This is a genomic window from Nocardia yamanashiensis NBRC 100130 (assembly GCF_001613325.1).
GTDB classification, from domain to species: Bacteria; Actinomycetota; Actinomycetes; order Mycobacteriales; family Mycobacteriaceae; genus Nocardia; species Nocardia yamanashiensis.
The window spans coordinates 165,900-221,722 of sequence record NZ_BDCD01000014.1 but is presented as its reverse complement, the minus strand read 5'-3'; the positions used below and the strand labels follow the sequence as shown (position 1 = coordinate 221,722).

60 protein-coding genes (2 of these 60 cut by a window edge) are annotated in these 55,823 nt (G+C 68.8%); 32 read left to right on the top strand and 28 right to left on the bottom strand.

Annotation, left to right across the window (positions count from 1 at the left end; all coding sequences use genetic code 11):
• Together NY1_RS15670 and NY1_RS15665 are read right to left on the bottom strand one after the other, a co-directional pair.
• Positions 1-96: the 5' portion of a thiolase C-terminal domain-containing protein gene (locus tag NY1_RS15670; protein WP_067713059.1), read on the bottom strand. Its footprint begins 1,098 nt before the window's first position; only the first 96 of its 1,194 coding nucleotides appear in the window; it begins with the start codon at positions 94-96; its stop codon lies beyond the left edge, outside the window.
• A 45-nt stretch (positions 97-141) separates the two neighbouring features.
• Positions 142-990 (bottom strand): SDR family NAD(P)-dependent oxidoreductase, encoded by an 849-nt coding sequence (locus NY1_RS15665; protein ID WP_067713056.1) that lies wholly within the window; start codon positions 988-990, stop codon positions 142-144.
• A 54-nt stretch (positions 991-1,044) separates the two neighbouring features.
• On the opposite strand from NY1_RS15665, the gene NY1_RS15660 reads away from it, so the two are divergent.
• Positions 1,045-2,028: an alpha/beta fold hydrolase gene (locus tag NY1_RS15660; RefSeq protein WP_067713053.1), complete on the top strand. Its 984-nt coding sequence runs from the start codon at positions 1,045-1,047 to the stop codon at positions 2,026-2,028.
• A 6-nt stretch (positions 2,029-2,034) separates the two neighbouring features.
• Here the strand turns inward: NY1_RS15660 and NY1_RS15655 are convergent, their stop codons facing one another.
• Positions 2,035-2,682: a winged helix-turn-helix transcriptional regulator gene (locus tag NY1_RS15655; RefSeq protein WP_067713050.1), complete on the bottom strand. Its 648-nt coding sequence runs from the start codon at positions 2,680-2,682 to the stop codon at positions 2,035-2,037.
• A gap of 65 nt (positions 2,683-2,747) precedes the next feature.
• Between NY1_RS15655 and NY1_RS15650 the strand changes: the two genes are divergently transcribed.
• From NY1_RS15650 to NY1_RS15635, 4 genes are all read left to right on the top strand, one after another.
• Positions 2,748-3,197: a PaaI family thioesterase gene (locus tag NY1_RS15650; protein WP_067713047.1), complete on the top strand. Its 450-nt coding sequence runs from the start codon at positions 2,748-2,750 to the stop codon at positions 3,195-3,197.
• Between the two features lie 8 nt (positions 3,198-3,205).
• Positions 3,206-3,751, top strand: a complete 546-nt coding sequence (locus tag NY1_RS15645) for a P-loop nucleotide/nucleoside kinase family protein (protein WP_174567195.1) — start codon at positions 3,206-3,208, stop codon at positions 3,749-3,751.
• 135 nt (positions 3,752-3,886) lie between these two features.
• The gene (locus NY1_RS15640) at positions 3,887-4,654 is read left to right on the top strand and encodes a 2-phosphosulfolactate phosphatase (RefSeq protein WP_067713601.1); all 768 of its coding nucleotides are present in this window, start codon (positions 3,887-3,889) and stop codon (positions 4,652-4,654) included.
• A gap of 59 nt (positions 4,655-4,713) precedes the next feature.
• Positions 4,714-6,069 (top strand): NAD(P)/FAD-dependent oxidoreductase, encoded by a 1,356-nt coding sequence (locus tag NY1_RS15635; RefSeq protein ID WP_067713043.1) that lies wholly within the window; start codon positions 4,714-4,716, stop codon positions 6,067-6,069.
• Between the two features lies 1 nt (position 6,070).
• Here NY1_RS15635 and NY1_RS15630 read toward each other — a convergent pair whose 3' ends face one another.
• The 7 genes from NY1_RS15630 to NY1_RS15600 form a co-directional block, all read right to left on the bottom strand.
• Positions 6,071-6,553, bottom strand: a complete 483-nt coding sequence (locus NY1_RS15630) for a nitroreductase family deazaflavin-dependent oxidoreductase (protein ID WP_233434345.1) — start codon at positions 6,551-6,553, stop codon at positions 6,071-6,073.
• A gap of 35 nt (positions 6,554-6,588) precedes the next feature.
• Complete coding sequence (locus NY1_RS15625; protein WP_067713040.1) at positions 6,589-7,233, bottom strand: putative DNA-mimic protein; 645 nt, start codon at positions 7,231-7,233, stop codon at positions 6,589-6,591.
• Positions 7,234-7,278: 45 nt separating this feature from the next.
• Positions 7,279-8,421: an FG-GAP repeat domain-containing protein gene (locus NY1_RS15620; RefSeq protein ID WP_067713038.1), complete on the bottom strand. Its 1,143-nt coding sequence runs from the start codon at positions 8,419-8,421 to the stop codon at positions 7,279-7,281.
• Positions 8,422-8,566: 145 nt separating this feature from the next.
• Positions 8,567-9,361 (bottom strand): hypothetical protein, encoded by a 795-nt coding sequence (locus NY1_RS15615; protein ID WP_067713596.1) that lies wholly within the window; start codon positions 9,359-9,361, stop codon positions 8,567-8,569.
• Positions 9,362-9,480: 119 nt separating this feature from the next.
• Complete coding sequence (locus NY1_RS15610; protein WP_067713034.1) at positions 9,481-9,813, bottom strand: STAS domain-containing protein; 333 nt, start codon at positions 9,811-9,813, stop codon at positions 9,481-9,483.
• Positions 9,814-10,000: 187 nt separating this feature from the next.
• The gene (locus tag NY1_RS15605) at positions 10,001-10,954 is read right to left on the bottom strand and encodes a helix-turn-helix transcriptional regulator (protein ID WP_218028362.1); all 954 of its coding nucleotides are present in this window, start codon (positions 10,952-10,954) and stop codon (positions 10,001-10,003) included.
• 37 nt (positions 10,955-10,991) lie between these two features.
• On the bottom strand, positions 10,992-11,951 hold the full coding sequence (locus tag NY1_RS15600; RefSeq protein ID WP_067713028.1) for an AraC family transcriptional regulator: 960 nt from the start codon (positions 11,949-11,951) through the stop codon (positions 10,992-10,994).
• Between the two features lie 113 nt (positions 11,952-12,064).
• Between NY1_RS15600 and NY1_RS42020 the strand changes: the two genes are divergently transcribed.
• Positions 12,065-12,802, top strand: a complete 738-nt coding sequence (locus NY1_RS42020) for an ATP-binding protein (RefSeq protein ID WP_084534999.1) — start codon at positions 12,065-12,067, stop codon at positions 12,800-12,802.
• Positions 12,803-12,834: 32 nt separating this feature from the next.
• On the opposite strand, the gene pgl is transcribed toward NY1_RS42020, so the two are convergent.
• The 5 genes from pgl to tkt are packed head-to-tail and all read right to left on the bottom strand — an operon-like array spanning position 12,835 to position 19,315.
• The gene (gene pgl / locus NY1_RS15590; RefSeq protein ID WP_067713026.1) at positions 12,835-13,569 is read right to left on the bottom strand and encodes a 6-phosphogluconolactonase; all 735 of its coding nucleotides are present in this window, start codon (positions 13,567-13,569) and stop codon (positions 12,835-12,837) included.
• Complete coding sequence (opcA, locus tag NY1_RS15585; RefSeq protein ID WP_174567194.1) at positions 13,562-14,470, bottom strand: glucose-6-phosphate dehydrogenase assembly protein OpcA; 909 nt, start codon at positions 14,468-14,470, stop codon at positions 13,562-13,564. Before opcA ends, pgl begins: the two co-directional genes overlap by 8 nt.
• A complete protein-coding gene (gene zwf / locus NY1_RS15580) occupies positions 14,467-16,032 on the bottom strand; it encodes a glucose-6-phosphate dehydrogenase (RefSeq protein ID WP_084534998.1) in 1,566 nt (521 codons plus the stop codon). The genes opcA and zwf overlap by 4 nt, the downstream gene beginning before the upstream one ends.
• Before the next feature lie 2 nt (positions 16,033-16,034).
• Positions 16,035-17,168: a transaldolase gene (tal, locus tag NY1_RS15575; RefSeq protein ID WP_067713021.1), complete on the bottom strand. Its 1,134-nt coding sequence runs from the start codon at positions 17,166-17,168 to the stop codon at positions 16,035-16,037.
• A 5-nt stretch (positions 17,169-17,173) separates the two neighbouring features.
• A complete protein-coding gene (gene tkt / locus NY1_RS15570; RefSeq protein WP_067713018.1) occupies positions 17,174-19,315 on the bottom strand; it encodes a transketolase in 2,142 nt (713 codons plus the stop codon).
• Between the two features lie 450 nt (positions 19,316-19,765).
• Between tkt and NY1_RS15565 the strand changes: the two genes are divergently transcribed.
• On the top strand, positions 19,766-20,758 hold the full coding sequence (locus NY1_RS15565; protein ID WP_067713015.1) for a heme o synthase: 993 nt from the start codon (positions 19,766-19,768) through the stop codon (positions 20,756-20,758).
• A gap of 79 nt (positions 20,759-20,837) precedes the next feature.
• Here the strand turns inward: NY1_RS15565 and NY1_RS45095 are convergent, their stop codons facing one another.
• Complete coding sequence (locus NY1_RS45095; RefSeq protein ID WP_067713013.1) at positions 20,838-22,622, bottom strand: NERD domain-containing protein; 1,785 nt, start codon at positions 22,620-22,622, stop codon at positions 20,838-20,840.
• Between the two features lie 269 nt (positions 22,623-22,891).
• Positions 22,892-24,367, bottom strand: a complete 1,476-nt coding sequence (locus tag NY1_RS15555; protein ID WP_067713010.1) for an FAD-dependent monooxygenase — start codon at positions 24,365-24,367, stop codon at positions 22,892-22,894.
• An 85-nt stretch (positions 24,368-24,452) separates the two neighbouring features.
• Here NY1_RS15555 and NY1_RS15550 point away from each other — a divergent pair, with 85 nt between their 5' ends.
• Complete coding sequence (locus NY1_RS15550) at positions 24,453-25,058, top strand: TetR/AcrR family transcriptional regulator (protein ID WP_067713008.1); 606 nt, start codon at positions 24,453-24,455, stop codon at positions 25,056-25,058.
• 58 nt (positions 25,059-25,116) lie between these two features.
• Here NY1_RS15550 and NY1_RS15545 read toward each other — a convergent pair whose 3' ends face one another.
• Positions 25,117-26,082, bottom strand: a complete 966-nt coding sequence (locus tag NY1_RS15545) for a quinone oxidoreductase family protein (protein WP_067713005.1) — start codon at positions 26,080-26,082, stop codon at positions 25,117-25,119.
• Positions 26,083-26,162: 80 nt separating this feature from the next.
• Between NY1_RS15545 and NY1_RS15540 the strand changes: the two genes are divergently transcribed.
• Together NY1_RS15540 and NY1_RS15535 are read left to right on the top strand one after the other, a co-directional pair.
• Positions 26,163-26,513: a hypothetical protein gene (locus NY1_RS15540; protein ID WP_067713589.1), complete on the top strand. Its 351-nt coding sequence runs from the start codon at positions 26,163-26,165 to the stop codon at positions 26,511-26,513.
• A gap of 43 nt (positions 26,514-26,556) precedes the next feature.
• On the top strand, positions 26,557-27,267 hold the full coding sequence (locus NY1_RS15535; protein WP_067713002.1) for a GntR family transcriptional regulator: 711 nt from the start codon (positions 26,557-26,559) through the stop codon (positions 27,265-27,267).
• A gap of 60 nt (positions 27,268-27,327) precedes the next feature.
• Here NY1_RS15535 and NY1_RS15530 read toward each other — a convergent pair whose 3' ends face one another.
• Positions 27,328-27,777, bottom strand: coding sequence for a PTS sugar transporter subunit IIA (locus NY1_RS15530; RefSeq protein WP_067712998.1), 450 nt, complete (start codon positions 27,775-27,777; stop codon positions 27,328-27,330).
• A gap of 5 nt (positions 27,778-27,782) precedes the next feature.
• The gene (locus tag NY1_RS15525) at positions 27,783-28,013 is read right to left on the bottom strand and encodes a PTS sugar transporter subunit IIB (RefSeq protein ID WP_067712995.1); all 231 of its coding nucleotides are present in this window, start codon (positions 28,011-28,013) and stop codon (positions 27,783-27,785) included.
• 111 nt (positions 28,014-28,124) lie between these two features.
• Between NY1_RS15525 and NY1_RS15520 the strand changes: the two genes are divergently transcribed.
• Genes NY1_RS15520 through nagB form a run of 5 tightly spaced genes read left to right on the top strand, consistent with a single transcriptional unit; the run spans position 28,125 to position 33,186 of the window.
• Complete coding sequence (locus NY1_RS15520; RefSeq protein ID WP_067712992.1) at positions 28,125-29,348, top strand: PTS transporter subunit EIIC; 1,224 nt, start codon at positions 28,125-28,127, stop codon at positions 29,346-29,348.
• Complete coding sequence (locus NY1_RS15515) at positions 29,345-29,608, top strand: HPr family phosphocarrier protein (protein WP_067712989.1); 264 nt, start codon at positions 29,345-29,347, stop codon at positions 29,606-29,608. The genes NY1_RS15520 and NY1_RS15515 overlap by 4 nt, the downstream gene beginning before the upstream one ends.
• Positions 29,598-31,253: a phosphoenolpyruvate--protein phosphotransferase gene (ptsP, locus tag NY1_RS15510; protein WP_233434343.1), complete on the top strand. Its 1,656-nt coding sequence runs from the start codon at positions 29,598-29,600 to the stop codon at positions 31,251-31,253. The genes NY1_RS15515 and ptsP overlap by 11 nt, the downstream gene beginning before the upstream one ends.
• 2 nt (positions 31,254-31,255) lie before the next feature.
• Positions 31,256-32,416 carry an N-acetylglucosamine-6-phosphate deacetylase gene (locus tag NY1_RS15505; protein WP_067713583.1) on the top strand — a complete coding sequence of 387 codons (1,161 nt, stop codon included), beginning with the start codon at positions 31,256-31,258 and terminating at the stop codon, positions 32,414-32,416.
• A complete protein-coding gene (gene nagB, locus NY1_RS15500) occupies positions 32,404-33,186 on the top strand; it encodes a glucosamine-6-phosphate deaminase (RefSeq protein WP_067712986.1) in 783 nt (260 codons plus the stop codon). Before NY1_RS15505 ends, nagB begins: the two co-directional genes overlap by 13 nt.
• On the opposite strand, the gene NY1_RS15495 is transcribed toward nagB, so the two are convergent.
• A complete protein-coding gene (locus NY1_RS15495; RefSeq protein WP_067713581.1) occupies positions 33,180-34,055 on the bottom strand; it encodes an AraC family transcriptional regulator in 876 nt (291 codons plus the stop codon). The two genes, nagB and NY1_RS15495, sit on opposite strands and share 7 nt — an antisense overlap.
• A 34-nt stretch (positions 34,056-34,089) precedes the next feature.
• Between NY1_RS15495 and NY1_RS15490 the strand changes: the two genes are divergently transcribed.
• Positions 34,090-34,455 carry a DUF4345 family protein gene (locus NY1_RS15490; RefSeq protein ID WP_067712983.1) on the top strand — a complete coding sequence of 122 codons (366 nt, stop codon included), beginning with the start codon at positions 34,090-34,092 and terminating at the stop codon, positions 34,453-34,455.
• 38 nt (positions 34,456-34,493) lie between these two features.
• Positions 34,494-34,928: a DUF1851 domain-containing protein gene (locus NY1_RS15485; RefSeq protein WP_169815357.1), complete on the top strand. Its 435-nt coding sequence runs from the start codon at positions 34,494-34,496 to the stop codon at positions 34,926-34,928.
• Positions 34,929-34,970: 42 nt separating this feature from the next.
• Here NY1_RS15485 and NY1_RS15480 read toward each other — a convergent pair whose 3' ends face one another.
• Positions 34,971-35,987, bottom strand: a complete 1,017-nt coding sequence (locus NY1_RS15480; RefSeq protein ID WP_067712980.1) for a helix-turn-helix domain-containing protein — start codon at positions 35,985-35,987, stop codon at positions 34,971-34,973.
• A gap of 205 nt (positions 35,988-36,192) precedes the next feature.
• Between NY1_RS15480 and NY1_RS15475 the strand changes: the two genes are divergently transcribed.
• Both NY1_RS15475 and NY1_RS15470 read left to right on the top strand, forming a co-directional pair.
• Positions 36,193-36,510, top strand: a complete 318-nt coding sequence (locus NY1_RS15475; protein ID WP_067712976.1) for a hypothetical protein — start codon at positions 36,193-36,195, stop codon at positions 36,508-36,510.
• A gap of 8 nt (positions 36,511-36,518) precedes the next feature.
• Positions 36,519-37,394: a class I SAM-dependent methyltransferase gene (locus tag NY1_RS15470; RefSeq protein ID WP_067713576.1), complete on the top strand. Its 876-nt coding sequence runs from the start codon at positions 36,519-36,521 to the stop codon at positions 37,392-37,394.
• 56 nt (positions 37,395-37,450) lie between these two features.
• Here the strand turns inward: NY1_RS15470 and NY1_RS15465 are convergent, their stop codons facing one another.
• From NY1_RS15465 to mptB, 4 genes are all read right to left on the bottom strand, one after another.
• Positions 37,451-38,425 (bottom strand): COX15/CtaA family protein, encoded by a 975-nt coding sequence (locus NY1_RS15465; protein ID WP_439956013.1) that lies wholly within the window; start codon positions 38,423-38,425, stop codon positions 37,451-37,453.
• Positions 38,426-38,489: 64 nt separating this feature from the next.
• Complete coding sequence (locus NY1_RS15460) at positions 38,490-39,272, bottom strand: ABC transporter permease (protein WP_067712970.1); 783 nt, start codon at positions 39,270-39,272, stop codon at positions 38,490-38,492.
• Positions 39,269-40,201, bottom strand: a complete 933-nt coding sequence (locus NY1_RS15455; RefSeq protein ID WP_067712967.1) for an ABC transporter ATP-binding protein — start codon at positions 40,199-40,201, stop codon at positions 39,269-39,271. Before NY1_RS15455 ends, NY1_RS15460 begins: the two co-directional genes overlap by 4 nt.
• Complete coding sequence (gene mptB, locus NY1_RS15450) at positions 40,198-41,880, bottom strand: polyprenol phosphomannose-dependent alpha 1,6 mannosyltransferase MptB (RefSeq protein WP_067712964.1); 1,683 nt, start codon at positions 41,878-41,880, stop codon at positions 40,198-40,200. The genes NY1_RS15455 and mptB overlap by 4 nt, the downstream gene beginning before the upstream one ends.
• A gap of 153 nt (positions 41,881-42,033) precedes the next feature.
• On the opposite strand from mptB, the gene NY1_RS15445 reads away from it, so the two are divergent.
• The 6 genes from NY1_RS15445 (at position 42,034) to NY1_RS15420 (ending at position 47,426) form a co-directional block, all read left to right on the top strand.
• Positions 42,034-44,202, top strand: coding sequence for an MMPL family transporter (locus NY1_RS15445; RefSeq protein ID WP_439956012.1), 2,169 nt, complete (start codon positions 42,034-42,036; stop codon positions 44,200-44,202).
• A gap of 99 nt (positions 44,203-44,301) precedes the next feature.
• Positions 44,302-44,571, top strand: a complete 270-nt coding sequence (locus NY1_RS15440) for a metal-sensitive transcriptional regulator (RefSeq protein ID WP_067712960.1) — start codon at positions 44,302-44,304, stop codon at positions 44,569-44,571.
• A 23-nt stretch (positions 44,572-44,594) separates the two neighbouring features.
• Positions 44,595-44,990: a DUF302 domain-containing protein gene (locus tag NY1_RS15435; RefSeq protein ID WP_067712957.1), complete on the top strand. Its 396-nt coding sequence runs from the start codon at positions 44,595-44,597 to the stop codon at positions 44,988-44,990.
• A 125-nt stretch (positions 44,991-45,115) separates the two neighbouring features.
• Positions 45,116-45,709 (top strand): TetR/AcrR family transcriptional regulator, encoded by a 594-nt coding sequence (locus NY1_RS15430; protein WP_067712955.1) that lies wholly within the window; start codon positions 45,116-45,118, stop codon positions 45,707-45,709.
• 41 nt (positions 45,710-45,750) lie between these two features.
• Positions 45,751-46,770, top strand: a complete 1,020-nt coding sequence (locus NY1_RS15425) for a zinc-dependent alcohol dehydrogenase (protein WP_067712952.1) — start codon at positions 45,751-45,753, stop codon at positions 46,768-46,770.
• Between the two features lie 86 nt (positions 46,771-46,856).
• Positions 46,857-47,426 (top strand): peptide deformylase, encoded by a 570-nt coding sequence (locus NY1_RS15420; protein ID WP_067712948.1) that lies wholly within the window; start codon positions 46,857-46,859, stop codon positions 47,424-47,426.
• A gap of 25 nt (positions 47,427-47,451) precedes the next feature.
• Here the strand turns inward: NY1_RS15420 and NY1_RS15415 are convergent, their stop codons facing one another.
• Complete coding sequence (locus tag NY1_RS15415) at positions 47,452-48,294, bottom strand: NAD(P)H-binding protein (RefSeq protein WP_218028360.1); 843 nt, start codon at positions 48,292-48,294, stop codon at positions 47,452-47,454.
• A 120-nt stretch (positions 48,295-48,414) separates the two neighbouring features.
• On the opposite strand from NY1_RS15415, the gene NY1_RS15410 reads away from it, so the two are divergent.
• Genes NY1_RS15410 through NY1_RS15380 form a run of 7 tightly spaced genes read left to right on the top strand, consistent with a single transcriptional unit; the run spans position 48,415 to position 54,865 of the window.
• Positions 48,415-49,269, top strand: coding sequence for a helix-turn-helix transcriptional regulator (locus NY1_RS15410; protein ID WP_084534993.1), 855 nt, complete (start codon positions 48,415-48,417; stop codon positions 49,267-49,269).
• Positions 49,266-50,702, top strand: a complete 1,437-nt coding sequence (gene sufB, locus NY1_RS15405) for a Fe-S cluster assembly protein SufB (protein ID WP_067712943.1) — start codon at positions 49,266-49,268, stop codon at positions 50,700-50,702. Before NY1_RS15410 ends, sufB begins: the two co-directional genes overlap by 4 nt.
• Complete coding sequence (sufD, locus tag NY1_RS15400) at positions 50,702-51,880, top strand: Fe-S cluster assembly protein SufD (protein WP_067712940.1); 1,179 nt, start codon at positions 50,702-50,704, stop codon at positions 51,878-51,880. The genes sufB and sufD overlap by 1 nt, the downstream gene beginning before the upstream one ends.
• A 37-nt stretch (positions 51,881-51,917) precedes the next feature.
• On the top strand, positions 51,918-52,691 hold the full coding sequence (sufC, locus tag NY1_RS15395) for a Fe-S cluster assembly ATPase SufC (RefSeq protein ID WP_067712937.1): 774 nt from the start codon (positions 51,918-51,920) through the stop codon (positions 52,689-52,691).
• 2 nt (positions 52,692-52,693) lie between these two features.
• Positions 52,694-53,947 carry a cysteine desulfurase gene (locus NY1_RS15390; protein ID WP_067712934.1) on the top strand — a complete coding sequence of 418 codons (1,254 nt, stop codon included), beginning with the start codon at positions 52,694-52,696 and terminating at the stop codon, positions 53,945-53,947.
• Between the two features lie 3 nt (positions 53,948-53,950).
• On the top strand, positions 53,951-54,424 hold the full coding sequence (sufU, locus tag NY1_RS15385; RefSeq protein ID WP_067712931.1) for a Fe-S cluster assembly sulfur transfer protein SufU: 474 nt from the start codon (positions 53,951-53,953) through the stop codon (positions 54,422-54,424).
• 3 nt (positions 54,425-54,427) lie between these two features.
• Positions 54,428-54,865 (top strand): metal-sulfur cluster assembly factor, encoded by a 438-nt coding sequence (locus NY1_RS15380; RefSeq protein WP_067712929.1) that lies wholly within the window; start codon positions 54,428-54,430, stop codon positions 54,863-54,865.
• A 33-nt stretch (positions 54,866-54,898) separates the two neighbouring features.
• Here the strand turns inward: NY1_RS15380 and sigJ are convergent, their stop codons facing one another.
• Positions 54,899-55,823 carry the 3' portion of an RNA polymerase sigma factor SigJ gene (gene sigJ / locus NY1_RS15375; protein WP_067712926.1) on the bottom strand. It continues 5 nt past the right edge of the window, so 925 of the gene's 930 nt are visible here — the last part of the coding sequence; the start codon falls outside the window, past its right edge; its stop codon occupies positions 54,899-54,901.

Genomic DNA, 55,823 nt, shown 5'->3' with positions numbered 1-55,823 from the left:
GACGGCTTCGGCGACCATCTGCGGGTAGGTCCACTCGCGCGAACCGATCTTGACGAACGGCGTCATGTTCACACCCACGATGAATGTGCGTCGCATTGTTCTGCTGTACTCCTGTTCTGCGGGAACGGTTTTCGTCTGCGTTCAGTCGGCGCGCGGAATGCGGCCGTCGAGGTCGGTGAAGCCGTAGTCCTCGGCGAGGTCGGCGACCTTCCAGGCTTTTCCGGTGCGCGCCTTGCGATTCGGGTCGGCCGCCAGGGCCACTACGGCGCGGCCGGGGAAGCGCGGGGATTCGGCGGTGGCGAGATCGAAGGTGCCTTCGCCGGGCAGGGTGACCAGGCGGCGGCCCTCGGCATCGGCCGGAACCATTTGCAGCAGTTCGGTATCCACGATGCCGGGCCAGATCGACACCGCGGTGGCGTCGGTCTCGGCGAGATCGTGCGCGAAGTCGGCGGTGAGCCGGTCCAGCGCGGTCTTGCCGACCCCGTAAACGGCATTGTGCATGTGGCGCACGGCCCCGGGGGAGGACACGTTCACGATCAGCCCGCCGGATTCGATCAGCAGCGGCGCACCGAAAACGCTTGCCACGTAATGCGATCGGACCCCGATATCGAAGGTCTCGTCCCACGCCTTGGCCGGGACCTCCCAGAACTTGCGGCCCAGCCAGCGCGCGGCGCTCGGCGAGTTGTAGACATTGTTGACCAGCACGTCCAGGCGGCCCTGCTCCTCGCGCACCCGCGCGAACAGCGCCTCGACGGCGGCATCGTCCTTGTGGTCGCAGACCACCGCGATCCCGGTCCCGCCCAGTTCGTCGATCTCGGCGGCGGTGGCGTGCACGGTGCCGGGCAGCCGGCCGGGCGCGGTGGTGCGCCCGGTGACGTACACGGTCGCCCCGGCCGCGCCCAGCTCCAGGGCGATGCCCTTGCCGATGCCCCGGCTGGCCCCGGTCACGACCGCCACACGACCGGCGAGAATCTTGGGTATTTCGCTCACAACCTCCGGACACTACCGTTAAATGAGAACACGTTCTAGAAATTGGAGTCGGTAGTGGAATTGACGCATCGCTTCCTGGACGCCAACGGCATCCGGCTGCACGTCGCGGAGCAGGGGCAGGGCTATCCGGTCATCTTCTGCCACGGGTTCCCGCACACCTGGTACGTCTGGCATCACCAGATGGCCGAGGTGGCCGCGGCGGGATACCGGGCCATCGCCCCCGACCTGCGCGGGTACGGGCGGACCGAGGCGCCCGGCGAGGTCGAGGCGTACACCAACGAGGCCGTCATCGGCGATCTGCTGGCGCTGCTGGACGACATCGGCGCGCCCAAGGCGGTGTTCGTCGGGCTCGATTTCGGTGCGCAGCTGGTGTGGGAGCTGTCGCTGCGGGCGCCCGAACGGGTCGACGGGGTGGTGGTGCTGAACAATCCGTTCGCGCCGCGCCCGCCGCGCGCGCCGTCGGAGTTCTGGACCAAGGCGGCGCAACGGCACTTCCTGCACCTGTCCTACTTCCAGGAACCGGGCGTGGCCGATCCGGAACTGGCCGCCGATACGCGCGGGTTCCTGGCGCGGGTGTACTACTCGCTCTCCGGGGAGTACCACTACCTCGACACCTGGAAGAACCCGCCCGGGCTCGGCTACCTCGATGTGCTGCCGCAGGCCCCGGAACTGCCGTGGCCGTGGCTGTCGCAGGACGAATTCGACACCCTGGCACAGGATTTCGAGCGCACCGGGTTCACCGGCGGGCTGAACTGGTACCGCAATCTGGACCGCAACTGGGAGCTGACCGCCGCCTACGCCGATGCCAAGGTGGAGGTGCCGACCTTCTTCCTGTACGGCGAGAACGACCCGGACATGGAAGGTTTCAGCGGTCGCGATCCGCTGGCCACGCTGCGCGCCAATGTCGCGGACCTGCGGTCGGTGGTCGAAGTACCGGGTGCTGGCCATCTGGTGCAGCTCGAAAAGCCGGAGGTCGTCGGCAAATTCGTGACCACCGCGCTGCGGGAACTGCACGTCGGAGCGCGCATCGCGCCCTGAGCGGGGTCAGCTCGCGGCGAGCAGGTAGCCGGCGAACCAGCCGGGGAAGGCGCGGCGCAGGTCGGCCGGGCCGGTCAGGGTGACGGCCTCGGTGCGCAGCAGATGACTCCAGCTGGTTTCGCCCAGCCAATAGCGGGTGAGCGCGTCGAGGTCGGCCTCGATGCGCAAGGCGATGGGATGGCCGCCGTCCTCATCGCAGAGCGTGACCTCCGGGGCGCGGGCGAGCAGGAAGTACGGCTTGGAATCCATTGCCGGGAAACGCAATTCGACCAGCGTGGGTTCGGCCGGGAGGTGTTCGGGCACCACCCGGCGGCGAATGTCCCAGAGCAGCGAATCCGGATCCAGGTGCTCGGGTAGCAGGCCGCGGTGATCCCATTCGGTCGCCCACATGCCCAATTCGCGCAGTACCGGCATCAATCCCGCGCCTGCCGCGGTCAGGTGGTAGCCGTCGCCGTCGCGGCCCACCACCCCGGCGCGTTCGAGTTCCTTGAGCCGGATCGACAGCATGGATTTCGAGATGCGGGGGATGCCGCGGCGAATGTCGTTGAACCGCCGCTCACCCATGAGCAGTTCGCGCACGATGAGCAGCGACCACCGCTCCCCGAGCACCTCCAGCGCGCGTGCAATGGCACAGAACTGCCCGTATCCGCTCATACTTCGATGCTACGGGTCCGGATTTACTACCTCCGCCCGCGCGCATCCGCCCTACCTTCGAGAACGTGACTGATGCCCCCGCCGAAACCGGCCTCGAATTCCTGCGCGCCATCATCGAAGGCCGCCGCCCGCAGCCGCCCATCTCCGCCGTCCTCGACTTCGAACTCGTCGCGGCCGAACCCGGCGAGGCCACCTTCGAGGGCATGCCCGGCGAACAGTTCTACAACCCGATGAACACCGTCCACGGCGGCTACATGGCCACCCTGCTCGACTCGGCCCTGGGCTCCGCCGTCATGACCCGCATGCCCGCCGGAACCGCCTACACCACAGCCCAACTCAGCGTGAACCTGCTCCGCCCGGTACTCGCCGACACCGGCAAACTACGCGCCGTCGGCCGGGCCATCCATGTCGGCCGCACCATCGCCACCGCCGAAGCCCACCTGATCGGCATCGCCGACGGCAAGCTCTACGCCCACGCCACCACCACCTGCGCGGTCTTCCCCGTCCGGCTATAACTGGCGAGGTGACCGAGCTGCCGACCCTGATCGTCGTGAGCGGCCCGCCGGGAGCGGGCAAGACGACCCTGGCGCACGCTCTCGCCCGGGCCATCGGCTGCCCCGCGGTATGCCGGGACGAGATCAAGGAGGGCATGGTGCACGCCGCCCCGGCCTTCACGCCCGGTCCCGGTGACGCGCTGAACGTGCCGACGATGACGGCCTTCTTCGGCGTGCTGGAACTGCTCTTGCGCGCGGGCGTCACCACGGTCGCCGAAGCCGCCTTCCAGGACCGGCTCTGGCGGCCGGGGCTCGAGCCGCTCCGTGCGCTGGCTCGGCTCCGCATCGTGCACTGCTCGACGACGCCGGAGGTGGCAGCGGAGCGAATTCGGCTGCGAAGCAAGGACAATCCGCTGCGGCGGGCACATTCGGCTCCGGGATCACAACAAACCACGCGGGCGTTCGACCGGGTCGCGATCGCGGCCGACGCACTGGAAGTGGATACCACCGACGGCTACCGGCCCGCTCTGGACGAGATCGTCGCCTTCGTCAACGACGGTCTCCGCCCGGAATAGAGCGTGGGCGGGGCCGGGCGTCGCCATGGAATGCGCTGGGATCCGGGTGATCGTTATCGTCGCCGGGCGCAATTGCGCTGTGGCACAGTGGCGGATCGGTCGCCGGGCTGGTCGGTGCAGGAAGTGGAGGCGGGGATGTCCGAGTTCGCGGAGTGGTCGAAGCAGGCCGGAGCCGGGGTGCGGTTCGAATGGGGGCTGACCGGAGCGCGGGCACTGGGGCCGGAGTGTGCTGCTCTCGTGGTGGTCGACGTGTTGTCGTTCACGACGTCGGTGTCGGTGGCGGTGGAGGCTGGGACACGGGTGCTGCCGTATCCGTGGCGGGACGGTAATGCGGCGGAGTTCGCTGCTGCGCATGGTGCGCGGCTTGCGGTGGGGCGGCGGGCGGTGTCGGATGAGCAGCCGTGGTCGCTGTCGCCGGCTGCATTGCGGCGGGCGCCCGTGCCGGAGCGGTTGGTGTTGCCGTCGCCGAATGGGTCGGCGATTTCCGCTGCCGTCAGCGGGATTCCGGTTATCGCGGCGAGTCTGCGCAATGCGGCGGCGGTTGCGCGGTGGATCGCGGGGCAGGGGTGGGGGAGTGCGGAGCGGCCGGTGGCGGTGATCGCGGCGGGGGAGCATTGGCCGGGGGAGTCGGGGCTGCGGCCGGCTGTCGAGGATTGGCTGGGGGCGGGGGCGGTGATCTCGGCGCTCACGGAGTTCGGGGTCGATGGGCTGTCCTCGGAGGCGCGGGCGGCGAAAGCCGGATATGACGGGATCGGGGATATTGCGGGGCTCATTCGTGAGAGTGCATCCGGGCGGGAGCTGGCCGCTATCGGATTCGCCGATGATGTGGCCATAGCGTTGGAGATCGGGGCCGGGAAAACCGTGCCGGTGCTGGTCGACGGGGCTTTCAGCGCGGCCCGGTGAGGCGGCTCGCACCGCGGCGATGACTCCGATCCGTGCGGGGATGAACTACCGTCGAGCAGGTGAAGCCCGCACGGATCGTGATCGTCGGCGGTGGTTTCGCCGGAGTCGAATGTGCCCGCCGGCTCGAGCGCAAGCTGCGGCCGGAGGAAGCGGAGATACACCTGGTCGGTCCCAGTGACGGCCAGCTGTACCTGCCGTTGCTGCCGCAGGTGGCGTCCGGGGTGCTGACCTCGGTCGCGGTGGTGGTATCGCTGCGGCGGGTGCTGCATCGCACCGAGATCGTGCCGGGGCTGGCGGTCGGGGCCGATCCGAAGCGCAATCACATCGTGGTGCGGCAGCCGTCGGGCACGCATTGCGGGCTGGAGTACGACCAGCTCGTGCTCACGCCGGGGTCGATCACCCGGATCATCGATGTCCCGGGGCTGCCGCAACACGGCTTCGGCATGAAAACCCTTGCCGAGGCGGCCTATCTGCGCGATCACGTGCTGCGCCAGCTGGACCTGGCCGCCGTCAGCGATGATCCGGCCGAGCAGCGGGAACGGCTGACGTTCGTGACGGTGGGCGCGGGTTACGCGGGCGCCGAGACGACCGCGATGCTGGCCCGGCTCACCAAAGCCGCTGCGCGCGAATACTATCCGCGCGTCGATCCGGCGGCGGTGAAGTGGTACCTGGTCACGCACAGCGGACGCATCATGCCCGAGCTCGGCGAGCGGCTGGCCGCCCGTGCGAAGCAGATGCTGGCCCGCCGCGATATCGAGCTGGTGGCGGGCGCGTCCGCCGCCGAGGTGACCGAGCGTTCGGTCACGCTCACCACCGGTCAGGTCATCCCCACCCGCACCGTGCTGTGGACCGCGGGCGTCACCGCCAGCCCGCTCGCCGACCATCTCGGCGCGACCACCATCAAGGGCCGCATCGTCACCGACGCCGATCTCACCGTGCCCGGTCTCGAGGACGTGTGGGCCTGCGGTGATGCCGCGGCCGTGCCGAACCTCACCGCCCCGGGCGAATTCTGCGCCCCCACCGCCCAGCACGCGAGCCGTCAGGGCCGCCACGCCGCCGACAATATCGTCGCCACCCTGCGCGGCAACCCGCGCACGCCCTACCGGCACAAGGACCTCGGCATGGTCGTCGACCTGGGCGGCTTCGACGCCCTCGCCCGCCCCCTCGGCGTCGGCCTACGCGGCGCACCGGCCCAATTCGTCACCCGCGGTTACCATCTCATGGCGCTGCGCACCTTCGCCGCCCGCGCCCGCACCGGCTTCAACTGGCTGCTGCACTCCCTGGCCGGCGACGACTTCATCCGCATCGGCCTCGCCGACGATGCCCCGCACACCATCGGCGATTTCGAGGACACCGGCGACTACCTGACCCCCGAACAGGTGACCGCCATCCTCGACGAATGCCATCCGGGCTGATTCAGCGCGGTTCGAGCAGCACGATGGGTATGGTGCGCTGCTCGGCCTGACGCCGATAGGAGTCGAAACCCGGGAACAGCGCCACGAACTCGGGCCACAACCGCGCCCGCTCGGCATCGTCCGCGAGGCGCGCTCGCACCGGGCGCACCTGCGAGCCGATCTGAATCGTGGTGTCCGGGTGGGCGAGGAGATTGTGGAACCACGCCGGGTGCACCGGCTGCCCGCCCTTGGATGCCGCGACGGCCACCGCGTCGCCGTCCGGATGGAACATGACCGGCGAGGTCCGCCGGATGCCGGACTTCGCGCCGAGGTGATCCAGCAGCAGGATGCGCGCCCGCGGCCAGCCCGGCAGCCGCGCCCCCAACCGGCCGCGCGACCAGCGATACAGCGCCACATGGACTTTCGTCGACCGGCGGCCGAGGAACACCCCGCGCCGGGTCGCCTGGTTGGAGCTGGACAGTACGAAGTTACCGAGAATCCCCACGACCTCCATTGAACCCGATACCCGGGCGGGCGGGTTCAGCCGAAGTGGATCAGCGTGTTGTTGCCGAGGGACACCCGCGCGGATTCGTATAGCAGGAACCAGGTTTCGCGTTCCCGATAGAACGGATGGGTGTCGGTGTGGTCCGCCCGGAGTTCGGCGAGAGCGGTCTCGGCCAGTTCCGCGCCGATCATCGTGATGCCGATATACGGGGCCACATAGATGAGTTCGCGCAGCAGGCCCTGGGTCGACCCGACCATGCCGCCGGGAATGATGTCGTCGTCGGGGTACAGCACCATGTCGAAATCGACCGGCACGTAATAGCCCTCGCAGTCCGAGTGGCAGATCAGATGCGACTCGAACATGTAGGTCAGCGCTTCGACCGCGGGATCTCCGGTGGGGTCCTCGCCGTCCGCGACGGGCGCGAGCGCCTCCCCGGGATTCTCCACGGCGCGGGCGTAGGCGCGGCGCAGATAGTGCACGAAACTGTATGGCAGGCTGCCGATTTCCTCGCGGCTGGTCACGGGACCGTAGGTCTCCGGCTCCTGGTGCGCCGGTAGTCCTTCCGAGGCCAGCAGCGCGTTCAGCGCCTCGAGCTCGTTGCGCAGATCCGCCAGATACTCGGGATCGTCATTGCTCATCAAGCTGTACGCGTACGCGTGCGTGCCCACCGCCAGTCCCATGCGCACGAGGCTAGCGGTGGGGTACGACATTCCGCGATCGCCCGGCTACGAGGCGTTCTTCAGGAAGGACACCGCATTGGCGGCCCCGGCCACCACGATGTCGATCTTGCCGTCGCGATCGAAGTCCGCCAGGACGGGCGTCTGCGGCTGGTTGGTGACGGCGTAGTCGGCGGTGCGGGCGACGGTGCCGTCACCGTTGCCGGTGAAGATCACCATCTTCGAGTCCAGCACCGCCGACATGGCGGCGTCGAGCTTGCCGTCCCGGTCGAAGTCGGCCACCGCGATACTGGTCGGCCCCAGCCCCGAGAAGGTGATCCGGTTGGTCTTCTTGAAGCCGCCGTTGCCGTCCGAGACCAGCACGGTGGTGGAGAAGGAGAACGAGTCGGCGGTGATCACATCGTCGATGCCGTCGCCGTCGAAGTCCCCGGCCCGCACATCCTCGGTGATGAGACCGCTGGTGCTGGAACCCTTCTTGGTGAAGCTGCCGTCCCCGTCGCCGAGGAAGACCTGCACCTGCTGCAGCAGATCGTTGTTGATCGCGATGTCGATCTTGTTGTCGGCGTTGAACTTCCCGACCGTGAACGAGGCGGCCGGACCGGGAATGATGGCCGAATCGCCGGATTTGAAGGTGCCGTCCCCATTGCCCAGCCAGGTCTTGACGCCGGCGGGAATGAGGCTGAGCATATCGGCCTTACCGTCGCCATTGGCATCGGCGACGATCACCTCCTGCTGCGCGCCTTCGAGGGTGGTGTACTTCTGGCCCACCTTGAAGGTGCCGTCGCCATTGTTGAGGAAGACCGCGATGCTGGTCCACGCCTGCGCCACCACGTCGATCTTGCCGTCGCCGTTCAGATCGCCCGCGCCGACCGCGCCGTAACCGTTGCCGACCGAGCCGACTCGCGCACCGGTGCCGAAGGTGCCGTTGCCCTTGCCCGCCATCATGATCGGGCCGTCGCCGCCGAAGTCGGCGGCCACGATATCGGTGATGCCGTCGCCGGTGAAGTCCGCGCCGACGGTGCCGATGGGGGAGGGGCCGGGACCCCACGACGGGAACGATCCGCCGGAGGGCGAATCGACCTTGGAAGAGAACGCGATATGGCCCGCGGCCTGCGCCGTGCCCGGCAGGGCGAGCACGACGGCGGCGGCCGCGGCGAAGACGAGACGGGGACCGGAAATGCGACTGTGCATAGGTGTTCCTCAGTCGGGGTGACAACCACCGTGCGGTGGTGGCCACGGACTCTAAGGCACCTGTGATCAGGAATTATTCGGGTTCAACGCAATTCGGCCGATTGTCGGTACGTGATCGTTCCGCTCGTGCAGAGTGCCCGAAACGTCAGTAGTTCGCATTCAGGTACTCGGCGGCATGGGTGGTCCACAGCAGCTCCGAGCCCGGCATGGGGTGCCCGGAGTAGCGCACGTGCTCACCGTCCGGCCACGGGGTGAGGTAGCCGAGCACCCCGCGCACCGCCGCGGCGTAGCGGTCGATGTTCGCCACCGGATCCCGCATCAGGAATTGCAGCAGCTGGTCGAACAGCAGCCCGGTGAAATCGCCGATGCGTGCGCCCTCCAGTAACGCGAACGGCGAAATGCCGGCGTCGATGACGCGCAGCGGCGAATCGGCGGGGGAGGCGGTGATGATGTCGTTCGGATTCGCGTACTCCCGCACATCCAGCCCGATCGGCCAATTCCCGCGCTGCCCGTGCAGACCGTAAAAGCCGGGCCCGCACAGATTTCCGGCCGATTGCCCGGCGCGGCGCATCGGATTGGCGATATTCACCACGAACGCGATCTCCAGCGGCGAGCCGTCGGCATTGCGGAACTCCCCGGTCCGCACCCCTTCGAGAATCCGCGACGCCACGATGCCGCCGAGCGAATAACTCAGCAGCCCACACACATTCGGCGAATCCTGAATAGCGCGCACCCCCGCCGCGACGCCCTTCTTGACCGAGGTGATCAGCGAGGGTCCCCACAATTCCGGCACCGGTCCGATCGAGGCCGGCCAATCCGGCTCGAAACAGCTGAATTTGTCGGTGTCGAGCAGTTTGGCGACGTCGTGCAACATCCCCGCCGGGGTGCCGTCGGTATTGCGCTGCTCCCCGGTGCCGCGCAGCGTGATGATATCGATCATGTCGTTCCCCTCCGCACCGAGACCTTCGGCGCCGAGGCTCACGCTAGGTGCGCACGGCACCGCGCTCGCGAGTAGTTCACTACCCGAATACGCGCCGGGTTCGTACGCGAAAGCGAAGGTCAGCGTCGCAGCGGGGTGCGGCGCAGATGTTCGAGCCCGGTGAGGTCCAGGACCCGCCGCACCGCAGGCGAGATGCGGTCCACGCGCACCGTCTTGGCATGCGTGCGCGCCGCGTCCTGGAGGCGCGCCAGCACGCGCAGCCCGGCCGCGCCGAAGAACGTCACCCCGCTCAGATCGATCTCCACGATTTCGGTGGTGTGATCGGTGAGCAAGCCGATCACCGCGATGAAGAGCTGATCGGCGGTAGCGCAGTCGATCTCGCCCGTGCACACGGCGGTCGAGCGCATATCCGCGCGGTGGACGAGCACCGACAGCGGCTCAATCGGGCGCACGGGACGACCGTCTCGGCGGTGCGGAACGCTTGCGGAAAGGAATCACGGCACCACCTCGTCGGCCGTCCGGAAGCGTATGGAGAACGGGGCACACGGATGCCTCACGCCCCTCCATCCCATCGCATCGCGGGCGGCGAGGCTAGCGGTGCGAACGAACGATACCGGCACGAAAAACGAAGTCCCGGGCTCAGCTGCCGCGCAGTGTCTGCGCCGGATACTCACCGTAGATCGCGAAGTAGTGGGCGGCGAACCGGCTGGGGCGCAGATACCCCCAGCGCGCTGCCACGGCCGTCACGGTGATCCGGTCGCCGGGCGCCGCCGCCCGCAGTTCCTCCCGCGCCCGCTCCAGGCGGACCCGGCGCAGATAGTGCATGGGTGTGGTGTCCAGGTGCCGCCGGAAGGCCAGCTGGACCGCACGCGGGCTGACATTGCTGGCGCGGGCGATATCGGCGACGCCCAGATCCAGGTCCGGATTGGTCTCGATGAACGCGGTGGCCCGCCGCACCGTGGTGCGCGTGGCGTCGGCGCGATCGCCGGCGCCGTCGGCGGGGCCGTCACCGGACGCGGTGAGCAGCACGGCGGCCAGCAGCTGTCCGGCATTGCCCACGAGCAGCGATCCGGCCTCCGAATCATCGACCAGGGCAAGGGATTCGGTCAGATAGTCCACCGAGTGCTGCCAGAATCGGGCGGCCGCGGGCGGCAGACGGCCGTACCGCAATCGGTCCAGCAGTTGCTCCGAGGTACCGGTGTCCCCGGCCGCCTGCTGCAGCAGCGCCACGTCCAGGCCCACCGCCTGCACGTGGGTGCCGTACAGGGTCGAGCGGTGTGCCCGATGGGGGTGCGCGGCCAGGAACACCTCGCCCGGACCGTAGTGCTCACAGCTCGCGCCGGTGTCGAATGCCATGGTGTGGCGCAGGATTCGGCACACCATCAGTGATCCGAGGGGTTCCTTCTCGTACCCGGTGGTGAGGGAATTGCGCACGGTGTCGAAGCGCACCGGCCCGATATCGCAGCGTTCGAGTTCGAAGCGGAAGGCCGCCGGATCGCCCGATACGCGAATCCTGGTGTCGCCGAACAATGTCGTGATGTACTCGCGAGCGCGCTCCGGGTCGGTGGTGCTGAACTCGCTCCGTACCGGCATCCCGGACATCCCTCTCGGTCGGTGGCCCCGCAGCCGATCAGTCCCCGTGCAAGGTCTGTTCCGGGGTTTCCCCGAATCGCCGCCGATACCACGCGTCGAACCGGCCGGAATGCGGGAATCCCCACCGCCCGGCCAGTTCGGAGATGTCGATCCCGCTCGACGGATCGGCCCGGCGGAGTTCGCGATGGACCGCCGCCAAGCGTATCGAACGCAGGTAGGCCGTGGGGGTGGTGTCGAACCGGCGGCGGAAGTTCTGCTGCACGGCGCGCGGGCTCGCCCCGGCCGCCGCCGCGATATCGGCGACGGTGATCGGTTGCGCCGCATGGGATTCGATGAACTCCAGTGCGCGTCGCAGGGCCGCCGGGGCCATCCAGCCCGCGCCGGGGCGATAGGAGGCGGTCATGGTGGAGTTCGGGAAGACGGCCAGGGCGGCCCGCGCGATCGTTTGCTCGACTTGGGCTTGGACCAGCGCGTGGCCGAGCGGCGAGTCGGCGAGCAGTAGTTGCCGGTGCACGAACCGGGTGAGGTCGCGCCACTGGCGCGCCATGGCGGCCGATACCGGGGACATGCCGTCGAAGCGGAGCGGGTCGGTGGCGCCGGTGGTTTCGGCGACCCGCGCCACGGTCCGGAAAGGGATATTGACGAGGAGGGCGCCGATATCGTCCCACTCCGCCCGCATGCCGGACGCGCAGTCGAAGCGGGCCACCTCACCGTGCCGTAACCGCAGTTCGCCGCCGCCGGCGGCCAATTCGACGTGGCCGCCGAGCGTGGTAAGGGCCATGAACCACTCGTTCGGCGGCAGGTGGCCGCGGGTGGGCATGGTGTACCAGATCTCGGACAATCCGACCGGTCCGGTGGTACGGGAGCGAAGCCGAAAATGGCAGGCAGCGCCGTCGCCAAGGAAAACGATCGGTCGGTCCGTTGCGTACAGCTGATTGAGCACCCGATGCGCGAGCTCGGGCTCGCGCGTGGTGAGCTCCAGCGCCTCGACGGGCATGGCCGCACCGCGATTCGGTCGTACGTTGTCTGGGTACCGATACTTGCGAGACCCAGGGTGACACATCGACGTCGCACCCGGCACCGAGAACCGGAGAGTGGAGGTCGGGTGCGATGCGAATCGACGGCAACTGGATCGAGGGGACAACGGTCATCGTGGCGTCCGCGGCCGGCCCGGGACTCGGCTGGGAGCAAGCGATCCGCTATCTGCCCAGTATCGACACCCCCGATATGCGCGACTGGCTGGATCATCAGGCGGTGGGCCGCGAGGGCGCGGTGGTGATGCCGGTGGCGGGCGAGGGCGCCCGGCTGCTGTCCGCACCGCATCGCGAAGTCTGCGTTCCCCCACACGAATTCGCCGTGTTCGCCATCGCGCTGAGTGATCGGGCCATGGCCGCGTCGGCGCTCGGCGATCCGCAATTGCGTCCCGGCGCCGACGGCGAAACCCCGCTGCGGCGCGCCGGGCTGGATCTCGCGCCCACCGCCGACTGCGCGCGCCGCGCCCGCCGCTTCGTGGATCAGGTGTGCGACGACTGGGGGCTGCCGTGGATGATCGGCCCCGCCCGCCTGGTGGCCACCGAACTGGTCGAGAACGCCTACCTGCACGCCCGTTCCGACGACGACATCGGCCTGCGGCTCGAGCTCCGAGATCGCGACCTCACCATCGCGGTGACCGACGCCGACTCCTATCCGGCCACGCTGCACGCCGCCGACCCGCGCCGCACCGGCGCGTACGGGCTGCATCTGGTCGATCGCGTGACCGCCGTCTGGGGCTGCACCCGGCAGTGGCAGGGCGGCAAGGTGGTCTGGGCCGGGCTGCCGACCGCGCGGCGATACCCGGAAAACCCCTGAGCCCGGCGGGAATCCGGGCCCAGGGGAAATGCTCAGCGGGGCAGGTCGGCCGCCGCGCCCTCGTCGAGCAGCCAGGTGGTGGATTCGCTGCCGATGGCCCCGGCCGCCGGAATGTCCAGCGGCGAAGCGCCGTTGAGCGCCGCCGCCACCGCGGCCGCCTTCGCCTCACCGGCCACGATCAGCATCACGTGCCGCGCCTTGCGAATCGCGGGCAGCGTCAAGGTGATCCGCACGGCCGGCGGCTTGGGCGAATGTGTCTCCGCGACGACCAGCTCGTGCTCCTCGCGGGTGGCGTCGGTGTGCGGGAACAGCGAATTGATATGCCCCTCACCGCCCATGCCGAGCAGATGCACGTCGAAGGCGCCGTGTTCGGCGAGGTGCGCGTGCACGGTCGCCAGGTACTCCCCGGCGGCCTCCAGGGGATCGGGGTAGTCGCCGCTGGAGGTTTCGGTGGGGTGCACCCGCGCCGGATCGACCGGAACGTGATCCAGCAGCGCCTGCCGGGCCTGCAGCTCGTTGCGTTCCGTATCGCCGGTCGGCACGAAACGCTCGTCGCCCCAGAAGATGTCGAGCTTGCCCCAGTCGATATCGCCCGGTGCCTTGCGCACCCATTCCAGCAGCCCGATGCCGGTGCCGCCGCCGGTGAGCACCACCGACGCCGATCCGCGCAGACGCTGCGCCTCCACCACCGCGGCGACGAACCGGGCGGCCGCGGCCTGCACCAGTTCGTCCTGGGTGGCGAAGGTTTCGACGGCGGGCTTACTCATAGGTCACCCTTTCGAGTCCGGTGAGCGCCTCGGCGTAGATGTCGTCGGCGTCCAGGTGGCGCAGTTCCTCGGCCAGGCAGTCGCGAGTCTCGCGGCGCGCCAGGGCGAAGCGCTGATCGGGTTCGCCGGTGCGGGTGAGCGTAGCGGTGCGGCCGTGCTGCGGGCGGGCGATGGAGATCGAGACCGACGGCCGCGACATCTCCACCTTCAGCTCGCCGGTGCGCCGTACCACCGGGCAGTCCAGCCGCGCGGCCAGCCAGCCCGCCAGCATGTCCAGCGCCGGTTCGTCGCGCAGACCCGAGATCGTCACCGACTGAACGGGTTCGAAGGGCGCTTCGTCCAGCGCCGCCGCCAGCAGCGCCCGCCAATAGGTGATCCGGCTCCAGGCCAGATCCGTATCGCCGGGCGCGTAGGAGCCGCGCCGTTTCTTGATGGTCGATTGCGGATCCGGCGCGAAGGTGGCGTCGGTGATGCGGCGGGTGGCCAGCCGGCCCACCGAATCCTTGGACGGGAAGTCCGGGGCCCCGCGCGGCCACCACGCAACCACGGGGGTGTCGGGCAGCAGGAACGGGATCACCACGCTGGATTCGTGGGCGACCAGATCGCCTTGCAGCCGCAGCACGATGACCTCGGCCGCGCCGGCGTCGCCGCCGACCCGGATCTGGGCATCGAGGCGGGTGGCCGCGGTCCGGTCCCCGCGCGCGAGCACTATCACCCGGCAGGGGTGTTCGCGGCTGGCGTCATTGGCCGCGTCGATGGCGTCCTCGGCCTCGGAGCTGTCCAGGGTGCACACCACCAGGGTGAGCACCCGGCCCATGGTCACCACGCCATTGGCCTCGCGCAGTTGCACCAGGCGCTTGGACACCTCGCGGGTGTCGGTATCGGGCATGTCGATGATCACGGCCGCCGCCATTCCCGCCCGCTGCGCGCGAGCATCTCATCGGCCGAATCCGGTCCCCAGCCACCCGCCTCGTACGGGTCGGGCCGTCCGGTCTCGGCCCAGTGGTCGAGCACGGGATCGAGGATCTGCCAGGACAATTCGACTTCCTCGTTGACCGGGAACAGGGACGGCACACCCAGCAGGACGTCCAGGATGAGCCGTTCGTACGCCTCGGGGGAGTCCTCGGTGAACGCTTCGCCGTAGCTGAAGTCCATGTTCACATCGCGCACCTCCATGGAGGACCCGGGCACCTTGGACCCGAACCGCATGGTGATGCCCTCATCCGGCTGCACCCGGATGACCAGCGCGTTCTGCCCGAGTTCCTCGGTCATGGTCTGGTCGAACGGCAGATGCGGGGCGCGCTTGAACACCACCGCGATCTCGGTGACGCGGCGGCCCAGGCGTTTTCCGGTGCGCAGGTAGAACGGCACGCCCGCCCAGCGCCGCGTCTCCACCGCGAGGGTGATGGCGGCGTAGGTCTCGGTCTTGGAGTTGGGGTCGAAACCCTCCTCCTGCAACAAGCCCACCACGGGCTCGCTGCCCTGCCAGCCCGCCGTGTACTGACCGCGCGCGGTGGTCTGCTCGATGGGTTCGACGAGCTTGGTCGCCGAGAGCACCTTGATCTTCTCGATCTGCAGTTGCTTGGGCTGGAAGCTGACCGGCTCTTCCATGGCCGTGAGCGCCAGCAGCTGCAACAGGTGGTTCTGGATGACGTCGCGGGCCGCGCCGATGCCGTCGTAGTAGCCCGCGCGCCCGCCCAGGCCGATGTCCTCGGCCATGGTGATCTGCACGTGGTCCACGTAATTGGCGTTCCAGATGGGATCCCACAGCTGGTTCGCGAAGCGCAGCGCCAGCAGGTTCTGCACCGTCTCCTTGCCCAGGTAGTGGTCGATGCGGAACACCGACCGCTCCGGGAACACACCGTTGACCAGGGCGTTGAGCTCGCGTGCGCTCTGCAGGTCGTGCCCGAACGGCTTCTCGATCACCACCCGCCGCCACGGCCGGGGCTGCCCGGTGGGTACCTCCGCCGATTGCGCCAGGCCGTTCTTGGAGAGCTGTTCGAGCACCACCGGGAACTCGTCCGGCGGAATCGAGAGATAGAAGGCGTGATTGCCGCCGGTCCCGCGATCGCGGTCCAGATCCTTGAGGGTGGTGGCGAGCTTGTGGAAAGCCTCGTCGTCCTCGAAAGTGCCGCGCACGAAACGTAATCCCTCGCGCAGCTGCTGCCACACCTCGTCCCGGAAGGGGGTGCGGGCGGAACTGCTGATGGATTCGTGCACGAGGGCCGCGAAGTCCTCCTCGGACATATCGCGGCGGGCGAACCCGACCAGGGCGAACCCGGGCGGCATCAGCCCGCGGTTCGCCAGGTCGTAGATGGCCGGCAGCAGTTTGCGCCGCGACAGGTCACCGGTCACCCCGAATATCACCATGCTGCACGGTCCCGCGATGTGAGGAACCCGGCTGTCCCGCCCATCGCGGAGCGGGTTCACCGTCGTGACCGTTGTCGCCGCGCCGGAAGCCACCGTCAGTTGCCCCCCGCCGCCTGGAGCTGTTCGGTGGTGGCGACCAGCAGTTCGTCCCAGGACTTGACGAACTTGTCGACGCCTTCGGTCTCGAGCACCCCGAACACCTCGGCCAGATCGATGCCCACCGCGACCAGCTGGTCGAAGACGGCCTGGGCTTCGGCGCCCTTGCCGACGGCCGCGTTCGGCACGATCTCGGCGTGGTCGGCGACGGCCTCGAGGGTCTTCTCCGGCAGCGTGTTCACCGTGTTCGGCGCGACCAGCTCGGTCACGTACATGACATCGGAGTACTCGGGGTTCTTCACACCGGTGGAGGCCCACAGCGCGCGCTGGGCGTTGGCGCCGCCGGAGGCGCGCAGGCCCGCGTAGGTGGAAGTGTGTGCGCCGCCGTCGAATACGTCCTGGTAGGCCGCATAGGCCAACTGCGCGTTGGCGATTCCGGCCTTGCCGCGCAGCGCGAGCGCCGCCTCGGTGCCGATGGTCTCCAGGCGCTTGTCGATCTCGGTGTCCACGCGGGAGACGAAGAACGAAGCGACGGAATGGATCAGGGCCAGATCGTGCCCGGCGACCTGGGCATTGCGCAGGCCGTCGAGGTAGGCGCCCATGACCGCGACGTAGCGCTCGACCGAGAAGATCAGCGTCACGTTCACGCTGATGCCCTCCGCGATCACCCGCGTGATGGCCGGCAGGCCGGCCTCGGTGGCGGGAATCTTGATGAGCAGGTTCGGGCGGTCGACGATCTTCCACAGCTCGATGGCCTGCGCCACCGTGCCGTCGGTGTCGAACGCCAGGCGCGGATCGACCTCGATGGAGACGCGCCCGTCCACGCCCTTGGACGCGGCGAACACGTCGGCGAACAGGTCGCAGGCGTCGCGCACGTCATCGGTGGTGATGGTCTTGACGGCGGCGTCGGCGTCCGCGCCCTGCGCGGCCAGCTCGCGCACCTGCGCGTCGTAGTCGTGGCCCTGCGCGAGAGCCCCCTGGAAGATGGTCGGGTTGGTGGTGACGCCGACGACATTGCGGGTGTCGATCAGGCCCTGGAGGTTTCCGGACTTGATGCGACCGCGCGAGAGATCGTCCAGCCACACCGAAACCCCGGCCGCGCTGAGCGCGGCGGTGTTCGTGTTCTGGGTCATGAGGGTTATCCCTTCACCTTGGCAAGCGAGCGGGTGGCAGCGGCGACGACGGCGTCGGCGGTGATGCCGAACTCGCGGAACAGGGTCTTGAAGTCCGCCGAGGCGCCGAAGTGCTCGATGGACACGTTCTCACCGTTGTCTCCGGTGAACCGGTGCCACGGCATGGCGATTCCGGCCTCGACCGTGACGCGGGCCTTGACCGAGGGCGGCAGCACCTGGTCGCGGTAGGACTGTTCCTGCGCGTCGAACCACTCCACACACGGCATGGACACCACGCGGGTACCGATGCCCTGCGCCTCGAGCGTAGCGCGCGCGTCCACGGCCAGCTGCAGCTCCGAACCGGTGGCGATCAGGATCACCTGCGGTGTGGCGGTGGAGGATTCGGCCAGGATGTAGCCGCCCTTGGCGACGCCCTCGTAGCTGGTGCCCTCCTGGATCGGCAGATCCTGGCGGGTCAGCGCGAGCGCGGACGGGCCGTCCTGGTGCGGCGGCTCGGAGACCAGGAAGTGCGAATGCCGTTCGGCGCTATCGCGTTCCAGGATGACGCGCCAGGCGTAGGTGGTCTCGTTGGCGTCGCCGGGGCGGACCACGTTCAGGCCCGGGATGGCGCGCAGGGCCGCCAGGTGCTCGATCGGCTGATGGGTCGGGCCGTCCTCGCCCAGGCCGATGGAGTCGTGGGTCCACACGTAGGTGACCGGGGTGCGCATGAGCGCGCCCAGGCGCACGGCGGGACGCATGTAGTCGGAGAACACCAGGAAGGTGCCGCCGTACGGACGGGTCGGCCCGTGCAGCGCGATGCCGTTCAGGATCGAGCCCATGGCGTGCTCGCGCACACCGAAGTGCAGGGTGCGGCCGTAGGGCTGGGCCTTCCAATGGCCGGTGGAGATGTCCTCCGGGCCGAAGGACGGCTGGTTCGGCATGGTGGTGTTGTTGGATTCGGCGAGGTCGGCCGAACCGCCCCACAGCTCCGGCAGCACCGGGGCGAGCGCCGCGAGGACCGCGCCGGATGCCTTGCGGGTGGCCATCGCCTTGCCCGGCTCGTGCACCGGCAGCGCATCCGCCCAGCCCGCGGGCAGGCGGCGTTCCTGGAGACGATCGAACAGGGCCTTGTGCTCCGGGTTGGCCGCGGCCCACGCATCGAACTGGTCCTGCCAGGCGGCACGCGCGGCCTTACCGCGATCGGCGGCCTGGTTGCGGGTGTGCCCGATGACCGCGTCGCTGACCTCGAAGGTCTGCTCGGGATCGAAGCCCAGGATCTTCTTGGTGGCGGCCACCTCGTCCGCGCCCAGCGCCGCACCGTGCGAGGCGCCGGTGTTCATCTTGTTCGGGGCCGGGTAGCCGATGATGGTGCGCAGCAGGATGATCGACGGCTTGTCGGTCACGGCCTTGGCCTCGGCGATGGCGGCCTCGATGCCGGTGACGTTCTCGCCGCCCTCGACCACCTGCACATGCCAGTCGTAGGCGCGGTAGCGCGCGGCCACGTCCTCGGTGAAGGCGATGCGGGTGTCGTCCTCGATGGAGATCCGGTTGTCGTCGTAGAACAGGATCAGATTGCCCAGCTGCTGGGTGCCCGCCAGCGACGACGCCTCCGCGGTGACGCCCTCTTCCATATCGCCGTCCGAGGCGATCACGTAGATGAAGTGGTCGAACGCGCTCTCGCCCTGCGCCGCTTCGGGATCGAACAGACCGCGCTCCCGCCGCGCCGCTATCGCCATGCCGACCGCCGAGGCCAGGCCCTGGCCGAGCGGGCCGGTGGTGATCTCGACGCCGTCGGTGTGCCGGTACTCCGGGTGGCCCGGGGTCAGCGCGCCCCAGGTGCGCAGCGCCTTCAGATCGTCGAGCTCGAGGCCGATACCCGCCAGGTACAGCTGCACGTACTGGGTGAGGCTGGAGTGTCCGCAGGACAGCACGAACCGGTCGCGGCCCACCCACGACGGGTCGCTCGGGTCGAAACGCATCACGCGCTGAAAGAGGGTGTAGGCCAAGGGCGCCAGGCTCATGGCGGTGCCGGGATGGCCGTTGCCGACCTTCTGCACCGCATCGGCCGCGAGCAGCCGGGCCGTGTCGACGGCTCTGGTGTCCAGTTCGGTCCAGTCGGTGGGGTGGTTCGGCTGAGTGAGCGCGCGGATGTCGTCTGTGACTGACACGACCGAGGTTCTCCTGACCTTCTCGTCAACGATGCGGTTGTGGGCGGCGGGGTGATTCGCTGCGGGCGATACGGCGCGACACGCGCACCGATCTACCCCACCACCCTAAGGGTGTGTGATTCCCGACCATGCGGGAACCCGTGTTCACCGGCCGTCGTGTCTCGTTTCCGTGTCCTTCCGTGTCCAGTCGACTACCCGTTCGTGACCGTTCATAGCTGCTGGGCGCTACCCGAATCGGGTGTAGCCCGGGTCACCCGCGGGCCCGGCGCGATGGCCGCCGCGAATCATGGCGCGGGCGAATCGAACCCGGGCCTGGTCGGGAGCACACCTTCCGGGGGTCTACCATGCTTTGTAGTAGTGGCCGCGCCGCAGCGTTTCTCACCGAGGAACCGGCAGAGCGCGCCGCTGTTCCAGACCGGATCAGACCTGCGTGGCGTGCGAGGAGAAACAGTGCGAGTTGGGCAACAGCCGGGTGGCGCTCACGGCTCCTCCGGGACGGTGCTGGCCGACCGCGTCACGGGTAGCGGACCGCTGTCGGTCGCGACCCGCCGCGTTCTCGCCTACATCGCGCTGACCAAGCCCCGCGTCATCGAACTGCTGCTGGTCGCGACCATTCCGACCATGCTGCTGGCCGATCGCGGCAATGTCGACATCCGCCTCATCCTGGTCACCCTCTTCGGCGGCTGGATGGGCGCGGCCTCGGCCAACACCCTCAACTGCGTGGCCGACGCGGATATCGACAAGGTCATGAAGCGCACCTCCAAGCGCCCGCTGGCCCGCGAAGCCGTGCCCACCCGCAACGCCTTCGTCTTCGGCGTCACCCTCGGCGTGGTGTCCTTCGCCTGGCTCTGGTGGCAGGCCAACCTGCTCTCCGGCGCGCTCGTCGTGGCGACCATCCTCTTCTACGTCTTCGTCTACACCCTCGGCCTCAAGCGCCGCACCTCCCAGAACGTCATCTGGGGCGGCGCGGCCGGCTGTATGCCCGCCCTGGTCGGCTGGTCCGCCGTCACCGGCAATATCGGCTGGCCCGCCATCGTGCTGTTCCTGGTCATCTTCTTCTGGACGCCGCCGCACACCTGGGCCCTCGCCATGCGCTACAAGGAGGACTACAAGGCGGCAGGCGTCCCCATGCTCCCGGTGGTAGCCACCGAGCAGGTGGTCACCAAGCAAATCGTCATCTACACCTGGCTCACGGTCCTGGCCACGCTCGCCCTGGTCCCCGCCGCCGGCGTCATCTACGCCGCCACCGCCCTGGTGGCCGGCGCCTGGTTCCTCCTGATGGCCCACCAGCTCTACGCCGGCGTCCGCAAGGGCGAATCGGTCAAGCCCCTGCGCCTGTTCCTGCAGTCCAACAACTACCTCGCCGTGGTCTTCTGCGGCCTGGCCGTCGACTCGGTCCTGGGCTGGAACACCATCGGCCACACCCTCTTCGGCTGGAGCTGATCACACCGGCGTAGTCGCCGAACCTGATCCACGAAAAACCGCCGCCCCGTCTCCGAGACGGGGCGGCGGTTTTTCGTTGCTATCCGAACGGCGGCCGATTGCCGGGCGGTGGGCAGTTGGGGTCGAGCGGGTAGCAGGCCGGGGCGATGGTGGTGCGCGGGATGGTCGGGTCAGCGGTCTTGGAAGGGGTGGCCTTCTGGACCGTGGTGGGGGCCGGGCGGTGTTGTTTGTCTTCGTCGCTGGTGCCGCTGCGGCCGGTGCACATGACGGCTACCAGGAGGATGAGGAAGACCACGACTATGGCGCCGATGATGGGGAAGTCGCGGCGGCGGCGGGTGCGGCGCATGTCGCGGGCGGCGGCGCGTTGGTCGCCTTGGTCGCGCCAGACGGGGAAGCCGGGGGCGGCGGGCTGGGCTTGGCCGCCGGAATAGGCTGCGCGCGGGTCGGATTGGGTGACCTGCGGTTGTTTGCGGCGGCCGAAGAGGCCGCCGAGGGCGGCGAGACCGCCGGTCCGGGCGGGCCGGGGGGCGGAGCCGGAGCCGGGTGGGGCGACGGACCAGCCGCTGGGGCCCGGGCCGGTCGGCTGGGGACCTTGGCTGGACCAGGACGAGGGGGATGGGGTGGGCTGGGGGCCGCCTGGCGGGAGGTAGGTGCCTGCCGGCTGGGTGCCGGGAGCGCCTGCGCCGCTGGGAGAGCCGGGGCCGCTGGGGGAGCCCGAGCCTGGGCCGCCGTAGGCGGGAGTGCCTTGCGAGCCGGGACCGCCGTGGAACCCGGGGCCGCTCGGAGCGCCTGGGCCGCCTTGGGAACCGGCACCGCTCGGAGACCCTTGGCCGCCTTGGGAGCCCGGACCACCTTGGTTGCTGGGGCCACCGGGGTGCGAGGGGCCGGAAGTGCCGGAGCCGCCGGGGTTGTCGGAGGAGCCGGTGACCGCGCGGTAGGCCGCTGCTGCGGCGGCGGCCGTGGCTGCGCCGGCTACCGCGGCGGCCGCCGTGCGGCCTTTGCCGCCGGATCGACCACTGGATTGCTGGGTGGAGCCGGGGCGGTTCGGGTCCGTATCCGTGCCGCCGGGCCGGCCGGGGCCGCCTTGGGCCGATGCGCCCCGGGGGTCCGCGGAGCCCGGATCACCCACGCCCGCAGGCGGAGTCGGGGGAGCGAGGGGCTGGACGGGGACCGAGGGGACCACCACGGTGGGAGCGGCGGACATGGGAGGTGGGGCGGAGCGGGCGGACTCGGGCACCGGGAAGCCCTCAGAGACCAGGTCGGAATAGGTTGCGGCGGCGGCGAATCCGAGAGCGCCGAGGGCCTGGCCGACCTGCCCGGCGTCCCAGGACGGGTCCGCGCCTTCGGCGATCTTGGTGAAATAGGCGCGGAGGGAGGAGGGGCCGTCGCCGATGAGGACGTCGATACCGGGCGGCAGCGCGCCCTTCTCGAGTTTGACGCGGCTGCCGAGCTGGGGGAGGAGCAGCACCAGGCCGCTGACGGGGACGTGTTCGCGGCCGGGCGCGGAACGCAATTGGCGGGCCAGCTCGACGGTTTGGCGTCGCACGCGCTCGAGCGGATTGTCCGCCGCGTCGACCGGCGCGGGTTTGCCGTCCACGCCGTCGATGGGCGCGGGCTTCCCGTCGACGGTCCAGGCTTCGTCCTCGGCGCAGGTGAGCGTGCCGGTCACGCGTTCGGCGAAACCGCGGACCCCGATCACCACGCACGTCTGCGGCGTCCACACCACCACGTCCGCGTCCTGCACCTGCAATACCGCGATGCCGGGGACCGCGTGCGGCCCGCTCCAGGACTTGAGCCAATTCATCACGGTCTGCTCGGTGCCCGACAGCCGCGACGGATCGTCGTTGCGGACCTTCACCAACATTCCGAACCACCCTCTGACCAGATGCCTCTACCTGCCGGCCGCCCGGAACGGTCGCCGCAAACACCTTACGGCGTCGCTATCCCAGGTTACGGCGAATCGTCTTGCGCGGCAGCAAGATCATTCTGCATACCCTAGGGCAAAGTCGGACCGCGGGAGCACTACAGTCCGGTCCCACCCGGCAGCAGGGCGACCGACCGGAATAGTTCGGGGTGGCGGGCCGGGTATCAGCTCCTCCTGCCGCCGACCCGGCGCGATCGGATCGGGATGCGTCAGCGGGTCAGTGCGCCGACATAGCCGTCCGGCCGGATGAGCACCCGCGTCCCTTCGGTAGCCCCGTAGCTTTCGAAAGCGTGGCCGCCGGCATCGACCACCGTCTCCGTGCCGGTGCGATCCGCCGACCCGCTGTCCGTCCGCAGCACCGAGACGACCCGGGTCCGCTCGCCGCGTTCCTCGGCATCGACCGGGATATCGCCGAAGACGAGCAGCGTGGCGTGCGGGCCGCGCAGCAGATCGAAGAGGAACACCGCTTCGCCCGAGGCCGAGACCAGCGGTGCGTCGGGCGCGCGATCACCCGCGTGCAGCGCGCCCGGATCGGCGGCATCGCTGGGCGGCACCAGGTTTCGATAGGTGAGATCGAGCTGCAGCGCGTGATCGCGGTTCATGGCGTCCGCATCGCCGTTGACCGTCTTGTCCAGGAGCTCGGAGCTCAACCCCAGCACCTGCGCCGCGATGGCCCGCCGCTCGGTCTCGTAGGTGTCCAGCAGCGCCTCGGTCGCCGGACTCGGATCGCGCAGCGCCGCTTCGAGTTTCCAGCCCAGGTTGTAGGCGTCCTGAATGCCGGTATTGAGCCCTTGACCTCCGGTCGGCGGATGCACGTGCGCCGCATCGCCCGCGAGGAACACCCGCCCGTCCCGGAACCGCTGCGCCAGGCGGATATTCGGCCGCCACACCGTCGACCAGCTCAGCTCGCTCAGCACGATGTCGGTGCGCTGCGAGAGCCGGTCGACGAGCTCCTGCAGGTCGCTCAGCTCAGCCCCCGAGTCGTCGGCCAGCGGCGCCGCGAACTGGAACTTGCGCCCGCCCGGCAGCGGCGACATGGCGAAACCGTCCATCGGGGAATCGGGTCCGGCGAACCAGTACCCGAACTCGTGGTCGAGCGCATCGGCGCGAACATCGCCCAGCAGCATGCGAATCGACTCGTCGGTGGTGCCCTCGAAAGCGATGCCGAGGGCCTTGCGCACCGTGCTGCGCCCGCCGTCCGCCCCGATGAGATAGTCCACCCGCACGGTCTCGCTCCCGACCGCCCGCTCCAGCGTCGCGGTGACCCCGTCCGCGTCGGCGCTGAATTCGCCCAGCGCCGTGCCCGATTCGACGCGCACCCCGAACTCGCCGAGCCGCTCGCGCAGAATCCCCTCGGTATCGGACTGCCCGAGCACCCACGGATTCGGGAACGGCACGTCCGGGGTCGGCTGCCGCCATTCGGTCATTCGCCGCTCCATCACGAATTCGCCACCGAGGTGCACCCGCATGGTCGCCTGCGGGCAGCCGGCCGCGAGCACCCGATCCAGCACGCCCAGATCGTGGAACACCTCGAGCGTGCGCGGCTGGATGCCGTCCCCGCGCGACCCGTCGAAGAACGTCTCCGCTTTGTCGACGATGCGCACCGCGATGCCGCGGCGCGCCAGATCGATGCCGAGGGTGAGTCCGGTGGGACCCGCGCCCACGATCAGTACCTGCGTGTTCATGCCTACTCCAAATGGTGAATCTGTATTCAGTGAATGTGAATTCAGTATTCAGAGTGGTAGCGTCCGCTGTCAAGAGGAGGTGCGGATGGCCGGCAAGCGGCAGGAGAAATCGGCGGAGACCGAGCAGGCGCTCAAGGATGCCGCGCGCAAACTCTTCGCCGATCGCGGCTATCTGAACACCAAGATCACCGACATCACCGCGGCGGCCGGACGGGCCGCGGGCTCGTTCTACAACCACTTCGCGAGCAAGGAAGAACTGCTCCAGGCGCTGCTGAAAGACCTTGCGGTGGAAGGAGATGCGGCCTCGGAGCAGGACGAGCACAATCCGGATTTCACCGATCCGGACGCGGTCCGCTACCACGTCGCCAGCTACTGGACCTTCGCCCGCAAGAACTGGGCGGTGCTGCGCGCCATGAACCAGGCGGCCCTGGTCAACGAGGAATTCGCGCGCATAGTCAGCGGATACGCCCACGAGCAGCGCCAGGACGTCGCCGACCATCTGGACCGCTTCCCCGCCGCCGGCCTGACCCTGCCCAGCACCGCCGACGCCAGCCTGGCCATGATGTTCCTGGCCGCCACCGGCCTGCTGCAAACCGTCGAGGACGGCGCGGTCGAACTCACCGACGAGCAGGCCATCGACGGCCTCACCCGCTTCATCTACCGCGGCCTCACCGGCCGCGACATCCCCTGAAGCGGAATCGATCCGCGCGGTCAGCCGTCACCGGGAGGCTGACCGCGTCACCCCGGGATCAGGGCAGCAGCACGATCGATCCGGTTGTCTTGCGGCCCTCCAGATCCCGATGCGCCCGCTCGGCCTCGGCCAGCGGATAGGTGGCCCCGATCCGGATGCGCAGGCTGCCGTCCGCGATGGCATTGAGGATATCGCCTGCGCGCCACAGCAATTCGGCCCGATCGCGGGTGTAGTGCACCAGCGTCGGCCGCGTCACGAACAGCGACCCCGCCCCGGCCAGCCGCTGCAGATCGAATTCCGGCACCGGCCCACTGGCCCCGCCGAACAACGCGAGCATGCCCCGCACCCGCAACGACGCGAGACTGGCCTCGAACGTCGACGCGCCGACCCCGTCGTACACCGCCGCGACACCCACGCCGCCGGTCAATTCCCGCACCCGAGCGGCGATATCGTCCTCGTACCGCAGCACTTCGGCCGCGCCCGCTTCCCGCGACAGCTTCTCCTTGTCATCGGTCGACACCGTGGTGATCACCCGAATCCCGCGCCCCGCCAGCAACTGGGTCAGGATCAGCCCGACCCCGCCCGCCCCGGCGTGCACCAGCACCGCTTCGCCCGGCGCGGGCTTGTAGATCGACTCGATCAGGTAGTGCGCCGTCATGCCCTGCAACAGCGCCGACGCCGCGACCTCCGGCGAAACCCCTTCCGGCACCGGAATAGCCACCGCCGCGGGCACGATCACCTGCTCGGCATACGACCCCGGCCCCGCGGCCCAAGCCACCCGGTCGCCCACCGAGAAATCGGTGACGTCCGCCCCCACGGCCAGAATCACGCCCGTGCCTTCGGACCCCGGCACATACGGCACCGCCTGCGGATACCGCCCCGTCCGGATATAGGTGTCGATGAAGTTGATCCCGATCGCCTCGGTCCGCACCAGCAACTGACCGGGCCCTGCTTGCGGGTCCGCGACCTCCACATACCGCAGGACTTCGGGACCACCGTGCTCGGAAACCTGAATGGCGCGCATTACCTTTTTCTACACCCGCGCCGATGTGACGTGCCCGGCGGCTCGTGGACCGGGTTCGGCGCATGGGTAAACTCCTGGGCATGAGCGCTACCGCCGCCCCGGCACCCGAGAAGTTGTCGCCGTCCATCGTCGATTCCGTGCAGGGATTCATCGCGGATCACGGCGGTTCGGCCACCGCGGTATTGCAGCCCATCGGCCGGATCGGCGTCCGGGTCACCCTGGTCGGCGCCGACGGCGTGCTCGGCGATCGGGTCGTCGGCGATCTGGCCTCGGCCAAGCTGCTGTGCGAGACCGTGGACGGGCTGACCGAGGCCGACGAGTGGAACCGGGAGCTGGTCTCGGTGGTGACCCCGGCCAAGGGGCACTGGGCCAAGATGGCCGGCTGGGTCGCCAAGCAGAAGCGATTCCCGAAGGCGCGCAACGAGAAGTGAGACTTCCCGCCACTCGCGGGGGCGAAGCGCGGTCGGAGGTGACGTGGCCGGCCGCGTGACCAAACAGGCGCAGCTGCGCTCCGCGTTGACCGCCCTGTGCGCGACGCTGCGCCCCGGGGAGATGCTGCCCAGCGAACGCCAGTTGTGCGACGACTACCGGGTCAGTCGCATGACGGTGCGAGAAGTGTTGGGGCAGTTGGAATCCGAGGGCGTCATCACCCGGATCCCGGGTAAGGGCACCTTCGTGGCCGAACGGGTCGCGCGGTCGCGCCTGCACATGGCCTCGTTCTCCGACGATATGCGGCGGCTGGGCCGGGTGCCGAGCACCGTGGTGCTGCACACCGATCACGCCGTGCCGCCGCCCGCTTCGCAGACCGCGCTGGGGCTGGGGGCCAATGAGAAGGCCTTCCACCTGGTGCGCCTGCGGCTGGCCGACGGGCTGCCGATGTCCATCGACGACGGCTGGTATCGCGCGGATCTGCTGCCGGGCCTGCTGGATCACGAACTGACGCAGTCGCTTTACGCGCTGTTCGCCGACCGCTACGACTGCCCGATCGATCGCGCCGAGCAGAGCGTGCGCGCGGTCGCCGCCGACGAGCGCGGCGCGGGCTGGCTGGGCACCGAAACCGGTTCTCCGCTACTGGCTTTCGACCGCATCTCGTATTCCCGCGACCGGGCCGTCGAGCACGCCCAGTCCTGGTACCGGGCCGATCGCTACCAGGTGTACATGACCGTGCTGGCCGATCAGGACTGATCCCGCGAGATTCGAGCCGCTGCCTGGATCAGGCAGCGGCTCGCTCGTTTCCGGGACCGCTCAGATCGAATACAGCACGTCGCCGGTGGCGACCGGTCCGGTCAGCGCGTTCTGCGCCGAACCCGGGGCGGTGTCCATCACCACGACCGGCACCGCGGCGCTCAGCCCCAGCCGGCGAACGGCATTGGGGGAGAAGGTGATCAGCGGATCGCCCGCGTTCACCCGCGCGCCCTCGGCGGCCTTCAGCTCGAACAGGTCCGGCTTGCCGACGGTGTCGATGCCCACGTGCAGCAGCACACCGGTGCCGGCCTCGGAGACGATGACCGCAGCGTGCGGGTGCAGCTTCACGATGCTGCCGGTGATCGGCGCGACCACCGTGGTTTGCTCATCGGTGTCCAGTGGTTCGATGGCCACCCCCGCGCCCACCATCTCGGCGGAGAACACGGGGTCGGGCACCTCGGACAGCGGCATGGCGCGCCCATCCAGGGGCGCGAGGATCTCGGTGCTCATCGGTCTCAGAGCAGATCGTTGATGTCGTCGGCCAGGGCGTCGGCGGTCGGCCCGACCACGACCTGAACGGCATTGCCCGCCTTGACGACTCCGTGCGCGCCCGCTGCCTTGAGACCCTTCTCGTCGATCTTGGCCGAATCCTTCACCTCCACGCGCAGCCGGGTGATGCACCCTTCGACCTCGACGATGTTGTCCGTGCCACCCAGGCCCGCGACGATCTGATCAACTTTCGACATCTTTCCTCCATGCGTGTCGAGTGGACAAAGCTGGTTATAACCAGTATATGTCTGGTTATAACCAGTCACCATACCGGTGCGTGACGCCATTCACAGACTGAGGGACCCGCTATGGCCGACGCCGCCCAGAGCGTACGTAAGAAGATCGACCTGTCCGGACTGCAGAAACTCGGCCGCAGCCTCATGCTGCCGATTGCCACGCTACCGGCTGCCGGGCTGTTGCTGCGACTAGGTCAGGACGACATGCTGGGCCGCTGGTCGGCCCTGGAAACCATTGCGGCCGTGCTGGCGGGGGCCGGCGGCGCACTGCTGGACAATCTGCCGCTGCTGTTCGCGGTCGGCATCGCCATCGGCTGGGCCAAGAAGGCCGACGGCTCCACCGCCCTGGCCGCCGTCGTCGGATACCTGGCCTTCAACGGCGTCTGCAAGGCCATGGCCCCGGTCGTGCTGGCGGGCAAGACCGACGCCAAAGGTGCTCAGCTGCTGGTGAATTTCGGTGTCCTGGGCGGCATCGTGATGGGCCTGACCGCGGCGATCCTGTGGCAGAAGTTCCACCGCACCCAGCTGCCGGACTATCTGGGCTTCTTCTCCGGCCGCCGCCTGGTCCCGATCCTGACCGCCTGCGCGGCCGTGGTGATCGGCGTGGCCATGTCGTTCGTCTTCCCGGCCTTCAATGCCGGGCTCACCTGGCTCGGCAATACGGTCGCCGACAACACGGTGATCGGCGGCGGCATCTTCGGATTCGCCAACCGGATGCTGATCCCGCTCGGCCTGCACCATATCCTGAACTCCGTGGTCTGGTTCATCATCGGTGACTACGACGGCAAGCACGGCGATATCGCGCGCTTCCTGGCCGGTGACCCGACCGCCGGCACCTTCATGACCGGCTTCTTCCCGATCATGATGTTCGGTTTGCCGGCCGCCGCGCTGGCCATCTGGCGCAATGCCAAGCCCTCGCAGAAGAAGGTCGTCGGCGGCATCATGCTCTCCACCGGCCTGACCGCGTTCGTCACCGGCATCACCGAACCCCTGGAATTCGCCTTCATCTTCGTGGCCTGGCCGCTGCTGCTCATCCACGCGCTGTTCACCGGTTCGGCGCTGGCCCTGACCAATGCGCTCGGCATCCACGACGGCTTCACCTTCTCCGCGGGCGCCATCGACTACCTGCTCAACTTCGGCAAGGCCCAGCATCCGCTCTGGCTGATCCCGATCGGGCTCGGTTACGCCGCCCTGTACTACTTCACCTTCAGTTTCATCATCAAGCGCTGGAATCTGCCGACGCCCGGTCGTGAACCGGAAGCCGACGAGCTGGACAAGGAGAACACCGCCCTATGATCACCCGCACCGCCGTCGTGGCCTCCAAGACCGGACTGCACGCCCGCCCCGCCGCCCTGTTCGCCAAGGCCGCCGCCGAATCGCCTGTGCCCGTGACTATTTCGGTCGACGGCAAGCCGGGCGTGGCCGCCGGTAGCCTGTTGCAGGTGATGACTCTGGGTGTCAAACAGGGCGATACCGTCACCCTCTCGGCCGACGACGGGGCCGACGCGGCCCTGGACAAGCTGGTCGAGCTGCTGGAGACCGATCTTGACGGCTGAGATCCGCGGCGTCGCCGCCGCACCGGGCGTCGCGGTCGGGCCGGTGAAGTGGCTGGCGGCAGCGCCGGTCACCAGCCCGGACGACGCGCCCGGCGCGGACGCCGAAGCCGAGATCGCCCGGGCCGAAAAGGCTTTCGAGACCGTCGCCGCGCGCTACTCCGCGCAGGCCCTCGACGCCACCGGCCCGGCCGCCGACATCCTGTTCATGACCTCGGCCCTGGCGGCCGATCCGGCGCTGCTGGATCAGGTGCGCGCGGGCATCCGGGCCGGCGGGCCCACCGCGCACGCGGTCACCGAGGCGGTCGCGCATTTCGCCGGACAGCTGGCGGCGCTGGGCGGATTGATGGCCGAACGCGCCACCGATCTGCGCGACGTCGGACAGCGGGTGGTCGCCGAACTGCTCGGGGTGGCCCCGCCCGGAATCCCGGACAGCGACACGCCTTTCGTGCTCGCCGCCCAGGATCTCGCGCCCGCCGATACCGCGACGCTGGATCCGGCGAAGGTGGTCGGGCTGCTGACCATCGCGGGCGGGCCGACCTCGCACACCGCGATTCTGGCCAAGGCGCTGGGCATTCCGGCCGTGGTGGCCTGCCCGGACGCCGCCACCATCGCCGAAGGCGCCGAAGTGGTGCTGGACGGGACGCGTGGCACCGTAGAAATCGCGCCCGACCAGGCGCGCAAGGCCGCCGTGCAGGCCGAGCGGGAACGCCGGGCCGATGCGCCCACCGGTCCCGGCCGCACCGCCGACGGGCACGCGGTGCCGTTGCTGGCCAATGTCGGCAGCGCCGCGGACGCGCAGCTGGCGGTGGAACTCGGCGCCGAGGGCGTGGGCCTGTTCCGCACCGAATTCCTGTTCCTGGACCGGCAATCCGCGCCTACCGTCGAGGAGCAGACGGCGCAGTACGGCGAGATCTTCCGGATCATGGGGGAGCGGCCGGTCACGGTGCGCACCCTGGACGCGGGCTCGGACAAGCCGCTGCCGTTCCTGAATCTCCCCGAGGAAGAGAATCCCGCGCTCGGTGTGCGCGGATTGCGGTTGAGCAGCGTCGATGAGGGGACGCTGCTCGACCAGCTCACCGCGATCGAGCTGGCCCGCCAGGCCACCGGCGCCGCCGTGCAGGTGATGGCGCCCATGGTCGGCACCGTCGAGGAGGCGAGCTACTTCGTCGCCAAGGCGCGCGCGGCCGGGGTCGGCGCCTGCGGCATCATGGTCGAAATCCCCGCCGCCGCAATCCGTTCCGAGCATCTCGGCGCGGAGGTGGACTTCTTCTCCATCGGCACCAACGACCTGTCGCAATACCTGTTCGGCGCGGACCGCATGTCCTCGTCGCTGGCGGCGCTGCACAATCCATGGCAGCCCGCGCTCGCCGCGACCATCGCCGCGGTGGTGGCGGGGGCGCGCAAGAACGGCGTCAAGGTCGGGGTGTGCGGCGAATCGGCGTCCAATCCCGAATTCGCCTGCGTGCTGGTCGGACTCGGTGTCGAGACGCTGTCCATGGCGCCCAGGTCGCTGGCCGGCGTGCGCGCGCAACTGGCCGGGGTGAGCCTCGAACAGTGCCGGGCCGCGGCCGATGCGGTGCTGACCGCCGGGACCGCGGACGCGGCCGTGACGGCGGCCCGGAAAGCGCTGGGGCGAGATAGTTGACGATCACCCTGCGCGGCCGGGTCGTCACCCTCACCGAGGCGGGCGAACTCGCCGACGGTGTGGTGGCGTTCGACGGACCGCGAATCGACTACGTCGGGCCCGCAACGGGATTCGGCGGTGAGCTGCCGGAGCCGGCGGACGAACCGCCGATCATCCTGCCCGGGCTGATCGACGTGCACTGCCACGGCGGCGGCGGCTACGGCTTCCCCGAGACCGACGCCGCCGGGGTGGAGGCGGCCGCGAAATTCCATCGCGGGCGCGGCACCACCACCCTGGTCGCCTCGCTCGTCTCGGCCACCGAGGACGAATTGCGTGAGCGCATCGACATATTGAGCGAATCCGTCGACACCGGGCTGCTGGCGGGCATCCATCTGGAAGGGCCGTTCATCAGCGAACACCGGCGCGGGGCGCACGATCCGGACCGGATCGTGCCCGGCGATCCGGACATGCTGGAACGGCTCCTCGACTATGCGGGCGGGCGCATCGTGGCGGTGACCGTGGCGCCGGAGACCGCACGCTTCGACGCCATCGCCGATGTGCTGGCCGATGCGAATGTGGTGCTGTCGCTGGGGCATACGGTCGCCGACTACGAGCGGTCCGTGCACGCCATGCGGCGCGGGTGGCGGGTGTCGATCACCCACCTGTTCAATGCCATGCCCGAGCTCGCGCACCGCGACGCCAATTTCCTGACCGCCGCCATGGCCGCCGCCGGGCGCGGGGACGTGGTGGCCGAGGTCATCGGCGACGGGGTGCATCTCGCCGACGGGACCGTGCGCATGGTGTTCGACACCCTCGGCGCGGACAATCTCGCCCTCATCACCGATGCCATGGCCGCCGCCGGCTGCCCCGACGGGCGCTATCACCTGGGCAGTCTGGATGTGGTGGTGCGGGACGGGGTTTCGCGCGTGTACGACCCGGACGGCGAAGGCGCCATCGCCGGCGGTACCGCGACCGCCGCGGATGTGCTGCGGCGCACCGTGTTCCACGCCGGCGTGGATCTCACCTCGGCCGCCACCGCCGCCTGCGCCACCCCGGCGCGGCTGCTCGGCATGGCCGACAGCATCGGCGCGTTGCACCCGGGCATGCGGGCCGACGTGCTCGTCACCGACCATCGATTGAAACCGCTGACCGTGTACAAGGACGGATCCCCATGGAACTCGTGATCACCGACAATGCCGCCGAAGCCGGGGTGCTGGCCGGCCGGATCATGGCCGACCATGTGCGCCGGGGCGCCCGCGCCATCGGCCTCGCGACCGGGTCGTCCCCGCTCGGGGCGTACCGGGAACTCATTCGCCAGCATCGTGAGGACGGATTGAGTTTTCACAGTGTGAAGGCGTTCCTGCTCGACGAATACATCGGGCTGCCGCCGGGGCATCCGCAGTCCTACCGGCAGTTCATTCGTGACGAGTTCACCTCGCACGTGGACTTCCAGGACTGGAACGTGCACAGCCCGGACGGCGAGGCGGCCGACATTCCCGCCGCCGCGGCGCTGTACGAGACCATGATCGCCGAGAACGGGCCGATCTCGGTGCAGATCCTCGGCATCGGGGCCAACGGGCATCTGGGGTTCAACGAGCCGGGCTCGTCGCTGGCCTCCCGCACCCGGGTCAAGACGCTCACCCCGAAGACCCGCGAGGACAATGCGCGATTCTTCGACGACGATCTGAGCCAGGTGCCCACCCACGTCCTGACCCAGGGCCTGGGAACCATCAGCGACGCCGACCATCTCGTCATGATCGCGACCGGGGCCGGGAAGGCCGAAGCGGTGGCGGCCGCGGTGGAAGGGCCGGTGTCGGCCTTCTGCCCGGCGTCGATGCTGCAGCTGCATCCGCACGTCACCGTGATCGTCGACCCGGACGCGGCGGCGAATCTGAAAGCCGTGGACTATTACCGGTTCGCGGTGGCCAACAAGCCGGACTGGCAGAGTTACTGATCCGGCGAGATCCGTAGCCGCACACCGGTTCCGAGGAACTGCCCGGCGGGCAGGCCGAAGGTCGCCCGGAACCGGTGGGCGAGATGCGAGGGGGTCGCGAACCCGGATTCGGCGGCTGCGGTGGTCAGGTTCGCCCCGGCGTCGAGCAGGGTGGCGGCATGCAACAGGCGCACCCACACGCGGTAGCGTCGCAGGCTGGTGCCCAGCTCCTGCCGGAACAGGTGCAGGAAGCGCGATTCCGACAAGTGCACTCGCGCGGCGATATCGGCCGCGGACATGGCTCCCGCCGGATCGGACCGGATCCATTGTGCGGCAGTCGAAATCCGGTCGTCGATCCGCCGGGCCGAACTGGGCGCCGCGAGGTCCAGCCATCGTGCCGCCAAGGCGTCGGGAGCGAGCGTGAGCAGATCGTTGCGCTCGTCTGCGGTTTGGCCGGTATCTCGCACGGCCGCAACGGTTTCCGGTGCGTTCCATGCGACCGAGCCTGCCTCGAGCAATTGCTCGCCCAGTGCTGCCAGTGTCGTCTGCTCGTGGTGTCCGATCGCGATAACGCCCGGCTCCCGCATCCGATCCAGGCAGGCGGCCGCCCGATCCGAGGCGGGATCCAGATAGCAGAAGATCATCCGTCCACCGGCCGCGACCAGGTGGTGAACCGTGCGCGGTGGAATCAGCGCGCTGCGCGCGGTCACCGGCTCACCCTTCCCGGCGCGCACCGTGAAATCCCCGTCCACGCCGACCGCCAGGCACCAGACCGATCCCGAATGCGGCGCGAGGTCGAGGGCCGCACCCGCGTACAACGCCTGCCCCGTCCACAACCACACCGTGGGACAGCAGGTTCGTGACAGCGCCCGGGACGTCCGGACCGGCATGCTGACCTCCTCACCGTCTCTCAGGAGGTTACCCATGGCGACCGCCACCGCCGCCGTCCTCGCCGCGTTCTTTCTGCTGATGGGCTGCGCCGCCCTGGCCGCTCCCGCGAAAATCCTGCAACCCTTCGAAATTCGCGTCGACTCCGCGCCCGCACGCTCGGAGGTACGGGCCGTGTACGGCGGTTTCGGCGTGGCCATGGCCGCCGTGCTCGTGGTGGCGGCCGTGAACGAGGGCCCGCGCACCGGCATCATGCTGGCCGTCGGCGCCGCGCTCGCCGGCATGGCGTCCGGTCGCCTGCTCTCCGCGGCCGTCGACCGGCGCACCGCCTTCTACCCGGTCTGGTTCTATTTCCTGATCGAATCCGCCGCGGCCGCGGCCCTGTTCACCTGGCACGGCTGAGCGCGGCGGCCACCCACCGATCTGGTTGGATGGACCCGGTGACCAGCGTCCCCTTCCACCTGATCCCCCCGCAGCGCCTCGACCGCGTCATGCCCGCCTGGGCCGAGCACTACCCGCAATACGACACCGTCGTCGGCTACACCGACCTGGGTCACGCCTTCCTGATGAGCACCCGCACCGGCGAATACGCCCTCCTCGACCCCTACTCACCCGGCGTCAAGCCCTACGGCCCCTTCCCGGACCTCCACGCCTTCGTGGACCGCGTCCTGTTCGACCCCAACGTGATCACCTACGTCCTGCAACCCACCCACGTCGCCGCCATCCGCGCCCTCCTCGGCCCCCTGGCCGACGGCGAGGTCTACATCGCCACCCCCTACCCTTTCCACGGCGGCTCCGAATCCCCGGGCGCCTACACCAAAGGCGGCGTCTGGTCCTTCTTCGACCTGGTAGCCCAAGCCCAGGACTTCGAATAGCTCACTGCCGGTGGACTCGAACGCGCTACGACCGCGGCAGGGTCACGACAGGCGGTCCCAGGCGGATTCGAGGGTGGCGCGGAAGTGGGTGCGGCAGTCGGCGTCGTCGAGGTCGGTGTAGTGGGCGAGCGGGGGGTCGGCGATGAGGGGGTCGGCTACGAAGGCTGAGCGGGTGTGTTTGAGGCGGTCGAGTTGCTGGAAGCGGCGTTCGGCGAAGACTACGTCGTGGGGGAGGGCGGAAATGCGGCTGGCTACGCGGGTTTCGGGTTCGGCGTCGTATTCGCCTACCACTACGAAGCGGCGGTCTACCAGGAGGAGGCCGGTGGCGTTGGGGGCGTGGTCGCGTTTGACTATGACGTTCTCGATGCCGGCGCGGGAGAGGCGCCAGAGGCGGTCCTCGTAGGGCCACATGTCCGAGATGTGGTCCACCACATAGATTCTGCGGATGTCCACGCGGTCGGGGGCGGGGCGGGCGGCCAGGCGCAGGAGGGCCTCGTGGTAGTCGTCGCCGGCGTCGCCGCTGATGGAGCCGAGGGAGGCGGTGTGGATCATGCGGACGGTGCGGGTGGCGTGTTCCACCACGGTGCTCATATCGCGGACGGTGCTCCATTCCCAGACCGTCGCGGTGCGTGAAGGCACCTGGGCGAGTACGTCTTCGGCGCGATCGAGCTGGCGCAGGGCGATCTCGCGCAGGGGCTGTGCGTCTTCGCCGGCGCGGGCGGCCTCCAAGAGGCGTTCCACCAGGCGCAGGCCGCGTTCGACGGCGGCGGCGTCCGCGCCGAGCAGGACATTGAAGCGCATGCGCAATTGATCGTGCCGGTGTTCGATGGCGCGGGCGGCGCCGGTGCTGCCATTGGACGGCAAGGCGGTACCCAGTGCGAGGCTGAGCTTTTCGCGCAGCGACAACTGCGGTACCCGGGTGCCGTTCTCGATCTGCTGGATGAGGCTGCGGGAGCATCCCGCTTTGGCGGCCAGTACCGCCTGGGTGAATCCGCGCTCTTTGCGCAGGCGCCGGACCAGTGCGCCGACCGGTTCGTCCAGTCGGTCCGCTCGCGTCATGCAACCCTCCCGCCGTGCCCAGGGTGTGCCATTCGAGCCTAGTTCGTATCACGTTATGCCACCAGACATCCCATGATCTCTGACGATGTGAGCGGCCGATCGAAACGCGCAGGCAAATAGCCGGGGAACGCAGGCAATTCGATTGATCATTGCGCGGCGCGCTCGTACGGTCGAATTACGTCACCAATGGTGGAGGGGGAAGACAATGGCACTCCAATCGACCGACGATCTCATAACCAGCGACCGCACTCCCGAATTCGCGATCCGAATTCCCGGCGGCGACCGCTGGCTGGTCACCTGGCTGGACGATCGGGAACTCACCCGCGAACAGGCGATCGGCGCAATGATTCTCGACGAGACGCTCAGCGATCCGGTCACGGCGGCCGCGGAGCTGGGGCTGGAACTGGCCGCCGTGCACGCCGAGCAACTCGGCCTGGACCTGCGTGAAGTCGTGCTGCGGCTGTCGCTGCGCATGCTCGAGCGCGCGCCGGATCCGTCGGGTCATCCGGTGCACGTCGCATAATGATCGATATGACCGAGTACCGGGCGAGTCGCACGGCAGTACTGGTGTGTCAGGGTCGAGCCGTCGCCGATGGGCGGCTGGCGGTGGGCCGGTTCGCCGATCCCATCGCCATCGAATTGCTGGATGCGGCCGAGCGAACCCCCGTCGAACGCGTGCGTAACGGTGAACGCGCGCACGGGTTCGGCGAAAGCATGGAATTGGAACTGCTCGCCTCCACCGCCGATGTGATGACCACGCGCACGGTGTTCATCGACGACGCGATTCGGGAAGCCGCGAATCCGCAATTGGTGATTCTCGGCGCCGGTCTGGACGCGCGCGCCTGGCGGATGCCGGAATTGGCGCGAACCGAGGTATTCGAGGTCGATCAGCCCGCCTCGCAACAGGACAAGCGGGCGCGATTGGGCGAACTGAAACCGGAAGCGGCGACCGTGCGTTTCGTGGCGGTGGACTTCGCGCGCGATTCGCTCTCGGATCTGCTGGAGGCTGCCGGTCACGACGCGAACCGGCCGACCACCTGGGTGTGGGAAGGCGTGGTGCCCTACCTGACTCCCGAACAGGTGGCCGCCACCGTGGACCTGGTGGCTCGCCGGTGTGCGCCGGGCAGCCGGTTCGTCATCACCTATTCGACCCCGTCGCGCACCGCCTCGTTCGGCCGGAAAGCCTTGCAGGCCATGCTGACTCTGGCCCGGCGCGGCAATCCGCTGCAGCACGAGCCGCAACGCTCGACCTGGCGTCCCGAGCAATGGCGGGACCTGCTGGGCGATCGCGGCTTCGTGATCACCGACGATCAGGATCTGCTGTCGATCGCCGAATTGCTCGGCATGACCATCCGCCGCCGGGAATTCCTCGCCCTGGGCCACTGCGTCGTCGCCGACCGCAATTGACCTTCAGCGCATACCGGACGGCTTGTCCGGGTGGGTGATCGAGAAAGGCTGGTCGGTCAGGCGGACTGGCCGACCGGCTCCGCCACCTGCGCGGGCAGCGGTTCACGGGTGCGCAGGGCCGCCCACAGGTAGGCGGTCGCCGCGACACAGGCCGCCGCGCCACCCACGTGAATCGCCACCAGCGCGGCCGGGACGTCGGTGAAGTACTGGATGATGCCGACCATCGCCTGCGAGCACACCAGGGCGATGACCACGATGAGGCGGGTGCGGATGGTCTTCGACATGCCCACCGCCGCAAGCCCGAACGCGAGACCGACGAGCAGCGACAGGTAGGCGACGAGCAGTTCCGCATGCAGATGCACCAGCGGGACGATCTCGACTTCGAGGCGCTGCACCGGACGCTCGAGGCTCTTGTCGCCGGCATGCGGGCCCGCGCCCGTGACCAGCGTGCCCGCGACCAAAGTGGCGGACATGGCGACGGCGCTCAGGGCGGTGAGGATGCGCAACGGCTTGGGAGCCTGGGTGGTCTGCACGCCGTCATCGGGTTCGGCGGTCTTGCTCCACAGCACCGCGGCGAGCCAGACCATCAACATCGATGCCAGCAGATGGATGGCGACCGTCCACCACAGCAGACCCGACAGCACGGTGATGCCGCCGATGCAGGCCTGCAGGACGGTGCCGCCCGGCATCAGCCAGGCGTAGATCTGCACCTCGCGCCGGCGCCGCGCCCGCGTCACCGCGATCACCACCGCGGCGGCGGCGAGCGTGACCAGGAAGGTGAGCATGCGATTGCTGAACTCGACCGCCTGATGGATCGCCGGCACCTCGGCCACGGCGGTCGGCGTGAAGCTGCCCGGGAAGCACTGCGGCCAGGTCGGGCAGCCGAGTCCGGAGGCGGTGACGCGAACAATGGCTCCGGTCACCGAGATTCCGGCCTGGGTGATCAGGACCAGCAGGGCGAGGAGTCGCTGAACCCGGAGCGAGGGCATCGGGAACAGATCCGCGAATCGCTGAAAGGCGCGAGTTAGCACCCGACGATGGTAGCGGGACGGCATATCGCCCCGTCACCCGGCCTACTACCGAATGTCGTGGATCTCAGTCGAAACGGAAGAAGCGGGTGGCGAGCCAGCCGCTGATGCCGCCCCAGGCGGCGAGGACCGCGAGGCCGTACCAGTCGACGCTGTTGCGCATGGCCTGTTCCAGGCATTCCGACAGTGCGCCGGAGGGGATGATTCGTGCGACGAGGCTGACCGCAGACGGGATGTCGTCGGACATGAGGACGAGGCTGGCGGTGCCGAGCATGACGAACCAGAGGATGTTCGCCAGTGCGAGGACGATCTCGGCCTTGAGGGTGCCGCCGAGCAGCAGACCCAGCGCGCCGAACGTGGCGGTGCCGAGCGCGATCACGACCGCGCCCAGCAACAGGCCGGTGAGCGACGGCCGCCAGCCCAGCGCGACGCCGATGCCGCCGAGCAGAATCGACTGCAGGACCACCACGATGAGGACGGCGAAGCACTTACCGGCCACGATGCCCCAGCGCGGAAGCGGCGTCGCGCCAAGGCGTTTCAGCGCCCCGTAGCGCCGGTCGAACCCGACGGCGATGGCCTGACCGGTGAACGCCGTGGACATGATCGCCACCATCATGACGGCCGGCACCACCCGGTCCACGCGGTGATCCCCGAGCCCGTTCAGCGGCAGCAGCGTCAGCCCCACCAGCAGCGTGATCGGAATGAACATGGTGAGCAGCAACTGTTCCCCGTTGCGCAGCAACAGGATCAGTTCCATGCGGGTCTGCGCCGCCAGCATGCGGGCGCGGGTGGTCGGCCGCGGCGCGGGCGTGAAGGTCCCGGGCGCGAATCGATCGGCGGTGGCGGTCATCCCCGCAGCTCCTTGCCGGTGAGTTCGAGGAAGACGTCTTCCAGGCGGCGCTGGTCGATGCGAATATCGGTGGGCAGCACGTCGATTCGCGCGCACCACGCGGTCATGGTGGCCAGCACCTGCGGGGTGATGTCGCCCTGCAGCAGGTAGGAGCCGGGCGCGGTCTCGCGCGGGGTGAACCCTTCCGGCAGTGCGGCTTCCAGCAGGGCCAGGTCGAGTTTCGGGGGAGCGGTGAACGCCAGCCGCCCCTCCGCACCGTGCGAGGTCACCTCACTGGGCGTGCCCTGCGCGACGACCTGCCCGTGGTCGATGATGACCAGCTGGTCGGCGAGCTGTTCGGCCTCGTCCATGAGATGGGTGGTGAGCAGCACGCTGACCCCGTCGCGGCGCAGCGAATCGATCAGCTCCCACACCAGATGCCGTGCCTGCGCGTCCAATCCGGCGGTCGGCTCGTCCAGGAACACGATCTCGGGCCGCCCGACCAGCGCGCAGGCCAGCGCGAGCCGCTGCTGCTGCCCACCGGACAAGCGCCGGTACGGGGTCTTGCGGGCGTCCTTGAGACCGAGGATGTCGAGCAGCCACGCCGGATCGAGCGGGTCGGCCGAATACGAGGCGACCAGATCCAGCATCTCCCCGGCCTTGGATCCGGGGTACGCGCCGCCGCCCTGCAGCATGACGCCGATGCGCGGGCGCAGCCGATCGGAATCGGCGATCGGGTCCAGGCCGAGCACCCGCACGGTGCCGGCATCGGGGCGCACGAAGCCCTCGCACATTTCGGTGGTGGTGGTCTTGCCCGCGCCGTTGGGCCCGAGCAGTGCCAGCACCTGTGCGCGTTCGAGCTCGAAGCTGATGCCGTCGACCGCGGTGGTCTCGCCGTAGCGTTTCACGACGCCGTCGACGACAACGGCGGGTCCGGAGGCTGCGGTCACGAAGAGACACCGTAAGGCGTGGGCCGCTGTGACGGAGCCGACACCCCCGGCTGATTGCGCCACGGCAGCACATTCCGGGTGAGGAAGATCAGCAGCAGACTCACGATGACCACCGCGACCGCGGATTCGACGATCTGGAAAACGTAGAAGTCGGCGCCGCGCGGCATCAGGATCACGCTCACCACCGCCGAGAAGGCCACGGCGGGAACACGGAACGCCGGTCGGTTGGCCCAGGCCGCCAGCGGCACGATGGCCCACAGCAGATACCAGGGCTGCACCACCGGGAACAGCAGCACGATCGCGCCCAGCGATACGCCCAGTGCGCCAACGGGATGCAGGCGCCCGGTCCAGGTGGCCACCAGCATGCGGACGGTGATGAAGCCGGCGATGGTGCCCGCGATGGGCCGGGTGATGGACAGCAGCGCGGTGGTGTGATCGCCCAAACCGAGTAGCACGCCGCCGAATCCGGTGACCACGCCGATCGCGGTGGGCAGCGACATCCAGCTGCGCACCGCCCCGGCGACGCCGAGGGTGTGGATCCAGCCGAAGCCGAGCCCGCTGGCGTAGCTGATGAACAGCGTGGTGGCCAGCGCTATCGCCCCGAGCAGGGAACCGGCCACGAGCACCTGTTTGAATCCGCCGCGCCAGCGCCGCGCCAGCGCCATGGTCACGAAGCCGAGCGCGATCAAGGAGGTGACCTTGATGGAGGACGACATGGTGATCACCACGGTCCCGAAAATCAACAGCGCCCAGGCATTCCGATCGAACGGATGGGTGTCCTCGACCGCGCGCAGGCAGAACTCCAGGCCCGCCAGCATGAGCCCGAGCATGAGCGCGTCATTGTGCACGCCGCCGACCAGGTGGAACAGGACGAGCGGATTGGCCGCGCCCAGCCACAGCGCGCTCACCGGCGCGACGCCGCAGCGCCGGGACAGCCGCGGCAGCGCCCACACGATCAGGGCGACACCGGCCAGCGCCAGCAGGCGGTGCAGCCATACCCCGGCGATGATGTTGTCCCCGGTGACGATGGCGATGCCCTTGCCCATCCACAGGAACAGCGGCCCATACGGCGCGGGGGTCTCGCGCCAGATGTTCGGCACGTTGTTGGTCAGCACATTGTTGAGCCCGAGCCCGTCGGCCGGACCCACCTCGTACGGGTCGAGCCCGCGCGCGGCGATCTCGCTCTGCGCCAGGTACGAGTACACGTCGTTGGAGAACATGGGCGGCGCGATGCTGAGCGGAATGATCCACAGCAGCAGCGTGCGATCCAGCTGCGACCTGGTCAGCCGGTGGACCGGATTGCCGCCCCAGCCGCCGACCGCGAAGCGGCCCAGCAGCAGCCAGGCCATCACCACCAGGACGGTGCCGATCATGCACATGGCCAGCGTCGAGGTGTGCGCCCGGGCGAAGAATCCGAGCACCCGCAGTCCGGACGTCGGATTCTGATGCACCGGCTGTGCGCCCACGCCCAGCGCCGCCACCGCCATGATGACCGCGCCGGTGGCCCCGAGCAGCCGGATCCGGGTCAGCTGCAGGGTTTCCCGCCGGTCGAGGCCCGGCACCTCGCCGTCGACGCTGTGCAGCACTTCGACGGTGTGGTCGGACGGCCGCACGTCCAGGCCGAGGGCCCGGCGTCCGATCTCGATCACTGTGCGCCGCGCGCCGTCCACTACCGCCACATTCGCGAAGCCTAGTCGGGCGGGGGCGCGGAATCGGCGTTCGGCCGGGCGTGGGGGAGCGGCATTGCGGTCTTGATACCCCCGGGGGTATCTTCGCAAATACCCCCGGGGGTATTTCTGTCGTATACCCCGGGGGGTATGAAAGGAACTCGGATGCGAAGTACAGCAACGGGCATCGCCGATGCCTCCCCACCCGTTTCGGGAACCGGGCAGCTACCCGGCGGTGCGCTGGGCCGTCTCGGTGCGCTCATGGTCGACCGCTCCCGCTGGGTGTTCGGCTTGTGGCTGGTCCTCACCGTCGCGCTCGGTATGGCCGCGCCCGCCGCCATGACCTCGCTGGCCGGGGCCGGATGGCAGGCCGACGGGTCGGAATCGGTCCGGGCCCGCGAGGTCGCGCAACAGCATTTCGGCGGCAACTCCGCCGCGGCGGTGCAGATCGTCGTGCATTCCCCCGGTGCGAGCGTGGACAGCGCCCCGGTGCGCGCCGTGATCGGGGAGATCACCGGAATCCTCGGCGGCGACGCGCGATTCGGGTCGGTGGTGCCGCCGCAACCCGGGATGACCATCAGCCCGGACGGGCACACCGGCATTCTCATCGCGGGCGCGAACGGCACCACCGATGAGATGGTGGCCGCCGTAGACGCCGTGAAATCGCGGCTGACCGGGTTGTCCGGGGACGGCGTCGAGGTCTATCCGACCGGCGCGTCCGCGCTGTGGAGCGACTTCAACCAGGCCAACCACGACGCCATGCTCAAGGCGGAGATGTTCTCCTGGCCGGTGACGCTGGCCATCATGGTGCTGGCGTTCGGTTCGCTGGTGGCGGCGGGGCTGCCCCTTCTGCTCACCCTGACCGGGCTGATCGCTTCGGCGGGCGGGCTGGCCCTGCTGAACCAGGTCACGCCGATCTCGCTGTGGGCCATGAACTTCGCCATGATGTTCGCGCTCGCCCTCGGCATCGACTACGCGCTGTTCATCGTCTCGCGATTCCGGGACGCGGTGCGGGACGGGAACGTCACGCCGCGCACCGCCGTGGCGGTGACCATGGGAACGGCGGGCAAAGCGGTTGTGCTGTCGGGCCTGACCGTGCTGGTCAGTCTGTCGGCGGTGCTGGTGGTGCCCGCGCCGGCGGTCCGGACCACCGCGATCGGCATCATGTTCGCGGTCGCGTTCGTGCTGGCGGCCACGCTCACCCTGCTGCCCGCGGCACTCGGCCGATTGGGGCGGCGGGTCAATGCCGGATCGCTGCCGTATACCGCTCGGCAGCAGCATCGTTCGCCGCTGTTCGCCCGCTGGGGTGAACTGCTGCACCGGCATCCGTGGCCCTTCGCACTCGGCGCGCTGCTCGTGCTGATCGGACTGGCCGTCCCCGCGCTGGGATTGAAGGTCGCCATGCCCTCGATCCAGGTGGTGTCCGAGGACGCGCCCGTGCGTCAGGGATACGCCTTGGTGCAACAGGCATTCGGGCCCGGCGCGCCGGGCACCCTGCAACTCGTCGCACCGGGTGCGCACGCCGCCGAGACCGTGCGGATCGCCGCCGCACAACCCGGCATCGCCGCGGTCCTGCCGCCGCAGCCGGCTGCCGACGGCGCCGATTTCGTACTGGTGCAAGCCATCCCGGCAGCCGATCCCTCCGATCCCGGCATGGGAGCGCTCGTCGACGGCCTGCGCGCGGCCCTGCCCGCCGATGCCCTGGTGGGCGGCGCGGTGGCCGAGAACCTCGACCTGCAACAGGCATTGAACGATTACCTGCCGCTGGTCGTCGGCATCATCCTGGTGCTCGGCTTCCTGCTGTTGCTGATCGCGCTGCGCGCCCCGCTGATCGCACTGCTGGGCGCGGGCGTGAGCCTGCTGTCCACCGCCGCCGCGTTCGGCGTCGCCAAGCTGATCTTCCAGGACGGGCACGGGGCGAGCCTGCTCGGCTTCACCCCGCAGGGCTTCCTGGACGGGTGGGGGCCCGTGTTCTTCTTCGCCATGATCTTCGCCATCGCCATGGACTACACGGTGTTCCTGCTGGCCACGGCCAAGGAACACTACGAGCGCTCGGGTGATCCGGCCGTCGCGCACGTGGACGGGCTGGCCCATTCCGGGCGGGTGATCGCGGCCGCCGCGGCGGTCATGGTGGCGGTGTTCTTCACCTTCGCCTTCGTGGAACCGTTGCCGCCCAAGGAAATGGGCATCGTGCTCGGTGTGGCGGTGCTGCTGGATGCCGTGCTGGTCCGGCTGGTGCTGCTGCCGGTGCTGTTGCGCCTGACCGGACACGCCGCGTGGTGGTCGCCGCGCTGGCTGGCGAAAGTGCTGCCGGACATCAGCTTCTCGCACTGAGAAGCGGGGGGTGTGCCGGAGATCTCGGGCCCGGCACACCCCCTCATATACCCCCGGGGGTATAGTCGAAGGTGACTGATCCTCGGGAAAGGAAATCTCATGGCCGGCGATGCAGAAAGCAAGGCGCTCGTATTGAACCGGTTGCGCCGCGCGCACGGTCAGCTCGCGGGCGTGATCGCCATGATCGAGGCGGACCGCGATTGCAAGGACGTGGTCACCCAGCTCGCCGCTGTGTCCAAGGCGCTCGACCGCGCCGGTTTCAAGATCGTCGCCACCAATCTGCGCGAATGCGTGTCCGGTGGCCAGGGCGACGGCGCCGAACCGCTCTCGGTCGAAGAACTCGAAAAACTCTTCCTCGCGCTCGCCTGAGCGCTGGATCGAAGGACCTATCCATGACCCTCGCGCTCTCCACCACCCTGCCCACCGATTTCGCCGATGCCGTCGAACGCACCCGGAAAGCCCTGTCCGAACAAGGTTTCGGCGTGCTCACCGAGATCGACGTGACCGCCACCATGCGGGCCAAACTCGGGGTGGAGCTCGAGGAGTACCTGATTCTCGGAGCCTGTAATCCGCCGCTGGCGCACGCGGCATTGGAGGCGAACCGGCAGATCGGGCTGCTGCTACCGTGCAATGTGGTTGTGCGCGCGGATCGTTCGGGCGGCGGCGTGCTGGTCGAAGCCATGAACCCGGAACTGATGGTGCAGGTGGCGGGGGAGGACCCGGCCCTGCGCGCCATCGCCGACGATGCCACCGCGCGGCTGCGCGCCGCCATCTCGGCGCTGGGCTGAGTCCGGCATCCGGCACGGCACGCACTGCGGAATTGCATAGCGTGCAATCACTTTGAAACCTGCTCCCGCCCAGGTCACAGCTCATTCGCCCTGCCGGTGTCGGACCTCGCCCATACGCTGGATGGATGGTTTCGGAGTCAAAGCGTCGAATTGAGGTGGCCGCCGCCGGGTTGCTGGCTCGGCACGGTTATCACGGCTTCGGCTTGAAGAAGCTCAGCGAGGCAGCGGGTTTGCCGTACGGGTCGATCTACCACCACTTTCCCGGCGGCAAGGAGGAGATCGCGGTATCGGCGGTGGCCGGGACCGGAGTCCTGGTGGGGCGCATGATCAGTCAGGCGCCGGGGGATGTGTTCGGCACCACCGCAACGCTGTTCGATTTCATGGCCGCCAAACTGGCCGGATCGGACTGGAGCGAAGGGTGTCCGGTGGGTACGCCCGCCCTGGACGGCGGCAGCGATGTGGACCGGGTGCGCGCGGCCTGCGTGTCGGCGTTCGAGGCCATGTCGGAGGGATTCACGAATCTGCTGGGGGAGATGGGGTTACCGGAGGGGGAGGCGCGCGAACTGGCGACCACGGTGGTCGCCGCCTACGAAGGGGCGACCATTCTGGCCCGGGTGCGGCGCTCGGACGAGCCATTGCAGATAGTCGCGGCCGCCATGGCCCGGCTGATCCGCATGAGCTTCGCGGAAGCCGGTGCCGCCGAAGTGAATTCACCCTAGGGTGGGTTGCCTGGAAAGAACGTTCTAGCGACGCTCGAAGCATGAAGCGACTCATCCTCGACGGACCCGGCGCCCTGCATTGGGAAGACGGTCCCGAACCGGTCCTCGACGGCCCCGGCCAGGCCCTGGTCCGCCCGATCGCCGTCGCCACCTGCGACCTCGATCCCGCTGTCCTGCAAGGCCGGTTCCCCCTGCAAGGCCCCTACCCGTTCGGCCACGAGGGCGTGGGCGAAGTGGTCGCGGTAGGTGCGGACGTCCGCACGGTGGTCCCCGGCGATCGCGTGGTCGTCCCCTTCCAGATCTCCTGCGGCGACTGCCCCGCCTGCCTGCGCGGCCGCACCGGAAACTGCACCTCGCACCCGTTCATGTCCACCTACGGCCTGGGTGCGATGGGCGGGCTCGAATGGGGCGGTCTCTGGGCCGATCTGGTGCGCATCCCGCACGCCGACGCCATGCTGGTCCCGGTGCCCGCAGGCGTGGATCCGGTAGCGGTCGCCAGCGCCAGCGACAATATCCCCGACGCCTATCGCGCCGTAGCGCCCCAACTAGCCGATAATCCGGGCGCGGAAGTCCTGATTCTCGGCGGCCCCGCCGCCTCGTCCATCGGCCTCTACGCCGCCGGCCTGGCCGTCGCCCTGGGCGCGTCCCGCACCGTCTACCTCGACACCGACCCGGACCGCCTGAAACTCGCCGCACAACTCGGCGCCGAAGCGCTGGAAGGCCCCTCCGACACCCGAGCAGGCCGATTCCCCATCGTCGTAGAAGCCGCCGGCGGCCGAAAAGCACTGGTAGCAGCCATCAATGCCACCGCCAACGACGGCTGGTGCACCAGCGTCAGCGTCCAAGCCCAGGACGTCTCCCTCCCCCTCCTCGGAATGTATTCGCGCTGCTGCACTTTCCACACCGGCCGCGCCCACGTCCGCCCCGTCATCCCCGAAGTCCTCGCCCTGGTAGCCGCCGGCCGCTTCGACCCCACCCCCGTCACCACCCGCACCGTCCCCTGGTCCGATTCCCTAGACGCCCTCCTGGACGCCCCACTCAAACTCATCGCCGTCCGCTGACGTATCGCGTGGCCCTGGACCACCTCGGCCGCTACCTAGCCAACCACACGCATTGAGCGGCGCGGGCGTTCTCTATTCTGTGTCGAATGGCTGTCCGTCCGATTCTGATCGCAGGTGATCCCCGACTGTCCACTCCGGCGGTTCCGGTCACCGAATTCGACGCCGAGCTCGCGGCTTTCGTCGAGGATTTGTTCGAAACCAATACCGCCGCGCGGGGTGCGGGGCTGGCGGCGAATCAGGTCGGTGATCCGCGGGCGGTGTTCGTGTACGACCTGGTGCAGGACAAGGAGCGGCGGCGGGGGTATGTCGTCAATCCGGTGCTCGAGACGTCGGAGATTCCGGAGACCATGCCGGATCCCGACACGAACGACGAAGGCTGCCTGTCGGTGCCGGGGGAGTGGTTTCCGACCGGGCGCGCCGACTGGGCGAAGGTGACCGGGGTGGACGTCCACGGCGAGCCGGTGTCGGTCGAAGGGACCGGGTATCTGGCGCGCTGCCTGCAGCACGAGACCGATCATCTGCTCGGGCATCTGTATCTGGACCGGCTGATCGGACGTAATCAGCGCGCGGCCAAGAAGATGATCAAGGCCAATGGGTGGACCGAGCCGGGCCGATCCTGGCTGCCGGGGCAGGACGCCGATCCGTTCCACGGCTGATCGGCGTCCCGGCGCAACTGCGGGGTTACCGGAAGCGGGCGGCGTGTTCGACCGCCCAATCCCGGATATCGCGGGCGGGCGTGCCGGTGAGGTCCTCGACCGTGGTGGTGATCAGGTCCGAGCGGGGGCGGAATTCGGCCATCGCCAGCAAGGATTCGATGAGGTCCGCAGGTAGTCCGGCAGTGGTCATATTCGCTCGGGCGATGTCGAGCGGTAGCGGCTCGAAGCGCAGCGGGCGGTCGATCGCCGCCGCGATGGCCTGCACCTGATCGGCGCGACCGACCACGCGGGGGCCGGTCAGGACGTATTTCCGGCCCGTGTGCGCGTCGTCGGCGAGCACCCGGGCCGCCACGGCGGCGATATCGTCCTCGTGGATCACCGCGGTCGGCGCCACATCCGTCGTGCGCACCACCCCGGTCTCGCGGATCTGCCCGGCCCAGGCCAGGGCATTGGATGCGATGGTGTCGGCGCGCAAGACCGTCCACGCCAGACCCGACGCCTCCAGCAGGCCCTCCAGTTCGGCATGCCGTTCCGGAATCGGATCCGATTGCGGCCCCGCGTCATTCACCGTCGAGGACGACAGATAGACCACCCGCCGCACGGCTCCGGCCAGGACCTCGAGCAGCTGCTTCGCGCCGTCGGAGGAGTGGAACGGCCAGATCAGGAACACGGTATCGACATCGGCCAGCGCGGTCGTCAGGGATTCGGGCGCCGCCAGATCTCCGGCCACGACCTCCACCGCGGCCGGCAACCCCGCCCGCCCCGGATCACGAACCACCGCGCGCACGACGCTGCCTCCGGCGGCGAGCCGTTCCGCTACTCGACGCCCGACGTTCCCGGTCGCACCGGTCACCAGAATTCTGCTCACCAACCGCGCAACCTCGCGGTGAGCAGCGGAAATTCCGGATCGAGAGTGTGACAGGTCACACCCGCGCCCATCGCCGCTGGTCGCGCGAGATAGGTCAGGGAACCCTTACTGGAACGCGGAATGGAATTCCGTCACACTTGTGTTGTGAAAACCGTGGGTTTGCGGAATGCGGAAGCAGGCACCGGGCGCCGGAAGGGCGCCCGGGCTGTTGTCGTGCCCGCGCCGGCGGGCGAAGGGCACACCCGCGAGGCCGTCATCAAACTACTGCTGGAGGAAGGACCGATCACCGCGACCGCCATCGGCGAGCGGCTCGGCCTGAGTCCGGCGGGCGTGCGACGGCATCTGGACGCGCTGCTGGAGTCGGGGGAGGCGCGTGCCGCCCGCTCGGCCCCGTGGCAGCAGAAGGGCCGCGGCCGACCGGCCAAGCAGTTCCAGCTGACGGCTACCGGCCGGGGCAAATTGAGCCACGCCTACGATGACCTCGCCGGTGCCGCCATGCGACAGCTCCGCGAGATCGGCGGCGACAAGGCCATCGTCGAATTCGCCCGCAAGCGGGTCGGCGCGATCGTGGCCGGAGTGGACCGGCTGGGCCGGCACACCCCGGAGGCGACCGAGGCCAAGGCGGAGGAGCTCGCGGAAGCGTTCACCGATGCCGGGTTCGCCGCTTCCACCCGGAAAGTCGGTGCGGGCGTGCAGATCTGCCAGCATCACTGCCCGGTGTCGCATGTGGCCGAGGAATTTCCGGAGCTGTGCGCGGCCGAGCTGGAAGCGTTCCGCGAGATTCTCGGGACGCACGTCCAGCGCCTGGCCACCATCGCCAATGGCGACTGCGCGTGCACCACGCACGTGCCGCTGCTGTTGCCCATGCCCACCGTGGCATCGGAATCGAATACCGCCGAACCGAATACCGCAGAAAACCCCGTTGCCCAGCCCGCAACGACTTCTACACACGACTCCGGAAGGAGTGCCGAATGACGACGACCACCGACCAGGCGCAGCCGCTGACCCAGGAAGAGACCATCGCTTCCCTGGGTAATTACGGGTACGGCTGGGCCGACAAGGATGTCGCCGGTGCCAGTGCCAAGCGCGGTCTGTCCGAGGAGGTCGTCCGCGACATCTCGGCCAAGAAGAGCGAGCCCGAATGGATGCTCGACTTCCGGCTCAAGGCCCTGCGCATCTTCGACAAGAAGCCCATGCCGAACTGGGGTTCCAACCTCGAGGGCATCGACTTCGACAACATCAAGTACTTCGTGCGCTCCTCGGAGAAGCAGGCCGCTTCCTGGGAAGAGCTGCCCGAGGACATCAAGAACACCTACGACAAGCTCGGCATCCCGGAGGCGGAGAAGCAGCGCCTGGTCGCCGGTGTCGCCGCGCAGTACGAGTCCGAGGTCGTCTACCACTCCATCCGCGAGGACCTGGAGAAGCAGGGCGTCATCTTCCTCGACACCGACACCGGTCTCAAGGAGCACCCGGAGCTGTTCCAGCAGTACTTCGGCTCGGTCATCCCGTCCGGTGACAACAAGTTCTCCGCGCTGAATTCGGCTGTGTGGTCGGGTGGTTCGTTCATCTACGTGCCGCCGGGCGTGCACGTGGACATCCCGCTGCAGGCGTACTTCCGCATCAACACCGAGAACATGGGTCAGTTCGAGCGGACGCTGATCATCGTCGACGAGGACGCCTACGTGCACTACGTCGAGGGTTGTACCGCGCCGATCTACAGCTCGGACTCGCTGCACTCCGCGGTCGTGGAGATCATCGTGAAGAAGGGTGGCCGCTGCCGGTACACCACCATTCAGAACTGGTCGAACAACGTCTACAACCTGGTCACCAAGCGGGCCAAGGCCGAGGCGGGCGCGACCATGGAATGGGTCGACGGCAATATCGGCTCCAAGGTCACCATGAAGTACCCGGCCGTGTGGATGACCGGTGAGCACGCCAAGGGCGAGGTGCTCTCGATCGCGTTCGCCGGTGCGGGCCAGCACCAGGACACCGGTGCGAAGATGCTGCACCTGGCGCCGAACACCTCCTCCAACATCATCTCCAAGTCGGTGGCGCGCGGCGGCGGCCGGGCCTCCTACCGCGGCCTGGTGCAGGTGAACAAGGGCGCGTACGGCTCGAAGTCGACCGTGAAGTGCGATGCGCTGCTGGTGGACAACATCTCCCGCTCCGACACCTACCCCTACGTCGACATCCGCGAGGACGACGTGACCATGGGTCACGAGGCCACCGTGTCGAAGGTGTCCGAGGACCAGCTGTTCTACCTCATGTCCCGCGGCCTGACCGAGGACGAGGCCATGGCGATGGTGGTGCGCGGCTTCGTGGAGCCGATCGCCAAGGAGCTCCCGATGGAGTACGCCCTGGAACTGAACCGCCTGATCGAACTGCAGATGGAAGGAGCCGTCGGCTGATGGCCGTGGAGAACGTTGCCGAGGCCGCCGAGGCTCGCACCCCGGCGTTGAACAAGGGCGAGGTTTTCGCTTCGTTCGATGTCAACGCCTTCGAAATCCCGTCGGGTCGGGATGAAGCCTGGCGCTTCACCCCGATGCGGCGGCTCAACGGCCTGCACGACGGCACCGCCGTGCGTGACGGCCAGGCGACCGTCGATGCGGTCGCGCCGGCCGGTGTGACGGTCGAGACCGTGGACCGCACCGACGCCCGCCTGGGCGAGGGCGGCACCCCGACCGATCGCGTTGCGGCGCAGGCGTACTCGGGCTTCGAGCAGGCGACCATCGTGACCGTCGGCGCGGAAACCGAAGTGGCCGAGCCGGTTACCGTGACCATCACCGGTCCGGGGGAGGGCAAGACCGCCTACGGGCACCTGCAGATCCGCCTGGGCAACTTCGCCCGCGCCACCGTGGTCGTCGACCAGCGCGGCAGCGGCACCTACGGCGAGAACGTCGAATTCATCCTCGGCGACAGCGCCGCGCTCAATGTCATCGCCGTCCAGGACTGGGCCGACGACGCCGTGCACGTCACCGCGCACCACGCCAAGCTGGGCCGCGACGCCACCCTGCGCCACACCAACGTCACCCTCGGCGGCGACCTGGTGCGCCTGGTCGGCAACGTCCGCTACGCGGGTCCCGGCGGCGACGCCGAACTGCTCGGCGTGTACTTCGCCGACGACGGCCAGTTCTTCGAACAGCGCCTGCTGGTCGATCACTCGCAGCCCAACTGCAAGTCCAACGTGCAGTACAAGGGTGCGCTGCAGGGCGATCCGACCTCGGACAAGCCGGACGCGCACACCGTGTGGGTCGGCGACGTGCTCATCCGCGCCGCGGCCGAAGGCACCGACACCTACGAGGTGAACCGCAACCTGGTGCTCACCGACGGCGCCCGCGCCGACTCGGTGCCCAACCTGGAGATCGAGACCGGCGAGATCGTCGGCGCCGGACACGCTTCCGCGACCGGTCGTTTCGACGACGAGCAGCTGTTCTACCTGCGCTCGCGCGGCATCCCGGAGGAGGTGGCGCGGCGCCTGGTCGTGCGCGGCTTCTTCTTCGAGATCCTGCAGAAGATCACCGTCCCGGAGGTCCGGGAGCGGCTCGAGGCGGCCATCGAAGCCGAACTCGCCGCTGTCGGCGTCTGACACCAACTTCCCCTCCCCGCAAAGGAATTCGAATTCGATGACCACCCTGGAAATCAAGGACCTGCACGTCGAGGTCGCCAACCCGGACGAGACCGGCGAGCCCATCAAGATCCTCAAGGGCGTGAACCTGACCATCAAGTCGGGTGAGACCCACGCGATCATGGGCCCCAACGGTTCCGGCAAGTCGACCCTGTCCTACGCCATCGCCGGGCACCCCAAGTACACCGTCACCCAGGGCTCCATCACCCTCGACGGTGAGGACGTGCTGGAGATGTCGGTCGACGAGCGCGCCCGCGCCGGCCTGTTCCTGGCCATGCAGTACCCGGTCGAGGTTCCCGGCGTCTCGGTCTCGAACTTCCTGCGCACCGCCGCCACCGCCATCCGCGGCGAAGCCCCCAAGCTGCGCACCTGGGTGAAGGAAGTCAAGGAGAACATGGCCGAGCTGGAGATCGATCCGGCCTTCGGCGACCGCTCCGTCAACGAGGGCTTCTCCGGCGGCGAGAAGAAGCGCCAGGAGATCCTGCAGCTCAGCCTGCTCAAGCCGAAGATCGCCATCCTGGACGAGACCGACTCCGGCCTCGACGTGGACGCGCTGCGGATTGTTTCCGAGGGCGTGAATCGTTACAAGGAGCGGGAGACCGGCGGCATCCTGCTGATCACCCATTACACCCGCATCCTGCGTTACATCCAGCCGGACTTCGTCCACGTCTTCGTGGGCGGCCGGATCGTGGCCGAGGGCGGCGCCGAACTCGCCGAAGAACTCGACTCGAATGGATACGTGCGCTTCACTTCTGCAGCTGTAGGAGCCTAGATATGACCACCACGGTGCCCGCTCTGGACGTCGCCCGCATCCGCGCCGACTTCCCGATCCTCAGCCGCACGGTGCGCGACGGAAAACCCTTGGTCTACTTGGATTCCGGCGCCACCGCACAGCGGCCCATGGAGGTGCTGGATGCTGAACGCGACTTCCTGATCCAGCGCAATGCGGCGGTGCACCGTGGTGCTCACCAGCTGGCCGAAGAGGCCACCGACGCCTACGAGGGCGCCCGCGCCGATATCGCCCGCTTCGTGGGCGTGAGCGCCGACGAGATCGTGTTCACCAAGAACGCGACCGAATCGCTGAACCTGGTCACCTACGCCTTCGCCGACGACCGGTTCCCCTTCCACGTCGGCCCGGGCGACGAGATCGTCATCACCGAGCTCGAGCACCACGCGAACCTGGTGCCGTGGCAGGAGCTGGCGCGGCGCACCGGCGCGACCCTCAAGTGGTACGGCATCACCGACGACGGCCGCATCGACCTGGACTCGCTCGAACTGTCGCCCGCGACGAAGGTGGTGGCGTTCACCCACCAGTCCAACGTGACCGGTGCGATCGCCCCCGTGACCGAATTGGTCCGGCGGGCAAAGGAAGTCGGCGCGCTGGTCGTGCTCGACGCCTGCCAGTCGGTGCCGCATATGCCGGTGAACTTCCGGGAGCTGGGCGTCGACTTCGCCGCCTTCTCCGGCCACAAGATGCTCGGCCCCTCCGGCGTCGGCGTGCTGTACGGCCGCTACGCGCTGCTCGAGCAGACCCCGCCGTTCATCACCGGCGGCTCCATGATCGAGACCGTGTTCATGGACCACTCCACCTTCGCGGCCCCGCCGCAGCGGTTCGAGGCCGGCGTGCCGATGACCTCGCAGGTGGTCGGACTCGGCGCGGCCGTGCGGTATCTCGAAGAGATCGGCATGGAAGCCGTTGCGGCGCACGAGCACACGCTGGTGAGCGCGGCCCTGGATGGGCTGAGCAAGCTCAACGGCGTGCGCATCGTCGGCCCGACCGACAATGTGAACCGCGGCGGCGCGGTCGCTTTCGTGGTGGACGGCATCCACGCCCACGACGTCGGCCAGATCCTGGACGACGAGGGCGTCGCCATCCGCGTCGGCCACCACTGCGCCTGGCCGCTGCATCGCAAGTTCGGCGTGGCCGCCACCGCCCGCGCCTCCTTCGCCGTCTACAACACCCTCGACGAGGTGGACGCGCTGATCGCCGCGGTGCGGAAGGCCCAGAGCTTCTTCGGAGTTGCATAGACCATGCGCATGGAGCAGATGTACCAGGAAGTCATCCTGGACCACTACAAGCACCCGCACCACCGCGGCCTCCGCGAGCCGTTCGGTGCGGAAGTGCACCACGTCAACCCCACCTGCGGTGACGAGGTGACGCTGCGCGTACAACTCGACGACAATGGCGACGTGACCGACGTGTCCTACGACGGGCAGGGCTGCTCGATCAGCCAGGCGTCCACCTCGGTGCTCACCGACCAGGTCATCGGCCTGCCGCTGCAGCAGGCCATGAAGGTGGTCGAGGCGTTCGACGAGATGATCACCAGCCGCGGCACCGTCGAAGGCGACGAAGACCTGATCGGCGACGGCATCGCCTTCGCCGGCGTCTCGAAGTATCCGGCGCGCGTGAAATGCGCCCTGCTGGGCTGGATGGCGTTCAAGGACGCCGTCGTGCGGATCACCGCCGAAGAAGAGGCCAAGAAGACCATGGGCAACGGGGAGTAGAGAATGAGCGACACCGAACAGCAGACCCCGGCCACCGAGCCGCAGACCGAAGCCGTCGCACCGCAGGCGGAAGCCGTTGCGTCGCAGACGGATACGGCCGACCCGGAAGCCGACCTGAGCCCCGAGGAGATCGCCTTCCTGGCCGACCTCGAAGAGGCCATGCGCGACGTCGTCGACCCCGAACTCGGCATCAATGTCGTCGACCTGGGCCTCGTCTACGGCCTCAAGGTCGAGGACAATATCGCCAAGCTCGACATGACCCTCACCTCCCCGGCCTGCCCCCTGACCGACGTCATCGAAGACCAGTCGCGCAACGCCCTGGTCCGCAGCGGCTTGGTCGAGGACCTGCAGATCAACTGGGTCTGGATGCCGCCGTGGGGCCCGGACAAGATCACCGAAGACGGCCGCGAGCAGCTGCGCGCCCTCGGCTTCACCGTTTAGCCGATCGCCGCGTGATCAGGTGCGGGGCAGCGACTACCGCTGCCCCGCACCGAGATCGATATGGGTCAGCTTGTCCGGGTTGCGGACCGCATAGATACCCCGGATCCGCTCGGTTTCCGGATCGATATCCAGGACGACCACGACGTACGGCGAACCGCCGGACATGATGACCGCCGACGGATCGCCGTTGACCCAGCGGTAGTGGACCCCCATATCCGGCACACCGGCGGAAATGCCCGGGCTGGTGACCAGCCGAATGATCTTGTCCGCCCCGTGGATCGGACGCAGCGCCGCTCGGGACTTGCCGCCGCCGTCCGACCAGAAGGTGGCATCGGGTGCGAGCAGCTCCAGCAGCGCGGTGACATCCCCGCCGAGCTGCGCCGCAAGGAATTTCTCGGTAATGGCCCGCTGCGCACGCGGATCGGCCTGAAAGCGCGGGCGGCGCGCGTGCACGTGCGAACGCGCGCGGTGCGCCACCTGGCGCACGGCCGCGGCGTCGCGCGAGAGGATCTCGCCGATCTCGGCGTGCGGATAGCCGAATACATCGTGCAGCACGAACACCACGCGCTCGAGCGGCGTCAGCGTCTCCATGACCACCAGCATTGCCATCGAGACCGATTCCGCGCGCAAGGTGGGTTCCACGGCGTCGGCGCTGTCGCGGACCTCGGGAAGATCGGTGACCAGCGGCTCGGGTAGCCAAGGGCCGACGTAGGTTTCGCGGCGGCGAGATTCCTGAGCCCGCCGCGCGAGCGCGTTGTTCACCGCGATCCGCACCAGATAGGCGCGGGAATTGGCGATCTCCTCGGCGCCGGCCCGATTGCGGCCCACCCAGGCCAGCCAGGTGTCCTGCAGCACGTCCTCGGTGTCGGCGACGCCGCCGAGCATGTTGTAGACGATGGAGAACAACAGCTCGCGATGCGCGGCGAAGATCTCGGTCGCTTCGGGGACAGTGCTCTCG

Excerpts from the sequence above, each read along its gene's own strand:
- NY1_RS15655 (WP_067713050.1), bottom strand. The coding sequence starts at position 2,682 with ATGAGCGGATACGGGCAGTTCTGTGCCATTGCACGCGCGCTGGAGGTG.
- NY1_RS15640 (WP_067713601.1), top strand. The coding sequence starts at position 3,887 with ATGTCCGAGTTCGCGGAGTGGTCGAAGCAGGCCGGAGCCGGGGTGCGG.
- NY1_RS15625 (WP_067713040.1), bottom strand. The coding sequence starts at position 7,233 with ATGGGACTGGCGGTGGGCACGCACGCGTACGCGTACAGCTTGATGAGC.
- NY1_RS15620 (WP_067713038.1), bottom strand. The coding sequence starts at position 8,421 with ATGCACAGTCGCATTTCCGGTCCCCGTCTCGTCTTCGCCGCGGCCGCC.
- NY1_RS15615 (WP_067713596.1), bottom strand. The coding sequence starts at position 9,361 with ATGATCGATATCATCACGCTGCGCGGCACCGGGGAGCAGCGCAATACC.
- NY1_RS15605 (WP_218028362.1), bottom strand. The coding sequence starts at position 10,954 with ATGCCGGTACGGAGCGAGTTCAGCACCACCGACCCGGAGCGCGCTCGC.
- NY1_RS15600 (WP_067713028.1), bottom strand. The coding sequence starts at position 11,951 with ATGCCCGTCGAGGCGCTGGAGCTCACCACGCGCGAGCCCGAGCTCGCG.
- NY1_RS42020 (WP_084534999.1), top strand. The coding sequence starts at position 12,065 with ATGCGAATCGACGGCAACTGGATCGAGGGGACAACGGTCATCGTGGCG.
- pgl (WP_067713026.1), bottom strand. The coding sequence starts at position 13,569 with ATGAGTAAGCCCGCCGTCGAAACCTTCGCCACCCAGGACGAACTGGTG.
- tal (WP_067713021.1), bottom strand. The coding sequence starts at position 17,168 with ATGACCCAGAACACGAACACCGCCGCGCTCAGCGCGGCCGGGGTTTCG.
- NY1_RS45095 (WP_067713013.1), bottom strand. The coding sequence starts at position 22,622 with ATGTTGGTGAAGGTCCGCAACGACGATCCGTCGCGGCTGTCGGGCACC.
- NY1_RS15555 (WP_067713010.1), bottom strand. The coding sequence starts at position 24,367 with ATGAACACGCAGGTACTGATCGTGGGCGCGGGTCCCACCGGACTCACC.
- NY1_RS15550 (WP_067713008.1), top strand. The coding sequence starts at position 24,453 with ATGGCCGGCAAGCGGCAGGAGAAATCGGCGGAGACCGAGCAGGCGCTC.
- NY1_RS15545 (WP_067713005.1), bottom strand. The coding sequence starts at position 26,082 with ATGCGCGCCATTCAGGTTTCCGAGCACGGTGGTCCCGAAGTCCTGCGG.
- NY1_RS15540 (WP_067713589.1), top strand. The coding sequence starts at position 26,163 with ATGAGCGCTACCGCCGCCCCGGCACCCGAGAAGTTGTCGCCGTCCATC.
- NY1_RS15530 (WP_067712998.1), bottom strand. The coding sequence starts at position 27,777 with ATGAGCACCGAGATCCTCGCGCCCCTGGATGGGCGCGCCATGCCGCTG.
- NY1_RS15525 (WP_067712995.1), bottom strand. The coding sequence starts at position 28,013 with ATGTCGAAAGTTGATCAGATCGTCGCGGGCCTGGGTGGCACGGACAAC.
- NY1_RS15520 (WP_067712992.1), top strand. The coding sequence starts at position 28,125 with ATGGCCGACGCCGCCCAGAGCGTACGTAAGAAGATCGACCTGTCCGGA.
- NY1_RS15515 (WP_067712989.1), top strand. The coding sequence starts at position 29,345 with ATGATCACCCGCACCGCCGTCGTGGCCTCCAAGACCGGACTGCACGCC.
- nagB (WP_067712986.1), top strand. The coding sequence starts at position 32,404 with ATGGAACTCGTGATCACCGACAATGCCGCCGAAGCCGGGGTGCTGGCC.
- NY1_RS15495 (WP_067713581.1), bottom strand. The coding sequence starts at position 34,055 with ATGCCGGTCCGGACGTCCCGGGCGCTGTCACGAACCTGCTGTCCCACG.
- NY1_RS15490 (WP_067712983.1), top strand. The coding sequence starts at position 34,090 with ATGGCGACCGCCACCGCCGCCGTCCTCGCCGCGTTCTTTCTGCTGATG.
- NY1_RS15480 (WP_067712980.1), bottom strand. The coding sequence starts at position 35,987 with ATGACGCGAGCGGACCGACTGGACGAACCGGTCGGCGCACTGGTCCGG.
- NY1_RS15475 (WP_067712976.1), top strand. The coding sequence starts at position 36,193 with ATGGCACTCCAATCGACCGACGATCTCATAACCAGCGACCGCACTCCC.
- NY1_RS15470 (WP_067713576.1), top strand. The coding sequence starts at position 36,519 with ATGACCGAGTACCGGGCGAGTCGCACGGCAGTACTGGTGTGTCAGGGT.
- NY1_RS15460 (WP_067712970.1), bottom strand. The coding sequence starts at position 39,272 with ATGACCGCCACCGCCGATCGATTCGCGCCCGGGACCTTCACGCCCGCG.
- NY1_RS15445 (WP_439956012.1), top strand. The coding sequence starts at position 42,034 with ATGCGAAGTACAGCAACGGGCATCGCCGATGCCTCCCCACCCGTTTCG.
- NY1_RS15440 (WP_067712960.1), top strand. The coding sequence starts at position 44,302 with ATGGCCGGCGATGCAGAAAGCAAGGCGCTCGTATTGAACCGGTTGCGC.
- NY1_RS15435 (WP_067712957.1), top strand. The coding sequence starts at position 44,595 with ATGACCCTCGCGCTCTCCACCACCCTGCCCACCGATTTCGCCGATGCC.
- NY1_RS15430 (WP_067712955.1), top strand. The coding sequence starts at position 45,116 with ATGGTTTCGGAGTCAAAGCGTCGAATTGAGGTGGCCGCCGCCGGGTTG.
- NY1_RS15425 (WP_067712952.1), top strand. The coding sequence starts at position 45,751 with ATGAAGCGACTCATCCTCGACGGACCCGGCGCCCTGCATTGGGAAGAC.
- NY1_RS15420 (WP_067712948.1), top strand. The coding sequence starts at position 46,857 with ATGGCTGTCCGTCCGATTCTGATCGCAGGTGATCCCCGACTGTCCACT.
- NY1_RS15410 (WP_084534993.1), top strand. The coding sequence starts at position 48,415 with ATGGAATTCCGTCACACTTGTGTTGTGAAAACCGTGGGTTTGCGGAAT.
- sufB (WP_067712943.1), top strand. The coding sequence starts at position 49,266 with ATGACGACGACCACCGACCAGGCGCAGCCGCTGACCCAGGAAGAGACC.
- sufD (WP_067712940.1), top strand. The coding sequence starts at position 50,702 with ATGGCCGTGGAGAACGTTGCCGAGGCCGCCGAGGCTCGCACCCCGGCG.
- sufC (WP_067712937.1), top strand. The coding sequence starts at position 51,918 with ATGACCACCCTGGAAATCAAGGACCTGCACGTCGAGGTCGCCAACCCG.
- NY1_RS15390 (WP_067712934.1), top strand. The coding sequence starts at position 52,694 with ATGACCACCACGGTGCCCGCTCTGGACGTCGCCCGCATCCGCGCCGAC.
- sufU (WP_067712931.1), top strand. The coding sequence starts at position 53,951 with ATGCGCATGGAGCAGATGTACCAGGAAGTCATCCTGGACCACTACAAG.
- NY1_RS15380 (WP_067712929.1), top strand. The coding sequence starts at position 54,428 with ATGAGCGACACCGAACAGCAGACCCCGGCCACCGAGCCGCAGACCGAA.